The sequence below is a fragment of the Quadrisphaera granulorum genome, assembly GCF_003149145.1.
Lineage (GTDB): Bacteria > Actinomycetota > Actinomycetes > Actinomycetales > Quadrisphaeraceae > Quadrisphaera > Quadrisphaera granulorum.
The window spans coordinates 1-56064 of sequence record NZ_QGDQ01000012.1 but is presented as its reverse complement, the minus strand read 5'-3'; the positions used below and the strand labels follow the sequence as shown (position 1 = coordinate 56064).

58 protein-coding genes and 2 pseudogenes (1 of these 60 only partly in view) are annotated in these 56064 nt (G+C 73.4%); 30 read left to right on the top strand and 30 right to left on the bottom strand.

Annotated elements, in window-relative coordinates; all coding sequences use genetic code 11:
• Positions 1–1191: the 5' portion of an alpha/beta hydrolase family protein gene (locus BXY45_RS10860; protein WP_109774595.1), read on the bottom strand. 69 nt of this gene lie to the left of the window's left edge; only the first 1191 of its 1260 coding nucleotides appear in the window; its start codon is at positions 1189–1191; its stop codon lies beyond the left edge, outside the window.
• 505 nt (positions 1192–1696) lie between these two features.
• On the opposite strand from BXY45_RS10860, the gene glgX reads away from it, so the two are divergent.
• Entirely contained in the window at positions 1697–3799 is a 2103-nt protein-coding gene (gene glgX, locus BXY45_RS10855; protein WP_109774594.1) for a glycogen debranching protein GlgX, read from the top strand.
• An 82-nt stretch (positions 3800–3881) separates the two neighbouring features.
• On the opposite strand, the gene BXY45_RS10850 is transcribed toward glgX, so the two are convergent.
• Positions 3882–5843 carry an amidohydrolase gene (locus tag BXY45_RS10850; protein ID WP_170131453.1) on the bottom strand — a complete coding sequence of 654 codons (1962 nt, stop codon included), beginning with the start codon at positions 5841–5843 and terminating at the stop codon, positions 3882–3884.
• A gap of 119 nt (positions 5844–5962) precedes the next feature.
• Here BXY45_RS10850 and BXY45_RS10845 point away from each other — a divergent pair, with 119 nt between their 5' ends.
• From BXY45_RS10845 to BXY45_RS10830, 4 genes and pseudogenes are all read left to right on the top strand, one after another.
• Positions 5963–6553, top strand: a complete 591-nt coding sequence (locus BXY45_RS10845; protein ID WP_146211159.1) for a hypothetical protein — start codon at positions 5963–5965, stop codon at positions 6551–6553.
• A gap of 4 nt (positions 6554–6557) precedes the next feature.
• Positions 6558–6680 (top strand): annotated as a pseudogene (locus BXY45_RS10840) (ATP-dependent DNA ligase); the annotation flags it as partial.
• Between the two features lie 119 nt (positions 6681–6799).
• The gene (locus BXY45_RS10835) at positions 6800–7084 is read left to right on the top strand and encodes a ribbon-helix-helix protein, CopG family (RefSeq protein ID WP_109774516.1); all 285 of its coding nucleotides are present in this window, start codon (positions 6800–6802) and stop codon (positions 7082–7084) included.
• Positions 7081–7485, top strand: coding sequence for a type II toxin-antitoxin system VapC family toxin (locus BXY45_RS10830; protein ID WP_109774515.1), 405 nt, complete (start codon positions 7081–7083; stop codon positions 7483–7485). Before BXY45_RS10835 ends, BXY45_RS10830 begins: the two co-directional genes overlap by 4 nt.
• A 16-nt stretch (positions 7486–7501) precedes the next feature.
• On the opposite strand, the gene BXY45_RS10825 is transcribed toward BXY45_RS10830, so the two are convergent.
• Complete coding sequence (locus tag BXY45_RS10825) at positions 7502–7789, bottom strand: helicase (end) (protein ID WP_109774514.1); 288 nt, start codon at positions 7787–7789, stop codon at positions 7502–7504.
• A gap of 188 nt (positions 7790–7977) precedes the next feature.
• On the opposite strand from BXY45_RS10825, the gene BXY45_RS10820 reads away from it, so the two are divergent.
• From BXY45_RS10820 to msrB, 3 genes are read left to right on the top strand one after another with little or no spacing between them, the layout of a single operon-like run.
• A complete protein-coding gene (locus BXY45_RS10820) occupies positions 7978–9027 on the top strand; it encodes an ATP-dependent DNA ligase (RefSeq protein ID WP_109774593.1) in 1050 nt (349 codons plus the stop codon).
• Positions 9028–9037: 10 nt separating this feature from the next.
• Positions 9038–9553, top strand: a complete 516-nt coding sequence (locus tag BXY45_RS10815; RefSeq protein ID WP_109774513.1) for a hypothetical protein — start codon at positions 9038–9040, stop codon at positions 9551–9553.
• Between the two features lie 49 nt (positions 9554–9602).
• Positions 9603–10049, top strand: a complete 447-nt coding sequence (gene msrB, locus BXY45_RS10810) for a peptide-methionine (R)-S-oxide reductase MsrB (protein ID WP_109774511.1) — start codon at positions 9603–9605, stop codon at positions 10047–10049.
• Here the strand turns inward: msrB and BXY45_RS10805 are convergent.
• Complete coding sequence (locus BXY45_RS10805) at positions 10003–11292, bottom strand: APC family permease (protein ID WP_245961752.1); 1290 nt, start codon at positions 11290–11292, stop codon at positions 10003–10005. The two genes, msrB and BXY45_RS10805, sit on opposite strands and share 47 nt — an antisense overlap.
• 78 nt (positions 11293–11370) lie before the next feature.
• Complete coding sequence (locus BXY45_RS10800) at positions 11371–12021, bottom strand: LysE family translocator (RefSeq protein ID WP_109774509.1); 651 nt, start codon at positions 12019–12021, stop codon at positions 11371–11373.
• A 40-nt stretch (positions 12022–12061) separates the two neighbouring features.
• Between BXY45_RS10800 and BXY45_RS10795 the strand changes: the two genes are divergently transcribed.
• On the top strand, positions 12062–12541 hold the full coding sequence (locus tag BXY45_RS10795) for a GNAT family N-acetyltransferase (RefSeq protein WP_245961751.1): 480 nt from the start codon (positions 12062–12064) through the stop codon (positions 12539–12541).
• A gap of 11 nt (positions 12542–12552) precedes the next feature.
• On the opposite strand, the gene hemQ is transcribed toward BXY45_RS10795, so the two are convergent.
• Genes hemQ through hemE form a run of 3 tightly spaced genes read right to left on the bottom strand, consistent with a single transcriptional unit; the run spans position 12553 to position 16006 of the window.
• On the bottom strand, positions 12553–13347 hold the full coding sequence (hemQ, locus tag BXY45_RS10790; protein ID WP_109774506.1) for a hydrogen peroxide-dependent heme synthase: 795 nt from the start codon (positions 13345–13347) through the stop codon (positions 12553–12555).
• A 57-nt stretch (positions 13348–13404) separates the two neighbouring features.
• On the bottom strand, positions 13405–14922 hold the full coding sequence (gene hemG / locus BXY45_RS10785; protein WP_109774504.1) for a protoporphyrinogen oxidase: 1518 nt from the start codon (positions 14920–14922) through the stop codon (positions 13405–13407).
• Positions 14923–14929: 7 nt separating this feature from the next.
• Entirely contained in the window at positions 14930–16006 is a 1077-nt protein-coding gene (hemE, locus tag BXY45_RS10780) for a uroporphyrinogen decarboxylase (RefSeq protein WP_109774591.1), read from the bottom strand.
• Positions 16007–16087: 81 nt separating this feature from the next.
• Here hemE and BXY45_RS10775 point away from each other — a divergent pair, with 81 nt between their 5' ends.
• From BXY45_RS10775 to BXY45_RS10765, 3 genes are all read left to right on the top strand, one after another.
• Positions 16088–16690, top strand: coding sequence for a DUF3000 domain-containing protein (locus BXY45_RS10775; protein WP_109774502.1), 603 nt, complete (start codon positions 16088–16090; stop codon positions 16688–16690).
• Between the two features lie 190 nt (positions 16691–16880).
• On the top strand, positions 16881–17498 hold the full coding sequence (locus BXY45_RS24540; protein ID WP_170131452.1) for a response regulator transcription factor: 618 nt from the start codon (positions 16881–16883) through the stop codon (positions 17496–17498).
• A 54-nt stretch (positions 17499–17552) separates the two neighbouring features.
• Positions 17553–18914 carry an HRDC domain-containing protein gene (locus tag BXY45_RS10765; protein ID WP_109774498.1) on the top strand — a complete coding sequence of 454 codons (1362 nt, stop codon included), beginning with the start codon at positions 17553–17555 and terminating at the stop codon, positions 18912–18914.
• A gap of 93 nt (positions 18915–19007) precedes the next feature.
• On the opposite strand, the gene BXY45_RS10760 is transcribed toward BXY45_RS10765, so the two are convergent.
• On the bottom strand, positions 19008–20594 hold the full coding sequence (locus BXY45_RS10760; RefSeq protein WP_109774496.1) for a methyl-accepting chemotaxis protein: 1587 nt from the start codon (positions 20592–20594) through the stop codon (positions 19008–19010).
• A gap of 243 nt (positions 20595–20837) precedes the next feature.
• On the opposite strand from BXY45_RS10760, the gene efeU reads away from it, so the two are divergent.
• The 3 genes from efeU (at position 20838) to efeB (ending at position 24275) form a co-directional block, all read left to right on the top strand.
• Positions 20838–21686 (top strand): iron uptake transporter permease EfeU, encoded by an 849-nt coding sequence (efeU, locus tag BXY45_RS10755; RefSeq protein WP_109774494.1) that lies wholly within the window; start codon positions 20838–20840, stop codon positions 21684–21686.
• A 94-nt stretch (positions 21687–21780) separates the two neighbouring features.
• Positions 21781–22932 (top strand): iron uptake system protein EfeO, encoded by a 1152-nt coding sequence (gene efeO, locus BXY45_RS10750; RefSeq protein WP_425468321.1) that lies wholly within the window; start codon positions 21781–21783, stop codon positions 22930–22932.
• Between the two features lie 5 nt (positions 22933–22937).
• Positions 22938–24275, top strand: a complete 1338-nt coding sequence (gene efeB, locus BXY45_RS10745; protein WP_109774490.1) for an iron uptake transporter deferrochelatase/peroxidase subunit — start codon at positions 22938–22940, stop codon at positions 24273–24275.
• A 156-nt stretch (positions 24276–24431) separates the two neighbouring features.
• Here the strand turns inward: efeB and BXY45_RS10740 are convergent, their stop codons facing one another.
• Positions 24432–25310, bottom strand: coding sequence for an alpha/beta hydrolase (locus tag BXY45_RS10740; RefSeq protein WP_170131451.1), 879 nt, complete (start codon positions 25308–25310; stop codon positions 24432–24434).
• A 154-nt stretch (positions 25311–25464) separates the two neighbouring features.
• On the opposite strand from BXY45_RS10740, the gene BXY45_RS10735 reads away from it, so the two are divergent.
• Positions 25465–26763, top strand: coding sequence for a sensor histidine kinase (locus tag BXY45_RS10735; RefSeq protein ID WP_109774486.1), 1299 nt, complete (start codon positions 25465–25467; stop codon positions 26761–26763).
• Positions 26756–27484 carry a response regulator gene (locus BXY45_RS10730; protein ID WP_245961749.1) on the top strand — a complete coding sequence of 243 codons (729 nt, stop codon included), beginning with the start codon at positions 26756–26758 and terminating at the stop codon, positions 27482–27484. The genes BXY45_RS10735 and BXY45_RS10730 overlap by 8 nt, the downstream gene beginning before the upstream one ends.
• 184 nt (positions 27485–27668) lie before the next feature.
• Here the strand turns inward: BXY45_RS10730 and BXY45_RS10725 are convergent, their stop codons facing one another.
• From BXY45_RS10725 to BXY45_RS10675, 11 genes are all read right to left on the bottom strand, one after another.
• Positions 27669–28079, bottom strand: coding sequence for a TIGR03618 family F420-dependent PPOX class oxidoreductase (locus BXY45_RS10725; protein ID WP_109774589.1), 411 nt, complete (start codon positions 28077–28079; stop codon positions 27669–27671).
• A 204-nt stretch (positions 28080–28283) separates the two neighbouring features.
• Positions 28284–29483: an MSMEG_0565 family glycosyltransferase gene (locus BXY45_RS10720; RefSeq protein WP_109774485.1), complete on the bottom strand. Its 1200-nt coding sequence runs from the start codon at positions 29481–29483 to the stop codon at positions 28284–28286.
• On the bottom strand, positions 29480–30469 hold the full coding sequence (locus tag BXY45_RS10715; protein WP_211319455.1) for a carbon-nitrogen hydrolase family protein: 990 nt from the start codon (positions 30467–30469) through the stop codon (positions 29480–29482). Before BXY45_RS10715 ends, BXY45_RS10720 begins: the two co-directional genes overlap by 4 nt.
• Positions 30470–30499: 30 nt before the next feature.
• Positions 30500–31714: an MSMEG_0569 family flavin-dependent oxidoreductase gene (locus BXY45_RS10710; RefSeq protein WP_109774588.1), complete on the bottom strand. Its 1215-nt coding sequence runs from the start codon at positions 31712–31714 to the stop codon at positions 30500–30502.
• Positions 31715–31845: 131 nt separating this feature from the next.
• Positions 31846–32133 carry an MSMEG_0570 family nitrogen starvation response protein gene (locus tag BXY45_RS10705; protein ID WP_109774481.1) on the bottom strand — a complete coding sequence of 96 codons (288 nt, stop codon included), beginning with the start codon at positions 32131–32133 and terminating at the stop codon, positions 31846–31848.
• Positions 32126–33082 (bottom strand): carbon-nitrogen hydrolase family protein, encoded by a 957-nt coding sequence (locus BXY45_RS10700; RefSeq protein ID WP_109774479.1) that lies wholly within the window; start codon positions 33080–33082, stop codon positions 32126–32128. Before BXY45_RS10700 ends, BXY45_RS10705 begins: the two co-directional genes overlap by 8 nt.
• Before the next feature lie 7 nt (positions 33083–33089).
• Complete coding sequence (locus BXY45_RS10695; protein WP_211319454.1) at positions 33090–34652, bottom strand: MSMEG_0567/sll0787 family protein; 1563 nt, start codon at positions 34650–34652, stop codon at positions 33090–33092.
• On the bottom strand, positions 34649–35758 hold the full coding sequence (locus tag BXY45_RS10690; RefSeq protein ID WP_109774477.1) for an MSMEG_0568 family radical SAM protein: 1110 nt from the start codon (positions 35756–35758) through the stop codon (positions 34649–34651). The genes BXY45_RS10695 and BXY45_RS10690 overlap by 4 nt, the downstream gene beginning before the upstream one ends.
• Before the next feature lie 25 nt (positions 35759–35783).
• Entirely contained in the window at positions 35784–36335 is a 552-nt protein-coding gene (locus tag BXY45_RS10685) for an MSMEG_0572/Sll0783 family nitrogen starvation response protein (protein WP_109774476.1), read from the bottom strand.
• A 93-nt stretch (positions 36336–36428) separates the two neighbouring features.
• The gene (locus BXY45_RS10680; protein WP_109774474.1) at positions 36429–37286 is read right to left on the bottom strand and encodes an amidohydrolase family protein; all 858 of its coding nucleotides are present in this window, start codon (positions 37284–37286) and stop codon (positions 36429–36431) included.
• Between the two features lie 126 nt (positions 37287–37412).
• Positions 37413–39074 carry a CYTH and CHAD domain-containing protein gene (locus BXY45_RS10675; protein ID WP_170131450.1) on the bottom strand — a complete coding sequence of 554 codons (1662 nt, stop codon included), beginning with the start codon at positions 39072–39074 and terminating at the stop codon, positions 37413–37415.
• Positions 39075–39169: 95 nt separating this feature from the next.
• Here BXY45_RS10675 and BXY45_RS10670 point away from each other — a divergent pair, with 95 nt between their 5' ends.
• Positions 39170–39751 (top strand): GNAT family N-acetyltransferase, encoded by a 582-nt coding sequence (locus BXY45_RS10670; protein WP_170131449.1) that lies wholly within the window; start codon positions 39170–39172, stop codon positions 39749–39751.
• Positions 39752–39797: 46 nt separating this feature from the next.
• On the opposite strand, the gene BXY45_RS10665 is transcribed toward BXY45_RS10670, so the two are convergent.
• Positions 39798–40199, bottom strand: a complete 402-nt coding sequence (locus tag BXY45_RS10665; protein ID WP_109774586.1) for a RidA family protein — start codon at positions 40197–40199, stop codon at positions 39798–39800.
• 62 nt (positions 40200–40261) lie between these two features.
• Here BXY45_RS10665 and BXY45_RS10660 point away from each other — a divergent pair, with 62 nt between their 5' ends.
• Both BXY45_RS10660 and BXY45_RS10655 read left to right on the top strand, forming a co-directional pair.
• Entirely contained in the window at positions 40262–40633 is a 372-nt protein-coding gene (locus BXY45_RS10660) for a VOC family protein (RefSeq protein WP_109774469.1), read from the top strand.
• 23 nt (positions 40634–40656) lie between these two features.
• The gene (locus BXY45_RS10655) at positions 40657–41019 is read left to right on the top strand and encodes a VOC family protein (RefSeq protein WP_211319453.1); all 363 of its coding nucleotides are present in this window, start codon (positions 40657–40659) and stop codon (positions 41017–41019) included.
• Positions 41020–41037: 18 nt separating this feature from the next.
• On the opposite strand, the gene BXY45_RS10650 is transcribed toward BXY45_RS10655, so the two are convergent.
• The 3 genes from BXY45_RS10650 to BXY45_RS10640 form a co-directional block, all read right to left on the bottom strand.
• A complete protein-coding gene (locus BXY45_RS10650; protein WP_109774585.1) occupies positions 41038–41328 on the bottom strand; it encodes a DUF1905 domain-containing protein in 291 nt (96 codons plus the stop codon).
• Positions 41329–41667: 339 nt separating this feature from the next.
• On the bottom strand, positions 41668–41907 hold the full coding sequence (locus BXY45_RS10645; RefSeq protein WP_211319452.1) for a toxin-antitoxin system YwqK family antitoxin: 240 nt from the start codon (positions 41905–41907) through the stop codon (positions 41668–41670).
• Positions 41908–41972: 65 nt separating this feature from the next.
• Positions 41973–42839 (bottom strand): methylated-DNA--[protein]-cysteine S-methyltransferase, encoded by an 867-nt coding sequence (locus BXY45_RS10640; RefSeq protein ID WP_170131448.1) that lies wholly within the window; start codon positions 42837–42839, stop codon positions 41973–41975.
• Between the two features lie 225 nt (positions 42840–43064).
• On the opposite strand from BXY45_RS10640, the gene BXY45_RS10635 reads away from it, so the two are divergent.
• From BXY45_RS10635 to BXY45_RS10625, 3 genes are all read left to right on the top strand, one after another.
• Positions 43065–44315, top strand: coding sequence for an acyltransferase family protein (locus BXY45_RS10635; protein WP_146211158.1), 1251 nt, complete (start codon positions 43065–43067; stop codon positions 44313–44315).
• 77 nt (positions 44316–44392) lie between these two features.
• Positions 44393–45442 carry an NAD-dependent epimerase/dehydratase family protein gene (locus BXY45_RS24200; protein WP_109774461.1) on the top strand — a complete coding sequence of 350 codons (1050 nt, stop codon included), beginning with the start codon at positions 44393–44395 and terminating at the stop codon, positions 45440–45442.
• Positions 45439–45849: a helix-turn-helix domain-containing protein gene (locus tag BXY45_RS10625; protein ID WP_170131446.1), complete on the top strand. Its 411-nt coding sequence runs from the start codon at positions 45439–45441 to the stop codon at positions 45847–45849. The genes BXY45_RS24200 and BXY45_RS10625 overlap by 4 nt, the downstream gene beginning before the upstream one ends.
• Before the next feature lie 7 nt (positions 45850–45856).
• Here the strand turns inward: BXY45_RS10625 and BXY45_RS10620 are convergent, their stop codons facing one another.
• Complete coding sequence (locus BXY45_RS10620; RefSeq protein ID WP_211319451.1) at positions 45857–46237, bottom strand: TfoX/Sxy family protein; 381 nt, start codon at positions 46235–46237, stop codon at positions 45857–45859.
• Positions 46238–46828: 591 nt separating this feature from the next.
• Here BXY45_RS10620 and BXY45_RS10615 point away from each other — a divergent pair.
• The 3 genes and pseudogenes from BXY45_RS10615 to BXY45_RS10605 all read left to right on the top strand — a co-directional run.
• Positions 46829–47713, top strand: a complete 885-nt coding sequence (locus tag BXY45_RS10615; RefSeq protein ID WP_170131447.1) for an alpha/beta fold hydrolase — start codon at positions 46829–46831, stop codon at positions 47711–47713.
• 37 nt (positions 47714–47750) lie between these two features.
• Positions 47751–48248 (top strand): MarR family winged helix-turn-helix transcriptional regulator, encoded by a 498-nt coding sequence (locus BXY45_RS10610; protein ID WP_109774455.1) that lies wholly within the window; start codon positions 47751–47753, stop codon positions 48246–48248.
• Between the two features lie 152 nt (positions 48249–48400).
• Positions 48401–49669, top strand: a pseudogene (locus tag BXY45_RS10605) (chloride channel protein); the annotation flags it as partial.
• Positions 49670–49735: 66 nt separating this feature from the next.
• Here the strand turns inward: BXY45_RS10605 and BXY45_RS10600 are convergent.
• Entirely contained in the window at positions 49736–50653 is a 918-nt protein-coding gene (locus BXY45_RS10600; protein WP_109774581.1) for a DMT family transporter, read from the bottom strand.
• A 129-nt stretch (positions 50654–50782) separates the two neighbouring features.
• Complete coding sequence (locus tag BXY45_RS10595) at positions 50783–51610, bottom strand: MerR family transcriptional regulator (RefSeq protein ID WP_211319450.1); 828 nt, start codon at positions 51608–51610, stop codon at positions 50783–50785.
• 921 nt (positions 51611–52531) lie between these two features.
• On the opposite strand from BXY45_RS10595, the gene BXY45_RS23810 reads away from it, so the two are divergent.
• The 3 genes from BXY45_RS23810 to BXY45_RS10575 all read left to right on the top strand — a co-directional run bounded on the left by BXY45_RS23810 (position 52532) and on the right by BXY45_RS10575 (position 53932).
• Complete coding sequence (locus BXY45_RS23810) at positions 52532–52765, top strand: DUF433 domain-containing protein (RefSeq protein ID WP_172601941.1); 234 nt, start codon at positions 52532–52534, stop codon at positions 52763–52765.
• Positions 52762–53121 carry a DUF5615 family PIN-like protein gene (locus BXY45_RS10580; protein WP_109774452.1) on the top strand — a complete coding sequence of 120 codons (360 nt, stop codon included), beginning with the start codon at positions 52762–52764 and terminating at the stop codon, positions 53119–53121. The genes BXY45_RS23810 and BXY45_RS10580 overlap by 4 nt, the downstream gene beginning before the upstream one ends.
• A gap of 190 nt (positions 53122–53311) precedes the next feature.
• Complete coding sequence (locus BXY45_RS10575; protein ID WP_109774450.1) at positions 53312–53932, top strand: recombinase family protein; 621 nt, start codon at positions 53312–53314, stop codon at positions 53930–53932.
• 750 nt (positions 53933–54682) lie between these two features.
• Here BXY45_RS10575 and BXY45_RS10565 read toward each other — a convergent pair.
• Entirely contained in the window at positions 54683–55066 is a 384-nt protein-coding gene (locus BXY45_RS10565; protein WP_109774446.1) for a type II toxin-antitoxin system VapC family toxin, read from the bottom strand.
• The gene (locus tag BXY45_RS10560; protein WP_109774444.1) at positions 55059–55292 is read right to left on the bottom strand and encodes a type II toxin-antitoxin system CcdA family antitoxin; all 234 of its coding nucleotides are present in this window, start codon (positions 55290–55292) and stop codon (positions 55059–55061) included. Before BXY45_RS10560 ends, BXY45_RS10565 begins: the two co-directional genes overlap by 8 nt.
• Before the next feature lie 81 nt (positions 55293–55373).
• On the opposite strand from BXY45_RS10560, the gene BXY45_RS10555 reads away from it, so the two are divergent.
• Complete coding sequence (locus tag BXY45_RS10555; protein WP_109774579.1) at positions 55374–55736, top strand: type II toxin-antitoxin system PemK/MazF family toxin; 363 nt, start codon at positions 55374–55376, stop codon at positions 55734–55736.
• Positions 55737–56064 lie beyond the last annotated feature (328 nt).

Genomic DNA, 56064 nt, shown 5'->3' with positions numbered 1-56064 from the left:
GCAGTGGCCCGCTCCAGGGAACTCCAGCAGGGTCACGAGGTCGGGCCGGGCCGCGGCGAGCATCCGGCTAGGCCCCACCGGGACCACCGCGTCGGCCTCTCCGTGGAGTAGCAGCACGGGGACCCGCAGTTCCTCGGCACGGGTGACCCAGTCGAGCCGGTCGAGGTCGAGCGGGCCCTCGACGCCGAGCGCGGCGCGCGCCAGCGGCGATCCCATGAGCGCGGTGCCCGCCCGTCCCAGCGTCGGGGGAACCCGGTGCACGCGCGCCTGGTGCTGCAGCACCGTCCGCCAGTCGAGCACGGGGCCGTCAAGGACGACGGCGCGCACGCGGTCGGCCGTCCACGACCGCGACAGGTGCGACAGCACGATCGCCCCGCCCATCGACCAGCCGATGAGGACGACGTCGCGGGCCCCCGCGTCAAGTGCGTGCAGGACCGCGGCTTCGACGTCGACCCACTCGGTGTCTCCCAGGCCGTAGCGGCCCGAGACGCTGGTCGGCGCGCCGGGGTCGTTGCGGTAGCTCGGCACGAGCGCCGGCACGCCCAGACGGTGCAGCACCGGCAGCGCGCGCAGGCACTCCTCGCGGGTGCCGCCGCGTCCGTGCACGAGCACGGCCCACACCCGGTCGCGGAGCTCGCCGTCGGCAGGGTGCACCAGCCAGGCGGGCAACTTGCCCACCGGTGAGGAGACGATCACGTCGTCGAAGGGCAGCCCGAGCGCCCGGCCTGGGTCTCCCGTGTGGAACCAGCCGCTCCAGCGGCCGGGGCCGGGGCGCAGGACGCCGGAGTCGGTGCCCAGCAGCGCACGCACCACGGCCCGCCCGCGTCGCTGCGCCTGCCCACCCGCTCCGGGCTCCTCGACGCCGATCACGTCACCCAGCTGGGAGTGCGTGGCGCCGCCGTCGGTCCACAGGCCGTACCGGCCGGGGGCGAGGGTGAGGTCGCTCGCGGCGAGCAGCACGCGGTCGGGCTCGACGGCGAGCACCTTGACGTCGTCGAGGCGGACCTTCTCCGGGGTGACGACGCGACGGGCGAAGTGCGCCGCCACGGCGGAGGCCGCAGCAGAGGCCACCAGCCCCACCGCTCCCCCGACGACGGCGCTCCGGACGACGGCGCGCGTCAGCGAGGCGGCCCGCAGAGCGGCCGCGGCGACGTCGCCGCCCGGTGCACCGGGAGTGCTCGGTGCGCTCACGCTGCCCACCGCACCACGGGGCGAGCGACCCCCACCGCGCCGAGCACGGCGGCGAGCGCTACGGGGGCGGCGGGACCGGTGCGGAGGGGCTCGGCTCGACGGCTGCGCCTCATGCTCCGATCCTGCCAGCGCCCCGCTCGTCGTGCGCGCGCCACGGGCGTGCTGGCCACATGGCACCGTCGGATGACGCTCTCGGGTAGCGCACCGCCCGGGCGACCACCACGATCACACCGTGACCCCACCTGCTTCCCGCACCTCCAGCGCGCCCTCGAAGGCCTCCACGGCCTCGGACGCCCCCAGCCAGGACTCCCAGACCAAGAACAGTCAGCCCACCAAGGCGGGCACCGATGGCAAGGCCGGCAATGGCACGAGCAGCCCGGCCAGCCGGTCGACCGGCCGGTCGACCGGTCGCTCAGGCGGCCGCTCGACGAGTTCGACCACGTCCTCCCGCCGCAAGGCGCCGTCGAGGGGGCCGGCGCGGCGCAGGAGGTCGACCGCCCGCCCGCTGGCGTCCCGCGTCGAGCCCGGCCTGCCGTACCCGCTGGGCGTCACCCTGCGTGGTGACGGCATCAACGTCGCCCTGCCGTCCGAGACGGCCGAGCGCGTAGAGCTGTGCCTCTTCGACAGCTCCGGCGCCGAGACCCGGGTGGAGCTTCCCGAGCGGTCGGGCCACGTCTTCCACGGGTACCTGCCCGGGATCGGCGCCGGCCAGCGGTACGGATTCCGGGTCCACGGCGCCTGGGACCCGACGCGTGGCCTGCGGCACAACCCGCACAAGCTGCTGCTCGACCCGTGGGCTCGCGCGGTCGAGGGCACCTTCGGTGCCGGCGAGGAAGTGTTCGGCCACCACTGGGACGACGGCAGCAAGCTCAACGAGGCCGACTCCGCGCCGTCGGTGCCGCGCTGTGTCGTCGTCGACGAATCCTTCGACTGGGGCAACGACACGCCCCCGCGGACTCCCCTGCACAGCACGCTCGTCTATGAGACGCACGTCAAGGGCCTGACGTACCAGCACCCCGACGTCCCCGAGGAGCTGCGCGGCACCTACGCCGGGCTCGCCCACCCCGCGGTGACGAACTACCTCAAGGACCTCGGCGTCACGACGGTCGAGCTGCTGCCGATGCACCAGTTCGTGCAGGACTCCCACCTCGAGGAGAAGGGCCTGCGCAACTACTGGGGCTACAACTCCATCGGCTTCCTCGCGCCGCACGGCGAGTACGCCGCGGCCGGGGACGGTGGCGGGCAGGTCGCCGAGTTCAAGCAGATGGTCAAGGACCTGCACGCCGCCGGCCTGGAGGTCGTGCTCGACGTCGTCTACAACCACACCGCCGAGGGCAACGACAAGGGGCCGACCTTCAGCCTCAAGGGCATCGACAACGGGTCCTTCTACCGGCTCGTCGAGGGTGACGAGGCGCACTACTTCGACACCTCCGGCACCGGCAACAGCATCAACGCGTCCCACCCGGTGGCACTCGGACTGGTCATGGACTCGCTGCGGTACTGGGTGCAGGAGATGCACGTCGACGGGTTCCGCTTCGACCTGGCGACGACGCTGACCCGCCAGGGCGGCGAGATGGACGTGCACAGCGCCTTCCTCACGCTGGTCCACCAGGACCCGGTGCTCGCGCCCGTGAAGATGATCGCCGAGCCGTGGGACACCGCCGGCTACCAGGTGGGCGGCTTCCCAGCGCGGTGGTCGGAGTGGAACGGCAAGTACCGCGACGACGTCCGCGACTTCTGGCGCGGTGAGGAGGGCGTGCTCGGCGCCTTCGCCCATCGCATCACCGGCTCGGGCGACATCTACGGCGGCGCACCGGGCACGGGCGCGCGCGACCCGCTGTGCAGCATCAACTTCATCACCGCGCACGACGGCTTCACCCTGCACGACCTCACCAGCTACGACGCCAAGCACAACGACGCGAACGGCGAGGGCAACAACGACGGCGAGAACGACAACAAGAGCTGGGGGTGCGGCGCCGAAGGGCCCACCGACGACGACGCCGTCAACGAGCTGCGCAGGCGCCAGCGGAAGAACTTCCTCGCGACGCTGCTGCTCTCGCACGGCGTGCCGATGCTCCTCGGCGGTGACGAGATGGGGCGCACGCAGGGCGGCAACAACAACGCCTACTGCCAGGACAGCGAGATCTCCTGGTTCGACTGGTCCGGTGTCGACGACGACGGCGAGGAGCTGCGGGCGTTCACGCGCGAGCTGACGGAGCTGCGCCGGGAGCACCCGGCGCTCCGTCCGCGGCACTTCGGCGACGTCGACGTGGAGATGCGCCGCGCAGACGGCCCCGAGATGAGCGACGCGGACTGGGCCGAGCCGCTCAACAAGGCACTGACCGTCCACTTCACGGGTCCGCGCTCGGACGGCGCCGACGACGTCGAGGAGTTCATGCTCATGGTCAACGGCTCCGAGAGCGTGGTGGAGTTCACCGTGCCGACGCGCACCGACTCCGGCACGGAACCGGAGGCCGCGGGGCTGCCCGGGTGGAAGCTCGTGCTGTCGACCGACCCGGATCAGCACGTCAAGAAGCGGGGCCTGGCGCCGGGGCAGCAGATCCTCGTGCGGGACCGCTCGCTGACGCTGCTGCACCGCATCGACTAACCCCCCTCGTCGCAGCTGAGCGCCTGGTTGCGGTTCCCGGCAGGTCGGGGACCGCAACCAGGCGCTCGGCTGCGACCGCTGGTCAGGCGTGCCGCGTGCCTCCGCAGCACACGGAGTGGCGGTTGACGGTCGCCAGGGCGTTCTGGAACACCGGTGCCGCGCTCGCGGCGGAGGCGAAGCTCGCCTTGTTGATGAACCGCTGGCCGCTCTGCGTCGAGATGTCGTGCACGACCTGCCCGTCGATGAGCGTGTAGTTCACCGTGGCCCCGCTGACCTCGGCGATCGGCACGCCGAACAGGTCGCGGTCGAGCACGACGAGGTCGGCCTGCTTGCCCACGGCGATGGTGCCGGTGATGTCGTCCTGGAACAGCTGGTAGGCCGACCCGGCCGTGTGCATGAGCAGAGAGTCGTTCAGCGAGATGCCCTGCTCGGGGTAGAGCGCACCGCCCGTCTCGGAGAACGTGCCCTTGCGGTCGACCGCGGTGCGCACCTGGTTCCAGGGGTTGAGCTTGTCGACGGGCCAGTCGGAGCTGCCCGACACCTGCGCCCCCGTCTTTGCGATCGACCCGAGCGGGTACATGCGACGGTGGCGGTCCGGGCCAACATAGGGCTCAAGGCTCGCCAACGTGAAGGAGAAGGGCGACGCCCACTGCATCTGCATGTTCGCGATCACCTGGTTCTGCGCGAACCGCGGCACGTCCTGCTCCGAGCAGAACTGGACGTGGGTGACCGTGTGGCGGTTGCGCGCACCCCCGTTGGCCTTCTGTGCGGCCTCGAAGCCGTCGAGGCTGGCGCGCACCGCGTGGTCACCGATCGAGTGCGTGTGGATCTGCCAGCCCTCCTTGTCGAGACGCGTGGCGATCTTCGTGAAGTCCGCCTCCGACACGTAGAGCTCACCGCGGCGGTCGGTGGGCTTGCCGTCGGCGTCGAGGTAGGGGTCGAGCATGGCCGCGGTCTGCGCCGGGTACTCGCTGACGCCGTCCATGAAGACCTTCGCGGTGCGCACCTTCACCCGCGGGTGGTCCTTGAACTGCTCGCGCACCGCGTTCATCTCTGCAAGCGTCTCGTCGGCGGCGTCGATCTGGGCCTTGTCGACACCGGACGCGACGCTGATCCGCTGCTTGGCGACGCCAGAGTCAGTGAGCTCGGCGAAGCTGTTCGCACGGGCTGCCGGTCCCGCGGCGTCCATGATGCTCGTGATCCCGACGCCCGCAAGGAAGGCGAAGGCGTCCTCGCTCGCCTCGCGCTGCTGGGCCTCGGTGAGCGGCGGGGCCTGCCCGCCGACGATCCACTGGGCGGCGTCCTTGAGGAGACCCGTGGGGCCGTCGGCGTCCTTGACGATGACACCCCCGTCGGGGGACGGCGTGTCGTTCGTGAGGCCGGCGATCTCCAGCGCGCGCATGTTGGCCCACCCGTTGTGGAAGTCGGAGCCGCGCAGGAAGATCGGACGCGTCGTGCGGAGCGCATCGAGGTACTTCCGGTGCGCGACCGCGTCGGTGAGGCCCGCGGGGTTCCAGTCGACGACGACGAGCCAGTTGTCGGGACGGTCGTCGCCCTGCTTGTCGAGGATGGCCTGCACCTTCTGCTGCAGCTCACCGACCGTCAGCACGGCGTTCTCCAGGGTGGGGTAGTAGAGGCCCTCCCCGCCCGACATCGTGTGCTGGTGGGCGTCGTGGATGCCCGGCATGACGGTGCCGCCCTTGGCGTCGATCGCCTGCGTCTTCGGCCCGTTCAGCTTGCGCACCTCGGCCTCGGTGCCCACCGCGATGATGGTGCCGCTGGCATTGATCGCGACGGCCTCGGCGAAGGTGGTCGGGTCACCGGTCCATACCCGGCCGTTGCTGATGATGATCGCCGCTGTCGACGCTCCTGCGGTGGCCGCCGCGGAGGACTGGGGCTTGCGTGACGCGTTCACGCCGTAGGCGACGCCACCGGCTACCGCGGCAGCGCCGATGACGCCTCCACCGACGAGCAGGCTGCGTCGGGAGAGCCGGCGACCGGGAGAGTCGGTGTCGTCGCGGGGCGGCGGGGCGGCGTCGCTCATGGAGCCTCTTTTCAGGTTCTGCAGACCGGCGTGGGCCTGACCAAGCATCACCCAATACCCTTGGGCTGGCTGGACCATATACCCTTGGGTGACGATATTGAGGGAGAAGATCGTGGATCATGCGCCGACTGCGTGAAGATCGACCAAGGCTCTCGCGAGAGCTCATCGTCGCGACGGGCCTGGATCTCGCCCGCGCGAACGAGGAGCCCACTCTGGGTGCTGTCTCCCGACGGATCGGGGTGCACATCTCCTCGCTCTACGACCACGTGACCGACCGTGCCGATCTCGTCAACGCCATGCGTGCGGCCACCGCATCGGAGATGACGGACGCGTCCCTCCCGAGCGAGTGGGAAGCCCTCCTTCGGTTGCTGGCCGTATCCATGGGCCGGGTCTTCGCGACCTACCCCGGGGCGATCGTGTCGTTCGCCATGACGCCGTTGCCCGAGTCGTCAGAGTCCCCCGTCGATCACGCCTTCGACGCCCTTGTCGCGGCGATGGAGGCGGACGGCATCCCCGCTCAGCGCGCCGAAGCAGGAGTGCGCGCGCTGAACGCCCTGATGCTCGGCCTCGCCCTCGACTCGCTCGACCCCGACACCGACCCCACCGGCACCGAGACCGCCCGGCAGGTGGGCGTGGACGGCCTCATCGCCGCGCTGCGCGCCTACGAGACTCCAGACGTCGGCAGCGACCACCGCACTCCCCCACGATGAGGCCGTGAAGCTGCCCGTCATGCCGCCCGTCGCGCCGATGCTCGCCAAGGCCGTGTACAAAGACGTGACCACCGTCCCCCAACCTGACGCGGTGACCGGCGGGCTCCTCTATGAACCGAAGTGGGACCTCTCTGCGCTCTTGCGCTAAGAGAGACCACCAGGCCAGGCGACGTGGTGCTGCCATCGACCTCCATCTCGCCCGGCGAAGCGGTACCACTCTCGGTATCTCAGCGGTACCGTCGCGACATGGCCATCAACCTCCGTCTGGCACCCGAGGCAGAAGAAGCGCTCCGTGAGCGAGCTGCCATCACGGGCAGGTCGCAGCAGGAGCTCCTCCGCGCCGCCGTCGACGCCCTGCTCGAGCGCCACGACGTGGAGGGTGCACCCTCCGCCGCCTCCGAGTCGCATCAGCTGATCTCCCGCGGTCGGCTCCACCCCGCCCGTGTCGCCTACCGCCGACCTGTCCAGCGCTATACGGCTCCCAACGGCGGACGCTCGTCTGACGCCCTCGACCGAGACGAGAGGCTGTGACCCGCCTCTACCTCGACTCCAGCGCCCTGCTGAAGCGGGTGGTCGACGAGGCCGAGTCGGAGCATCTGGAAGACCGGCTCTCCGACGAGGTCGAGCGGGGTTCGCTCCTGTGCACCTCGGCGCTGTCCACGGTCGAGGTCTCGCGCGCATTGGCGCGCCTCGGCATCCCTGACCCCGGCGGCGCCACGACGTCGGCCGCACTGGCGGGGGTGCACCTCAGCCCGCTCAGCGACGAGGTGGTTGCTCTCGCGCGCCGCACGGGGCCGGCCCTCCTGCGGACCCTGGACGCGCTGCACCTCGCGACAGCGGTGCTGCTCGACGTCGACCTCGTCGCGGCCTACGACCAGCGGCTCCTCGATGCGGCTGCAGAGACGGGCCTTGCGACCGCAGAGCCTCACTGACCCGTCAGCCGAACCCTCAGGGGAGGGCGAAGCCCAGCTCCCGGTAGCCGCGTGAGCGCTTGACCAGCGACGACGCGAGCACCCCGGTGTGCACGTCGTGGTAGTCGTGGACCTCCACGGTCTCCTTGCCCGGCGCTGGCCGCAGGACGCGACCCACGTACTGCACCACGCGTCCTCGGAACGCGACCGGTGCCGCCAGGAACAGGGTGTCCAGGGGCGGGCAGTCGAACCCCTCACCCACGAACGGGCCGGTCGCGACCACCAGCAGTGGGTCGCCACCCGTCTCCGGCGACAACAGCGCCATCGCGGCGGCACGGCGGTGACGACCTGGACTTTCTGAGCCGGTAAGACGGGCTGCTCGCGGTCCGCCGCACGGGCCTCGGTGACCACGCGGTCGCCTGACTGTCCTTGCCCCCGTGCGGGCACGCCGGGACCGCAGGCCTGGCAGAGCGTCCTGCACTCCCCCACGATGAGGCCGTGAAGCTGCCCGTCATGCCACCGGTCTCCCCCATGCTGGCCAAGGCCACCACCATGGAGAAGGTCGTTGAGCTGCTGGAACGCGGTGACGTCAGAGTTGACCCGAAGTGGGACGGGTTCCGCTGCATCGTCTTCAAGGACGGCGACGAGGTAGAGCTCGGCAGCCGGGGCTCCAAGCCGCTGACCCGGTACTTCCCCGAGCTGGTCGAGCACCTGCGCGCCCAGCTGCCCGACCGCTGCGTGATGGACGGCGAGGTGGTGGTCCGCCGCGGTGAGCCCGGCGCGGAGCGCCTCGACTGGGAGGCCCTCGCGCAGCGCATCCACCCTGCAGCCAGCCGGATCACCCTGCTGTCGCAGCAGACGCCGGCGTCGTTCGTCGCGTTCGACCTGCTGGCCATCGCCGACGACGACCTCACCGCCCGGCCTTTCTCCGAGCGCCGAACGGCACTGGAGCAGGCGCTGGCGAACGTCACGGCGCCCGTCCACCTCACCCGCACGACCACCGACCCCGCGCTGGCCCAGGAGTGGCTGCAGACCTTCGAGGGTGCCGGGCTCGACGGGGTGGTCGCCAAGCCACTTGCCGCCCCCTACTCCGCCGGCAAGCGCGTCATGCTCAAGGTGAAGCACGCGCGGACGGCGGACGTCGTCGTCGTCGGATACCGGGTGCACAAGTCCGGCGCCGGTGTGGGCTCCCTGCTGCTGGGCCTCCACGACGACGACGGCCAGCTGCGCCAGGTCGGCGGAGCCAGCGCGTTCTCCGACAAACTCCGCCTGGAGCTCGAGAAGGAGCTGCAGCCACTGGTGCTGCGCGACGACGACGGCGCCCCGCGCCGGCAGACGGGCGAGAAGAACCGGTTCGCGGCGGCGGACAAGGACGCCAGCTGGATCCCCCTGCACCCCGACCTCGTGGCCGAGGTGAAGTACGACCAGCTCGAGGGCGACAGGTTCCGCCACACCGTTCAGCTGGCGCGCTGGCGGCCCGACCGCGACCCAGCGTCCTGCCGGTTCGACCAGCTCGACGTGCCCGCCGCCTACGACCTCGCGGACGTGCTGACGGGCGGATAGCGTCCGGGGCGTGTCCGAGATCAACGCAGAGATCGAGTCCCCCGTCGTCGTCCTTCTCACCGAGCAGCCTGTCGAGGGTGCCGACGCGGAGCGGATCCTCGCGCTGCACGAGGGCGAGCAGCTGACCTACCGGGTGCTCGTGCCGGCGGACACCAAGCGGTCCGTGCTCACCGAGGTGGTCGACGCGCTGAGCCTGGCGCACTGGCGCGAGGCCGCCGAGGCGCTGCGGGAGGGCAGCCACCGCGACCCGGAGCTCGCGCGAGCGGAGGCATCGACCGTCGTGGAGACCACGGTCGCGGCGCTGCGGGCGCTGGGCCGCGACGTCGACGGCGTGGTCACCGACGACGACCCGGTGCCCGCCCTCGAGGCTGCGGTGGAGCAGTACGGGGCGCGCGAGGTGGTGGTGGTCACGCGGCCGCACGCGGTGGAGGAGACGTTCCACCGCGACTGGGCTAGCCGCGCCCGCGAGGTGCTCGGCGTACCCGTGCTGCATACGTACGCGGGCACCGGCGGGCAGCTCGGCTGACGGCGAGCACCGAGGGAACGCGTCGCGCGCGATCCGTGTTGGAGGAGACATGACCGCTCACCCCACGTCCAGTCGCCAGTACCCCGTGGCCAAGTCCGACACCGAGTGGCGACAGCAGCTCTCCCCCGCCGAGTACCGCGTGCTGCGCGAAGCCGGCACGGAGCGCGCGTGGGTCGGTGAGTACACCGACACCGAGACCAAGGGCGTGTACCGCTGCAAGGCGTGCAGCGCGGAGCTGTTCCGCTCCACCACCAAGTTCCACTCGAACTGCGGGTGGCCGTCGTTCTACGCCCCGTCGGAGTCCGACGCGGTGGAGCTCATCACGGACCGTTCGCTCGGCATGGTCCGCACCGAGGTGCGCTGCGCCTCGTGCGGCTCTCACCTGGGCCACGTCTTCGAGGGCGAAGGCTTCCCGACGCCCACGGACCAGCGGTACTGCATCAACTCGATCAGCCTCGACCTGGAGCCCGGCGCCCAGGGTTCAGCAGAGCGCTGAGCACCAGCCTTCCGAGCAGGCCCGCCGCCAGCACCGCCAGCCCGGTGGCCGCGGCGGCGGGTGGCAGGGCCGCCACCAGCCCCAGGCACCCGGCCAGGCCGAGCACGGCGACGGGTCTCTCCCATAAGCGGCGCTGCGGGTCGCGGCCGGCGCGGACCCACGCCGCGAGGTTGGCCACCGCGTAGTACACGAGCACGCCGGTCGAGCTGGCGGCGATGGCGCCGCGCAGGTCGGTGGTCAGGACCAGGACGACGACGACGGCGCCGACCACCAGCTGCGCGACCGCAGGCGCGCCGCTGCGCGGGCTGATCGCTGCGAGCGGGCTCGGCAGTTCGCGGTCACGGGCCATGGCCAGGGCGGTGCGGCCGACGCCCGTCATCACCGTGAGCAGCGACCCGAGCGCTGCGACGGCGGCGCCCACGGTGACGAGCACCGCGAGCTGGGGCGCGGGTCCTGCGGCGACGGCGTCGCGCAGAGGGAGGGGGCTGGCGGCGGTCGTCGTCGTCCCCAGCACCCCGAGGACCACGACGACGACGGCCGCGTAGACGACCAGCACGATGACGAGGGCGATGGCGACGGCGCGGCCGATCGTGCGCTGCGGGTCGCGGACCTCCTCACCGAGCGTGGCGATGCGCGCGTACCCCGCGAAGGCGAAGAACAGCAGGCCAGCGGCCTGGAGCACGCCGAGCGGCGTCGTCCCGGTCGTCCCTGCGCCGGTCAGCGCGGCGAGGTCCAGCCCCCCGCCGGCTGCCGCGGCAAGGCTCACTGCGAGGACGGCGAGCGTCGCCGCTACGAGGACCGCGGTGACACGGGCGGTCCGCTGCACGCCGGCGCAGGTCAGGGCCGTGAAGAGCACGACGACGACGGCGGCGGGCACGCCCGGGTGCTCCGGCCAGACGGCCGCCCCGGCCACCAACGCGATGGCGGCGCAGCTGGCGGTCTTGCCCACCACGAACGCCCAGCCCGCGGCAAAGCCCCACCACTCGCCCAGTTCACGGCGACCGTAGGCGTAGGCGCCTCCGGCGAGGGGGTGCAGACCCGCCAGGCGCGCGGTGGAGGTCGCGTTACAGGTCGCGACGAGCGCGGCGAGGGCGAGAGCCGCGAGCAGGCCTGGCGAGGACGGGCCGACGGCGGCCGCGGCGGGGCCGACAGCGCCGAAGACGCCCGCGCCGAGCATGGCGCCGAGGCCCACGACGACGGCATCGCGGAGGCCGAGTTCGCGGCGCAGCCCCGGGGTGGTCACCGCGCGACCCTGCCGTGTCGAGGTGAACCCCCGGTGACCAGCCCACCCCCTCCGCGACGATCGTCGCGGAGGGGGTGGCTAGAGGGTGCGGGCGGACAGAGCCACGCGGACACCGAAGAGGACGAGCACCCCGCCCGTCACGCGGTCGACCCAGCGCGCGAACGACGTCGAGGCCAGCCGGGAACCCAGCGCCGAGCTACCCAGCACCAGCGCGAGGCTCCACACCGACCCGATGGCGCAGTGCACGCCCGCGAGCAGCAGTCCCATCGCCAGCGGTGGGACGCCCGCGGCAGAGAACTGCGGGATGGTCGCCAGGTAGAACACGCCGACCTTGGGGTTGAGCAGGTTGGTCACCAGCCCGGTGGTGAAGGCGCGCCTGGCGGAGACGCCGGAGGGCGGGCGGGGGCCGGCGTGCGCGTCGTCGTCCTGATCAATCTTCCGGAAGCCCGCGACGAGCAGGCGCACGCCCATCCACACGAGGTAGGCGGCACCGGCCAGGGTCAGCACGCGGTACGCGGTCTGCGACGCGGCGAGCACCGCCGTGGCGCCGAGCGCCGCGGCCGCGCCCCACGCGAGGCAGCCGACCTGGATGCCGGCCGCGGTGGCGAGGGCGCTCCGGCGCCGGCTGGTCAGCGAGGTCCTCAGGATGAGCGCCGTGTCGAGACCCGGGACCAGCGTCAGCAGCCCTGCCACCAGCGCAAACCCCAGCACCGCCTGCTGCACCGTCATGAGCGCGAGGCTAGCGGCGCGGCTGCCGCAGGATGGGCGGGTGAGCGATGCTGCTGCGAGCCACCCGACCGTCCACCGCGCCACCTGGGGCGAGCTCGACCCGGCGCTGGCGTACGCCGTGCTGAAACTGCGGGTGGACGTGTTCGTGGTGGAGCAGGAGTGCCCCTACCCCGAACTCGACGGGCGCGACCTCGAAGCCACCACGGAGCATCTGTGGGTGGCGGGGCCGGCTGGCACGCCGGTGGGTGCGTACCTGCGCGTCCTGGCGGGCCGCCCTGGCGATCCGGACGGCGCGCGCCGCATCGGCCGCGTGGTGACCTCGCCGGCCGAGCGCGGGCACGGGTTGGCGGGGGTGCTGCTGGACGACGTCGTCACGCGGCACGGTGACGGTCCGCTCGTGCTCGACGCCCAGGCGCCCCTGGAGCGGTGGTACACCCGATGGGGTTTCGAGGTCAGTGGGCCGGCGTACGTCGAGGACGGGATTCCGCACGTTCCCATGACACGACTCCCCCGGCCGTGATCATGGGCGGGCTAGGGAAGGCTTGCCACCAGCTCGCGCAGCTCCACGCGACGGCCCGTGAAGAACGGCAGCTCCTCGCGGACGTGCCGGCGCGCCTCGGTGTTCCGCAGGTCACGCATGAGGTCGACGATGCGGTGCAGCTCGTCGGCCTCGAACGCGAGCAGCCACTCGTAGTCGCCCAGGGCGAACGCGGAGACGGTGTTGGCGCGCACGTCGGGGTACGGGCGGGCGGCGAGGCCGTGGTCGCGCAGCATGGTGCGGCGTTCGGACTCCGGCAGCAGGTACCACTCGTAGGACCTCACGAACGGGTACACGTTGAGGTACTTCCGCGGCTCCTCGCCGGCCATGAACGCCGGCACGTGCGCCTTGTTGAACTCCGCGGTGCGGTGCACGCCGACGCTCGACCACACCGGCCGCAGCAGGCGCCCGAGCGCCGTGCGGCGCAGCCGGCGGTAGGCCTCCTGGACCACCTCGACGTCGGACGCGTGCCACCAGACCATGAGGTCGGCGTCGGCGCGCATGCCGGACAGGTCGTAGAAGCCGCGGACCTCCAGGTCGTGCCCCTCCACGCCACCGGCAGGGCCGAGGGACCGCATCAGCGCCTCGATCTCGGCGGTGGCCGCGACCCGGTCGGCCTCGCCGCCGAGCCCTCCGCCGGTGTGCGCCGAAGGGTCGAGCGCGAACACCGACCACATCGTGTAGCGGATGGTCTGGTTGATCTCCTCGGCCACCTGCGCGGCGGTGCGCCCGTCGGGGGTGGTGACGGGCTCTCCGGCGTGAGCCGGGGCATGCTGCAGCGACGTCATGCCCCCATCCTCGCCCCCGCCCTGCGGCGCACCGCCGGGGGTCGGGCCCAGATCGGTTCAGGGTGTGAGGTCCGCCACCACGGAGGCGGCCGCGCGGCGTGCCGCCGCGATGCACGCCGGCACCCCGACCCCGTCGACGGCGGCCCCCGCGAGCGCCAGCGCCGGGTGCTCGTCCGCCGCGGCGTGCGCGGCGGCGATCCGGGCCGCGTGCCCGACGTCGGGCTGCGGCAGCGCCGCGGGCCAGCGGGTCACGAGCGAGGCCAGCGGCTCCAGCCGGTGGCCCACGAGGTCGGAGCCGTCGTCGAGGACGGCGGCGAGCAGTGCGGCGTCGGGGCGGTCGAGCACCGCCCCCTCGCCGCGGCGTCCCACCGACAGGCGCAGCACCTCGGTGCCGCGCCCCGCCGAGCGGCCTGCCGTCTGCGCGACCCAGGCCCACTTGCGGCTCGAGGCCGTCATCGCCTTGACCAGGCGCCCTTCGGCGGGCGGCACGAGCAGCCCTGACAGCGGTTGCCCCTCGTCGTCGACGAGGGCGTCGAGGGTGCCGGGGGGCAGCAGCAGCGTCACGAGTGCGAGCCCGGCGTCGTCGACGGCGCCCAGGGCCGTGGCCGCGCCGGGCGCCGTGTCGCCCAGTAGGGCGCTGGCCGCGGGAGGCGGGACGGCGAGCACCACGCCGTCGTACCGCTCGGGGCGTTTCAGCCCGGTCCAGCGGTCCTCGACGTCGACCTGCCAGGCGCCGCCGGAGCGCCGCAGGCGGCGGGCCCGCGCGGACGTCCGAACCTGCACGCCGCGCGCGTCGAGCGCCGCAGCCACCGCGCCGGGCAGCCGCCCGACGCCGCCGCGCACCCCTGCGAAGACGCCCCCGCCGGCTGCGGTGCCGACCAGGCCCGCCGCTCCCCCGGCTGTCACAGGATCGGAGGACGGCGACGGCGACGACGCCGCCTGCGAGGCCCGGCCCGCGGCGCGCACCGCCTCGAGCAGCGAGGCGCCGTCGCGTGCGGCGGGCCACAGCGCCGGCAGCACCGACCGCATCGACAACCCCGCCGCGCGGCCGGCGTAGACCCCGCCCAGCAACGGCTCCACGAGCGCATCCACGACGGCGCTGCCCAGACGGGCCGCGACGAAGGAGGCGACGTCGACGTCGCCGTCCTCCCCCAACGGCTCCGTGAGGCGCTCGTCGGCAGCGCGGGCGATCTCGGCGTCGGTGAGCAGGCCCGCGAGGGACGCCGGGTCGGCCGGAACGCCCATGACGGTGCCGCGCGGCACCGGGTGGCGCTCCCCCCGGACGACGACGGCGGCGCGCGTGGTAACCGGCTGCACGAGGTCGCCGCCGAGCCCGACCTCCCGGGCCAGCTCGATGGCCTCCGGCCGGCGGGCCAGCAGGGACTCCGCCCCGATGTCGACCAACAGCCCGCCCACCTGGCCCGTCTGCAGGGGCCCGCCGAATCGGCCGGAGGCCTCCAGGACGACGACGTCGACGGTGCCCTCGCGCACGAGCTCCCACGCCGCCGCCAACCCGCTGATGCCACCGCCCACCACGACGACGCGCGGCCGCGCCGCGGGACCCACCTCGCTCATCGGCAGTTCAGCGGGACGTGCGCTCGTGCACGCGCTCCACCACGCGCAGCAGCGCGTCGGGGTCGGTGCCGGGCGGCACACCGTGCCCGAGGTTGAACACGTGCCCACCCGCAGCCGGGGCGCCGAGCGCCGCCGCGGCGTCCTCGAGGACGGCGTCGACGGCGGCGTCGAGCACGGCCGGCGGGGCGCCGAGCAGGGCCGGGTCGAGGTTGCCCTGCAGGGCGCGGGGCGTGCCGTCGGCGCGGGTGCGGGCGGCGGCATCGCGCAGGCTGACGCGGTAGTCGACACCGACGACGTCGGCGCCCGCCTCGCCCATGGCCCCCAGCAGCTCACCCGTGCCCACCCCGAAGTGGATGCGGGGCACCGGCAGGCCATCGGCGGTGGAGGGCCCGCGCAGCGCGCCCACGGCCGCCAGCACCGAGGCGGAGGCGGGCATCGCGTGCTCGCGATAGTCGGCCAGGGACAGCGCGCCGGCCCAGGAGTCGAACAGCTGCACTACGCGGGCGCCGTTCTCGACCTGGACCTGCAGGAACGTCGCGGAGACGCGAGCCAGCTTCTCCGCGAGCGCCCGCCACAGGCCGGGGTCGGTGTGGATGAAGGCCTTGGTGGCGGCGTGGTCCTTGCTGGGGCCTCCCTCGACGAGGTAGCTCGCGAGGGTGAAGGGGGCCCCGGCGAAGCCGATGAGCGGCACGCCGCCGGGCCCACCGAGGCCGTCGAGCTCGCCGACCAGCTGGCGCACGGCCTGGGCGATCGGTTCGAGCTGGTCGGGATGCAGCTCGGGCAGGGCGTCGACGTCGGCGGCGGTGCGGACGGGCTTGGCGACGACGGGCCCGGTGCCGGGGACGATGTCGAGGTCGACCCCGGCGGCCTTGAGCGGCAGCACGATGTCGGAGTAGAGGACGGCGCCGTCGACGCCGTATCGGCGCACCGGCTGCAGCGTGATCTCCGTGACGAGGTCGGGCGTCATGCAGGCGTCGAGCATGGCGATGCCCTCGCGGACCCGGCGGTACTCCGGCAAGGAGCGCCCCGCCTGCCGCATGAACCACACAGGCGTGTGGGTCAGCGGCTCCCCCGTGTGGTTCATCCGGCAGGCGGCGACGAGCGGCGGGACGGGGATGCTCACGGCTCCATCATCGCCTGGGGGCGCGTGCGGGAGGATGCCCTCATGGACGCACGCGGCGGTGGGCCGGGTACCGAGGGCGGGGCCCCGGTCCCGGAGGCCTTCGCCGCTGCGGTGCAGCAGATCCGGGCGACCTCGCTGCGACCGGAGATCTCCCTCGAAGAGGTCCCCGGACCTCGCTCCATGGCGCCGTGGTCGCTGGCGCTGTCCGCGGACGTGCTCGACGAGGCCGGCGACGACGTCGCCGAAGGGCGGTTCGTGCTCCTGCACGACCCGGCCGGCCAGGAGGGCTGGGACGGTCCGTGGCGCGTGGTGGTGCTGGCGCGCTGCTCCCCCGCCACCGAGGACACCGACGACCCGCTGCTCGCTGACGTGGCGTGGAGCTGGCTGGTGGAGGCCCTGGACGACTACGGCCTGCCCGTGCGCTCCCTCGGCGGGACGGTGACGACGTCGACGTCGCGCTCCTACGGGCAGCTCTCGGCGCGGCCGGTGGACGTCGAGCTGGAGGTGCGGGCGTCCTTCAGCCCCCGGGACGCCGACGTGCCCGGCGGTGTGGGTGACGCGCTGCTGGCGTGGGGCCAGCTGCTCGGGGCCGCCGCTGGCCTGCCGCCGCTGCCGCACGGCGTGGTGCGTCTCCCGCGTCGTTGACCTGTCGCTGACCTGTCGACTGACGGTCCTGCACAGCCGCCGCGGCGACTGTCCCCCGATCGAGGGAACGCACCGCTTGCTCCAGATGGGTGCACGGGGTGCGCCGAACGTGTCAAGGCACCCCCTGAGCCGCCCGATACCCCCTGCAGGACGCATCCGGCCCGGGTGCGGCAGGAGCAGGAGGTCAGGGATGACGACCATGGCGGAGAGCGCGCTCGCTCGCGCGCCGAGGGCGGGTGTTGTCGCGCGAGGGCGCCGCACCACCGCGCTCGTGGCGGTTCAAGACCTCGCCGCGCGTGAGGTGGCCGTTCGCGTGCTGCGCGCGCTGGGGGCCAGCGACGTCGTCGCGGCGAGCTCGGTGACGGAGGCGCGCCGCGCCGCCGTGCACCACCAGGGCGACCTCTGCGTCATCGAGGCCGGGCTGCAGGACGGTGCCGGCGTGGCGCTGGCCCGCGACCTGCGCGCGGCCGGATGGACCCGCGCCGTCGTCGTCTCGACCTCCGAGGACCCGTGGACCGTGCGCTCGGCGCTGAGCTCCGGCGTCCGCTGCTTCCTGTCCACGGCCGCTCGCGGCACCGAGGCGCCCATCGTGCCGAGCTCACCGGACGGGCTGTCCAGCCTCTCGGCGCGCGAGGTCGAGGTGCTGCAGCTCGTGGCCGACGGCCACTCGAACCGCGAGGTCGGCGAGGAGCTGGGCCTGTCGGCGCTGACGGTGAAGAGCCACCTGGCGCGCATCGCCCGCAAGCTCGGCACGGGTGACCGCGCCGAGATGGTCCTCATCACCCTGCGGGCCGGCGTCATCTCCTGACGCCGGCGACGATCGCGGCGCTGTCGGCGCCGCGGTGCAGAATGGGCAGCTGACATGAGCAGATCGCCCAGCAGCACCCCTTCCGGACAGGGCTCACCCCCCGGACGCGACACGGCCCCGGAGACCTCACAGGTCCCCGGGGCCGTCGGCGCGCCCGCGGCAGAGTCCACCGCGGAGTCCATCCCGGGGTCCGCGGCGCCGGACGAGCAGGCTGCCGCGCCCGAGCTCCCGCTGCTGGCCGCCCCGGCGGACGGGCTGCCGGCCCTCACGGACTCCCCTGAGGCGCTGGCCGCCGTCGTCGAGGCCCTGGCTGCCGGCACCGGCCCGGTCGCCGTCGACGCTGAGCGCGCCTCGGGCTACCGCTACGGGCAGGACGCACAGCTCGTCCAGCTGCGGCGCGAGGGCGCCGGCACCATCCTCATCGACCCGCGGGCCCTCCCGGACCTGTCCTCGGTGTCCGAGGCCCTCGGTGACACCGAGTGGGTGCTGCACGCCGCCAACCAAGACCTGCCCTGCCTGACCGCCGTCGGCCTGCGCCCAGGTGGCGAGCTGTTCGACACCGAGCTGGGCGGCCGCCTCGCCGGCTACGAGCGCGTCGGCCTGGGCGCGGTGGTCGAGCGGTTGCTCGGTGTGCGGCTGGCCAAGGAGCACTCCGCCGTCGACTGGTCCACCCGGCCCCTGCCCGAACCGTGGCTGCTGTACGCCGCCCTCGACGTCGAGCTCCTGGTCGACCTCCGCGACGCGCTCGCGGCCGACCTCGCCGCCCAGGGCAAGCTCGAGTGGGCCCGCCAGGAGTTCGCGGCCGTCCGTGACGCCCCGCCGACGCCCGCGCGCGTCGACCCGTGGCGGCGCACCTCCGGCCTGCACGCCGTGCGCCAGCGGCGGCAGCTGGCTGCCGTGCGCGAGCTGTGGCTCTCGCGCGACGAGCTCGCTCGCAAGCGCGACACCGCGCCCGGCCGCATCCTGCCCGACCGCGCTGTCGTCGCCGCCGCGCAGGCGATGCCCACCTCAGCGCGCGAGCTGGCCGCGCTGCCGGTGTTCTCCGGCCCCGCCAACCGCCGCCTCGGCACACGCTGGCTGGAGGCGCTCGACCGCGCCCGTGCCCTGCCGGAGGGGCAGCTGCCCCCGCACTCGCTGCCCACCGAAGGCCCCCCGCCGCCACGCGCCTGGAAGGACCGAGACCCCGAGGCCGCGGAGCGGCTGACCCGGGCCCGCACCGCGCTCACGGAGCTGTCCGAGGAGGTCCGCGTGCCGCTGGAGAACCTGCTCTCCCCCGACGCGGTGCGCCGCCTGTGCTGGCAGCCGCCGGCTGACACCAGCGAGGCCGGCGTGAGCGCCTGGCTCGCTGACACCGGCGCCCGGCCGTGGCAGCGCGAGCTGACCGCTGGGGTGCTGTCGCGCGCTCTGCACGGCTGAGGCGCGCCCACCCCTGAGGAGGGCGCCGTGGTGCGCCGTCCTCAGGGGTGCGCCCGTCTCGACCGGCTCCGTCAGCTGGTTCAGACCTCCGGCTCAGACCGTGAAGCGGCCCGTGAGCTCCTGGAGACGAGCCGCTGAGGCCGTGAGGTCGGTGGCCATGGTCGCGGTGTGGACGGCGCTGCCCCGGTTCTGTTCGGTCCCCGCGGCGATGCTGGCGATGTTCGCCGAGATCTGACCGGAACCGGTGGAGACCTCGGTGACGTTACGGACCATCTCGTTGGTGGTGGCCGACTGCTCCTCCACGGCGGCGGCGATCGTGGCCTGCACGGCGTCGATCCTGGCGATGACCTCGGCGATGTCGGTGACGGCCGCCGCAGCCGCAGAGGCGTCGCCCTGGGTGGCGGACACCTTGGCGACGATGTCGTCGGTGGCCTGCGCAGTCTGGCGGGCCAGTTCCTTGACCTCTCCGGCGACGACGGCGAAGCCCTTGCCCATCTCGCCCGCCCGGGCGGCCTCGATGGTGGCGTTCAGGGCGAGGAGGTTGGTCTGCTCGGCGATGGAGGTGATGAGCTTGACGACGTCGCCGATCTCCTGGGACGACGTGCCCAGCCGCTGGATCGCGTCGCCGGCCTGACCGGCGGCCGACACCGCGGAGGAGGCCATGGACGAGGCGTCGGAGGTGGCCGAGGCGATCTGGGAGATCGCGGCGGTCATCTCCTCGCCGGCAGCGGCGACGGTGGCGATGGACGTGCTGACCTCCTCGGAGGCCGCCGAGACCATCCGGGTCTGCACCGAGGCATCCTCGGCGCCGGAGGACAGCTGGACGGAGACGCTGGAGAGGGAGGCCGCTGACGTAGCCAGGGCGGCGGCCTCTTCCCGGATGTCGCGCATCGCGCAAGCCAGTGCATCCACGGAGGCATCGGTGGAGGCGGCCAGCTGACCGACCTCGTCCTTGCGGTCCAGACCGACGCGCACGTCCAGACGGCCGCTGGCCACCCCGGACATAACCTCCACCACCCTGCTGAGGGGCCGGGTCACCGAGCGGGCCAACACCACGGCGATCGTGACTGCCAGCGCAACGGCGAGCGCCGCCGCACCAGCCAGCACGGCCAGGGCGTCGCGGTAGGAGTCACGAGCCTGGACCGAGATCTTCACCGCCGCCTCCTTCTCGGCGTCGACGATCCCGGACAGCGCCTTGGCGGCGGCCTGGACCGGTTCCCGGGTGGCGGTGCTCCGCGTCTCGATGAACGCCGCGAGGTCTCCGCGCTGGGCGAGGGGCACGAGCTGCTCGACACCCTCGTGGGTCTTCGCGATCGCTGTCGCGTACTCCTGCTGCAGCTGGGCCGAGGCCGCGGGGTCGGCCGCCAGGTACTGCTGCCACTGCTCGTCCAGCGCGGCGCTGTCGGAGCGAAGGGTGGCGACAGCCTTGTCGAAGGCGGCCGCGTCCTTGGTGCTGACCAGGTTGGCAATGTCCAGGCGCAGCTGGTTGAGGGCCACGGAGGTCTTCTGCGCGGAGTCGAGCGAGGTCATGGCCGACGTTGCCAGGTAGTCGATCTGGCTCTGCGCGGTGGTCAGCCGCTGCGCGCTGATCCCTACCACGCCCAGAAGGAGCAGACAGACCACTCCGAACCCGGCATAGAGCTTGTGGGCGATGCGCAGGTTCGCGAGACGGCGGAACACGGGTGTCCTCCAGGATCGGGGGGCAGGGGGTGCCTTCTCTGCATCGGTCGGAGCTCGGACTCTCTGGATCACAGGTGACCTACGTCATGCGGCGTTCAGGCGGCTGTCGGGCGGTGGAGCGACCCAGCGGGCGACCGGAGAACCTTTACCCGCTCTTGACCAGGATCAACGCACCGTCAGGTTAGGCTCGCCTCATAGGGCGCCGATCACGGCGTCGCGCCCGGCACGCTCAAAGGACCCGGTGTGATCGCCAACTTTTTGATCGGTCTCCGCGAGGGACTCGAGGCCACGATCATGGTGTCGATCCTCGTGGCGTTCCTGGTCAAGACCGGCCGCCGTGACCGCCTCGGGGCGGTCCGCTGGGGCGTCGCCGTCGCCGTGGCCCTCCCGGTCGCCATCGCGGTGGCCCTGGCCGTCGCCGCCAAGGCCCTGACCTTCGAGGCGCAGGAGCTGCTCGGCGGCACGCTGTCGATCATCGCCGTGGTCTTCGTCACGTGGATGGTCTTCTGGATGCGCCGCGCGGGGCGCACGCTGGCCACCGACCTCACCGACAAGATGCGCGCCGCCGTGGGCGTCAGCGGATTCGCGGTCGGTCTGACCGCCTTCCTCGCCGTCGGCCGTGAGGGCCTGGAGACGGTGTTCATCGTCTTCGCCGCTGGCCAGGCCACCGGGCAGACGTGGCGGCCGCTGGTCGGCGCCGTGCTGGGGCTCGCCGCAGCCGTCGTCCTGGGGTGGGCCCTGTACCGCCAGGCGGTCAGGGTCGACCTGCGCCGCTTCTTCACGTGGACGGGCGCGGCACTCGTCGTCGTCGCCGGTGGGGTGCTCGCCTACGGCGTGCACGACCTGCAGGAGGCCGGCGTGCTGCCCGGCCTGCACAGCCTGGCCTTCGACGTCAGCTCCGTCATCCCTCCGAGCAGCTGGTACGGCGTGCTCCTCAAGGGCGTCTTCAACTTCTCCCCCGACACCACCTGGGCCCAGGCCATCGCGTGGACGGCGTACGTGGTGCCCGTCCTGGCGCTCTACCTTCGGCCTCGCCGCGTGCCGGCGGCGCCGGCGTCCAGCGCCTCGAACCTGCGCTCCGTCAGCGCCTGACCGCCCCCTCGCGGCCGTCCTCACCCACGGCCGCGCCACCTCGCCTCCTGGAGACCTTGTGCCTTCGCGCGCCCGCGCCCTCGTCGTCCTGCCCCTGGCCTCCCTGGCCGCCCTCGCGCTGAGCTCGTGCGGGGCGCTGGTGGACGCGCCCTCGTCGTCGTCCTCAGTGGCCGCCTCGGACGGCGCGTCCGGCGGAGCCGACGCGTCGGTGGCCATCAACGCCACCGACACCGCCTGCGAGGTCGCCAAGACCGACCTGCCCGGCGGGGTCACCACGTTCTCCATCACCAATGGTGGCAGCCAGGTGACGGAGGTCTACGTCTACGACGGTGACCGCATCGTCACCGAGAAGGAGAACATCGGCCCGGGCACCAGCTACGACCTCACCGTGGACCTCACGGAGGGGAAGTACGAGGTGGCGTGCAAGCCCGGCATGGTCGGTGACGGCATCCGGCAGGCCATTGCGGTGACCGGCGGTTCCACGGAGCTGACCGCTGCCGAGCAGACCGCGGTCGACGCCTACCGCGCCTACGTGCAGCAGCAGGCCGACGCGACCGTGCCGCTCGTGCAGCAGCTGCGCGATGCGATCGCCGCCGGTGACCGTGCGAAGGCGCAGTCGCTGTACGCGCCCTCGCGGGTCGGGTGGGAGTCGGTGGAGCCGGTGGCGGAGAGCTTCGGCGACCTGGACCCCCGCATGGACATCCGCGAGGCCGACCTCGAGCCCGGGCAGCAGTTCACCGGCTGGCACCGCCTGGAGAAGGCGCTCTGGCAGAACGAGGACCTGGCGGCCGTGGTGCCCGTGGCCGACCAGCTGCTGCTCGACGTCAAGGAGCTCGCCCAGCGCGTGCCCAACGCCGCCATCACGCCGAACTCCATCGGCAACGGCGCCAAGGAGCTCCTCGACGAGGTGGCCACCGGGAAGATCACCGGCGAGGAGGAGGCGTTCAGCCACACCGACCTCGTCGACTTCAAGGGCAACGTCGACGGCGCGCAGAAGGCCTTCGAGGTGCTCACGCCCATCGTGCAGACCGCCGACCCGAAGCTCGTCACGGAGCTGACCACGCAGTTCGCGGCGGTGCAGGCGGCGCTGGCGCCGTACGCGGATGCCACAGGGCCGGCAGCGTCCGGCGGGTACGTCTCCTACGACACCGTCACCGAAGAGCAGCGCCGCGAGCTCGCCCGCGTGGTCGACGCGCTGTCCGAGCCGCTGTCGCAGCTGGGCGCCGCGGCCGCGGGCCAGGCCTGACCTCTATGGCTCTCGGAACAGGGACGGACTCAGGAACGGGGACGACGACGACGAGCGCCGCGGCCGCGCCCTCGACGCGCGTCTCGCGCCGCGGGCTGCTGGCGGCGCTCGGGTCGGGTGCCGTCGGTGCTGGGCTCGTCGGCGCGGGCGTGCTCGCGGCCGAGGTGTCGGGGCGTTCGCCGTCGTCCTCCGGCTCGGCTGGCTCCGGCGACCCGTCGACGGACGGGGGGTCGTCGGCGGTGGTGCCGTTCCACGGCGAGCACCAGGCCGGCATCGCCACGGACGTGCAGGCCAACCTGCACTTCGCGGCGTTCGACGTGACAGCCACCTCTCGCGACGACCTCGTCGCGCTGCTGCAGGACTGGACCGCCGCAGCCGTCGCGTTGACCGCCGGCAAGGAGGTCGGTGAGGGGGGCGCGAGCAGCGGCAAGCCGCTGGCGCCGCCGTCGGACACCGGCGAGGCCGTCGACCTGCACGCCAACCGGCTGACGCTGACGGTGGGCGCGGGGCCGTCGCTGTTCGACTCCCGGTTCGGGCTGTCGGCGGCACGCCCGGCGGCACTGGTGGACCTGCCGGCCTTCCCCGCCGACGCGCTGGTGCCCGAGCGCTCCGACGGCGACCTGTGCGTGCAGGCCTGCGCCGACGACCCGCAAGTAGCTGTCCACGCGATCCGCACACTGACCCGCATCGCCGCCGGGCGGGCGGCGGTGCGCTGGGCACAGCTCGGGTACGGGCGGGCGGCCACGGTCGACCCGAACGCTCCGACGCCGCGCAACCTCTTCGGCTTCAAGGACGGCACGGCCAACCCGGCGGCCTCCGACACGGCCACGCTGGACGACCAGGTGTGGGTGCAGCGGGGCGACGAGAGTGGTGCCGCCGCCTGGGTGGTGGGCGGCTCCTACCTCGTGGCGCGGCGGATCCGCATGCACATCGAGACGTGGGACCGCACGTCCCTGCAGGAGCAGGAGCAGGTGATCGGGCGCACCAAGGGCGCCGGGGCACCGCTCGGGCACGCCGGCGAGCACGACTCCTTCGACCCCAAGACGCTGCCGGCCTCCTCCCACGTGCGGCTCGCGCACCCGACGCTGAACGGCGGCGCGCAGATGCTGCGCCGCGGGTACAACTTCACCGACGGCACCGACGGGCTCGGGCACCTCGACGCGGGCCTGTTCTTCCTCGCCTACCAGCGCGACGTGCGCAAGGCCTTCATCCCCATCCAGACGGCGTTGGCCCGCCAGGACGCGCTGTCGGAGTACCTGGAGCACACCGCGTCGGGCGTGTGGGCCGTCTTCCCCGGGGTGCCCGAGGGCGGCTACCTCGGTCAGCAGCTCCTCAGCACCTGACCCCCGCCTCCTCGACGATCATGCGCCTGAGCGTCACGTCGGCTGGTCGACGCCCCCTCTGCGCCAGGCCGGACACCCTTCCGGGGACCTGCAGGCCTGCTCCAGACGCCTTTTCCCCTGCTTCCAGGTCCCCGGTCCCCGGGGGTCCCGCTCCGATCATCCGGCGGTGCCGGTGACGACGACGGCGAGCGCCGCCAGCGACGCGCTGCCGGGCCGGAAGTAGTCGTCGTGGGCGCGCACCCCCGTGGTCGGCAGAGGGCGCGCGCCGAAGGCTGAGGACGCCGGGTCGGTGCCGTGGCCGAGGTCCCCGAGCTGCACGTGCGGGAGGTGACCCACCCAGTCGGTAGGGGCGGTAGCCGCCCAGACGCGGGCGGTCGTGCCGAGATCGCTGGCCGAGGTGGCGTGCGCGCCGGGACTGCCGAGCAGGACGACGTCGTCGACGTCGAGGTCCGCCGCCGCGAGCGCCACGACCACAGCGCCGTAGCTGTGCCCGACCACGGTGGTGCTGCGCGCACGGGGTGCGCTGGCGCGCAGCGTGCGCACCTCGGCAAGCAGCGCGGGGACGGCGGCGCGGGCACGACCGCTCGTCGCAGCGGCCAGCCCGGGGCCGACGGGCGTGTCGTAGCCGATCCACAGCACCACGGCGGTGTCCGGTCCGGACGCGGCCGCCAGGGCTTGAGCCCAGTCCAGCGGCGTGCCGCCGGGGCGGCGCTCGCGGGGTGACGGCGTGAGCGACGCGAGGTCGCTGTCGCAGCCGGGGACGAGGACGACGACGTGCGCCGCGCTCGCGAGGTCGCCGACGGCGACGACCACTCGGCCGCGGGGGTCGGCGCCGCCGCCGTCGCCGCAACCGAGGACGTCGAGCCCGCGAGCATCATCCGCCCCGAGACGGTGCGGGAGGCTGGCTGCGCAGGAAGCGTCGAGGGCGACCGGCGTCTCGGGGCGCTGGGTCCTCGCGGCTGCGCCCGTACCGGGCACGAGCAGCGCGGCTAGAACCACGAGGACTGCAAGCAGGCAGGACGGGCGTGTCAGCACCCTGGAACGGTCGGGCTCGGCGGGGTGCTGGCACATCGCCCAGGTGTCTGGGTACGGCGGTGGGGGTCTGAGGCCGACCCCGTACCGGGGTAGGGGGTCGGGTCTCCCCCGTCAGCGGCATCCGTGCGGCGCTCGCGATCTCTAGCGTGGAGGTGTGGTCGACGGACGAGCAGGAGCCGCCCAGCCGAGCTGGGGCGCGGCACTGTGGACGGTGGTGAACCCGTTCCAGCGGGGCCCCGGACCGGTGGTGGGACCGGGCCACCCGGTGCTGCGGGTCGCGCTTCCGGCTCTGCTGCTGGCGATGAGTGTGTGGCTCGTGCCGTCGCTCCTCGAGCGCACCGGTGACACGGTCCTCAGTCCAGAGGGGCTGCCCGTCGTCGCCGCGGTGTCGGTCGCGCTGGCCGTGGGCAGCACGCGGTGGCCGCTGCTCGGGTGGCAGCTGGTGGTCGGAGTCGTCGTCGGGCTGGACGTCTTGCTCCTGGTGCACGGGCTCTCACGGGTGCCCAACGTGGGCATCGCCTGGTTCTACGTCATGGTCGTGTGGCTACCGCTCCCGGCGCTGATCGCGTGGACGACGCGAGGGCGGGTCCTGACCGCGGCGCTGTCGGCGACCTGCCTCGTCGCGCTGCTGACCATCGTCACTGCTCTTGGGCCCGGCGGTGCCCGCTTCTACCTGCAGGACATCGTCGCCTTCTCGCTGATGGGAGCGGCCCCCCTGGCGTTAGCCCTCGTCGTCCGCGGGTTTGCCCGTTCCCGTGACCGCGCGGACGCCGCAGAGCAGCGGACTCGCGAGGAGCGGGAGGCGCGGGCGGCCCTCGCGGAGCGCACCCGCATCGCGCAGGAGATGCACGACGTCGTCGCGCACCACTTCTCCGAGGTGGCGGTGCGCGGCGAGACCGCGCCGTACCGGCTGCCGGACCTGCCCGAGGCCGCGGTCGCCGAGCTGCGGGCGGTGGCCGCCAGCGCCCGCGAGGCCATGGGCGACCTGCGCCGGCTGCTCGGGGTGCTCGGCAGTCCTCACGAGGCGATCGACGAGGTGCCGCAGCCGGGCCTGGCCGACCTGGAGGACCTGCTGCAGCGCGCCCGCGCCGCAGGCACGGACGTCACCTGGGAGCTCGAGGCGGAGGCGCCGGTACCCGACGTCATCGGACTGACCGTCTACCGGGTGGTGGCTCAGGCGCTCTCGAACGCCCGGCAGCACGCGGCGCTCGCGCCGGTCTCGGTGCACGTCAGCACCAGCGCGAGCGCCGACGGCGGAGCGCTCGACGTAGACGTCCTCAACGCAGCCGGCATCGACCACGGTCCCGGAGCGGGGCTCGGGCTGGCCTCGCTGCGCGAGCGCGTGGCTGCGCTCGACGGCGTGCTCACCGCCGGTCCGACGGACGACGGCGGGTGGGAGCTCCGGGCGCGCCTGCCGCTGCCCCTGCCCGCACAGGAGGCCACCCGTGTCTGAGTCAGCGCCAGCCGAGGGAGGGGCGTCGCAGGAGCTGCGCGTCGTCGTCGTCGACGACCAGGCCCTGGTCAGGGAGGGGTTCGCGGCGCTGCTCGGCGCTCAGAACGACGTCCGCGTGGTGGGCACGGCCGCCGACGGTGCCGAGGCCGTGGCGCTGTGCCGTCGGCTGGCGGCGGCCGGAGAGGCGCCGGAGGTCGTCCTCATGGACATCCGCATGCCGGTGCGCAGCGGCATCGAGGCCACCGCCGAGATCGTTGCCAGCCCCGAGCTGGCGCGCACGCGCGTGCTGGTGCTGACGACGTTCGACCTCGACGAGCACGTCCACGCCGCGCTGCGCGTGGGCGCCAGCGGCTTCCTGCTCAAGCACGCCACCGCAGCAGACCTCGTCGGCGCCGTGCGGACGGTGGCCCGCGGCGAGGCGCTCCTCGACCCGGCGCTCACGCGGCGGCTCATCTCGCACTACGTGGCCACGCACCGCGAGGCCGCCGACGCCCGCGAGCTGCCCGCGCGGCTGGCGCAGCTGACCCCCAAGGAGGTCGAGGTGCTCTCGCTGGTGGCGCGCGGGCTGTCCAACCGGGAGGTGGCCGAGCAGGTGTACGTCACCGAGCAGACGGTGAAGAGCCACGTCAGCCGGATCTTCACCAAGCTCGACCTGCGCGACCGGGCTCAGGCCGTGGTGTTCGCGTACGAGTGCGGGCTCGTGCGCCCGGCGGGGTCGTGACCATGCTCGCTGTGTGGGAAGCGTGGGCCGTGTGGGTCGAGGCGCTGCTGGTCCGGGCAGCGGAGGCGGTGGAACCCATCGGGGCGTGGACGTCGCTGCCGTCCGCACTCGGCTTCGCAGGCACCGCGACGCCCGCCGGCCCCCTGAGGACCGGCGAGCCTGACGAGGGCGCGCAGACCGGCGGTCAGTCCTGCGAGGCGCCGCCCCAGCCGTGCCAGCGGTCCAGCTCCACCCAGACGAGCACGCGGGGGCTCGTGCGGTTCGGATAGTCGCTCCCGGTGTAGTGGCGGCTGAGCCTGTCGATGCCGGCGAGCCCCTCGTCGTCGGCGATCTCCACCACGCGGCCCTGCACGCTGACGTGCGTGTACCAGTCGCCCTCGGCAAGAGCGGTGAGCGAGACGCGCCCGTCCTCGGCCAGGTGCTTGATGCGCGCGCGGCTGGAGTCCAGGCCGAGGAGCATCCTGCCGTCGTCCTCGATGAGGTACCAGGTGGCGACGGTGACGGGGCGCCCGTCCTTCGCAACGGTCGCCATGACCGCGGGGTTGGGCTTGCGGAGCAGCTCGAGGACGTCGGCAGGGATGGGCTTCTCGGAGATCTTCGGCACGTCCCCAGCCTGCCGCGTCGCGGGCGGGTCCGCAGCGTCGGATCCGCGCACGGCATCAGGACGCGGCGCAGCGGCAACTGGGACTCGGAAGCGGGCTGGCGGAGCCTCCCAGCAAGGCTGCGTGTCCCCGGTCGGTGACGGCGACCACAGAAGGTGGCGCGCACGTCCTTGATCGTCGCGGAGGGGTGGGGTAGGTCAGGCGATCAGGGCCGCGTCCGGCGTGGGGAGCGTGATCGTGCGGGGTCGCGCCACGCGCGTGTAGAACTCCTCGTGCTGGGCCGCCGCCCGCGGCCACGCGAACCCGGCCGCGACCGCCCGCCCCAGCGACGGGCTCGGAGCGCCGCCTCCGAGCGCCACGCCCAGCGCCTCGGCGAGCTCGAGCACGCTACGGCCGTACAGCGCCGCCTCGCCGAGCACCTCGCGCAGCACGGGCAGGTCGCGGGCCACCACCGGCACGCCCGCGGCGAGGGCCTCCAGCGGTGCCATGCCGAAGCCCTCCTTGGTGGAGGGGAAGGCCACCACGTCCGCGGCAGCGACCAGCGAGGGCAGCACGCCGTCGTCGACGGAACCGAGCACCACCGGGGCGGCCCCCAGCTCCGCCGACAGCTCGGCAGCGCGGGCGTCGAAGGCTGCGCGGTAGGCGCGGTGGTCGAACAGGGTCTCTCCCCCGGCCAGCACGAGGGAGACGTCGCGCAGGTCGAGCCGGTGCCGGCGCAGCACCGCCCACGCCTCCAGCAGGTCGAGGCTGCCCTTGCGCGGCTCCACCCCGCCGACGGCGAGGATGAACCGGCCCAGGTCCGCACGCCACGCCCGGCGGGCGGCCCGCGCAGCGGGGTCGCTGCGCGACGCAGCGGCGAACCGTGCGGCGTCGATGGCGCCGGAGATGACCGTCGGCGTCAGGCCATACGCCGTCTCCACCTCGGACGCCACTGCCTCGGACACGCACAACAGCGCGTCGGGATGGCGCACGGCGGCGTCGTGGCAGGCCACGAGCTGCGGCGTGGTGAAAGCGTCGAGGTGGTGCACGGTGCGCACCAGCGGCACCCCGGCGCCGCGGGCAGCGCCGAGCGCGGCGTTGGCGGAGATGCAGTCTTGCGCGTGGACGACGTCGGGCAGCTCCGGCGCCGTGGCCAGGTGCCAGGCCAGCGCGGACCCGAGCACGTCGATCGAGCGGGCGATGCGCTGCCCGACGTCCTCGCCGTCCACAGGCGGGAACGGCACGGCCTCGATGCGCACCGCCTTGTCGACCGGGCGGAAGAAGGTGGTGTCGCCTCCGCGACCGAGCGTCCACACGGTGACGTCGTGGCCGCGTCTGGCCAGCGACTCGGCCAGTGCGAGGGTGTGCACCACGCCGCCACGCGGCTTGGTGGAGTAGGTGGCCAGCGCGATCCTCACGCGCCCCTCCCGTCGTCACCGCGGTGCTCATCACCGCGGTCGTCGCCAGAGTCGTCATCAGGGCCTTGACCAGGCACTGCGTGCTCAGGGTAAGCGCTTGATCGCGCTTTGTGGGGGGTGAAGGGCCGATCCACGGCGTACGCCGACAGCACCCTGTCGCGCAGGTGGTGCACCTTCCGGCGGGCCCGCGCGACGCCCTCGGCCACGCGCGCCGGCGCCACGGCCATGCCTCCCTGAGTCCACGTGCGCGCCACCACCTCCCCCGCCGGGTCGACCACCTTCGCCTGCCCCAGGAAGCGCAGCCCGCCCTGCACGCCGGTCTGGTTGGACGACACCAGCCAGACCTGGTTCTCCGCGGCGCGCGCCGCGTCATAGAGGTCGAAGAGCCGCGCCTGGCGGTCCAGCCGGATCCTGTCGGCGCGCTCGGTGGCGCTCGCGGGCCACGCCGACAGGCACGCCAGCACCTCCGCACCGTCGAGCGCGAGCGTGCGCGCACTCTCGGGAAAGGTCTTGTCGAAGTCCACGAGCATGCCCATCCGCCCGATGGGGGTGTCGAAGGCCGCGAAGCCGTTGCCCGCCCGGTAGGCGCGCGACTCCCCCAGCGGCAGGTGCACCTTGCGGTGCACTCCCAGGACGGCGCCGCGGTGCACGCAGACGGCGGTGTTGTAGCGCGCGGGGCGGCCGCTGGCGTCGTCGTCGTCGAGCTCACTGATGCCGAAACAGACGACGACGTCTCCCGCGAGCTCCGCCACCCGCGCCACCTCCGGCCCGTCGAGCGCGACGGCCGGCGGCAGCGCCGCCTCGCCGCCGGGGGCGGGGTCGACGAGGTCGTCGACGTAGCCGCCGATGGTCGCGTCGGGCAGCACGAGCAGGTGCGCGCCAGCGGCGCGGGCCGCCCCGATCACGCCCTCGAGCTTCACGAGCGTGCGTGCGACGTCGCGCCCGAAGTGCCCCGCGACCGCGGCGAGCACCACCTCGTCAGCCACCCTGAGCCACCCTCAGCCCTCGAACGGGCCTCAGGCGGCGCGGCTGCGCACGGCCCGCTGCACGACGACGTCGGCGAGGTGCGCCGCGTCGCGCGCCACCCCCGCGAATCGCCCGGACCCCCACGTGTGCAGCCACGGCAGCCCGAGGAAGTGCAGCCCCGGCACCGCGGTGACGCCGCGGCGGTGGGTGGGCGCACCGGTGCCGTCGAAGACGCCGACCTGCACCCACCGGAAGTCCGCGCGGAACCCCACGGCCCACACGACGGCGGAGACGCCCGCGGCGCGCAGGTCGAGGTCGACGTCCTCGTCCTGCGGCGCCGGCGGCTGCCACACCGGCACATAACGCGCCTCGAGCGGCGCGTCGATGCCCTGCCGGGCGATCCACCGGTCGATGTCGTCCTTGATGGACTCGGCGACGGCGTCTGCGGCGTCCAGCGACGCCGCGGTGGTCCGGGCGAAGCGCAAGTGCGCGCCCCCGCCCGGTGCCGGGGTCACCGACTCCAGACGCCCATGCAGGTGCATGCCGTCACGGGCGAAGGCCCGCAGGTCGATGTCGCGCCCGCCGTCACGGCCCGTGACGTAGTGGTTGGTCGACTCGCGCTTGGACAGACCACCGGCGTGCGCCTCGATGCCGACGTCGTAGACGCCCATGTCGTGGAGCCACGCCACGCAGTCACGCCCGCGGTAGCGCCGGGCGACACGCGGCGCGCTGCCCAGGGCCAGGTGCACCTCGCGCCCGGCCAGGTGCAGGTCCTCGGCGATCTGCGCGCCCGACTGACCCGACCCGATGACGAGCACCGCGCCGTCGGGTAGCGCCTGCGGCGAGCGGTAGTCGGCCGAGTGGAGCTGGACGACGTCGTCGGGGAGGCGGTACGACACCGCAGGCAGCACCGGCCGGTGGTAGCCGCCGGTGGCGACGACCACCTGGTCGGCCGTGAGCTGGCCGGCGGTGGTCACGAGCGCGAACCCCCCGCTGGGGCGCTCGCGCAACGACGTCACCGCCACTCCCTCGTGCAGGGGCGCGCCGAACGTCGCGGGGTAACGACGCAGCCACGCGTGCACCTCGTCGCGCGTCATGAAGCCGTCGGGGTCGTCGCCGTCGTAGGCGTACCCCGGCAGCTGGCACTGCCAGTTGGGCGTGACCAGCGTGAACGCGTCCCAGCGGCGGTCGGCCCAGTCGTGGCAGGCGGCGGCGCGCTCCAGGACGACGTGCTCGACGCCCGCGCGCACCAGGTGCCAGCTCATCGACAGGCCCGCCTGGCCTCCTCCGACGACGACGACGGGCAGGTGGCGCCCGTCGAGCCCGTGCTCGGCCGCAGGGGCCGCGCTGGCGGTGGGGGTCGCTGCGGTGCTCACAGTGGGGTTCGCAGCGGCGTTCACAGTGGGGGCTCGATCGAGAGGACCCGCACCGTGCCACCGGTAGGAAAGGCGGCGGCGCGGGAGCGCACGCCCTCGGCGGTGGCTGCGGCGCTCGTGCACGCCATCCCGTAGCGGGCACGGACTCGCTCGGAGGCCTCCGCCATGGCCGCGGTGACCCTGGCGGTGAAGTCGGCGACGGGGTACTCCGCGCCGGGGGCCAGGTGGTCGTGCACGACGAGGCTCGGCGAGTAGCACGCGTCGGTGCTGCCGTCGGGCCAGCGGACGCGGAAGGTCGCCTCAGGCACGGGCCACCTCCGGACGCGGGTCGCTGAGAGCAGTGCGTTCCCAGACGGGGTCGGGCAGCGGCGCCGGATCAGCCGAGACCGCAGGGCCGTAGGCGTCGGGGCGCCGGTCACGCAGGTGGTACATGCCACCGCGCGCAGCAGCCAGCCCGCCGTCGAGGTCGATGGTGGCCACGGCCGTGCCGGGGCCGGTGCCCGTGTGGGCGAGCACAGCGCCGCCGGGGTCGACGACCTTCGCGGACCCGACGTAGCGCAGCGACCCGAAGGTGCCGGCCTGGTTGGACGCCACCCAGAACAGCTGGTTGTCCAAGGCGCGGGCCCTGTCGAGCAGGTCGAAGCGGTGGGTCCAGCGGTCGTCGGCGATCACGGGGGCGGCGCCGGTGCGCGAGGCCGGCCACGCCGAGAGGCTCACCACGAGCTGGGCGCCGTCGAGGGCCTGCGCGCGGGCGGCCTCGGGGAAGGCCTTGTCGTAGCAGATCTGCATCGCGATCCGCCCGACCGGCGTCTCGAAGGCCCCGAAGGTGCTGCCCGCCGCGTACGACAGGTGCTCGCCGAGAGGCTGGTGCACCTTGCGGTAGACGCCGAGTACGGCGTCTCCGGTGAGGCAAACGGCGGTGTTGTAGCGGGTCGCGCCGCCGTCCGCAGCGTCGCCGTCGTCGGAGAGCTCGCACAAGCCCACGCACAGCACGAGGTCACCTGCGAGGGCGCGCAGCCGCGCGACCTCCGGACCGTCCAGGCGCAGCGCCGGCGGCTGGGAACGCGACGGACGGGTGGGGTCGGCGACGTCGCCGTGGGAGCCGAGCGTCGACAGGTACCCGCCGATCGCCGCCTCGGGCAGCGCGAGCAGGCCGACGCCGCGTTCGCGCGCCTCGCTGGCCAGGCCCTCGACCTGCGCGAAGCAGGCGTCGAGGTCTCGGGTGAAGCCGGCGGAGACCGCCGCGACGGTGAGCATCAGGGGTTCACCTCCAGGTGGGGAGAGTCCGAGGTGGCCGGGTGTCCATGATCACGGCTGGGGTGTTTCCGTGATCATGGGCTTCCGGAACAGGGTGGGCGGGGCCGAGACCGGTGGCGCGGCCGTCAGGGGCGGTACCCGGGGTGGTCTCGCCGTCGGGCCAGCGCAGCAGCACGCCCGAGGCCCCGTCGGTGAGCTCGCCGCACCGCTCGAGGCGGAAGCCGTCGACGTCCAGCAGCTCGGGGGCAGCGGCGGTGAGATCGCGGGAGGGGTCGTCGGTGAGCAGGAAGCCGGTGCCGGGGAAGCACGTCAGCCAGTCCCCCGCTGTCGCGCCCGGGGGCCGGGGCACCTCGGCCACGTCGAGCACCGCTCCGGTGCCGCTGGCCTCTGCGAGCATCGCCAGCGTGCCGACCACGCCGGCCATCGAGACGTCCTTGGCCGCGGCCGGTCTCGTACGCGCCACCACTCCGGTGAGGGCGCGCAGCTCGGCCGGGGTGCGCGACGTCGTCGAGTCCCACTGGCGCCCGGAGTAGCCGCGCCGCCAGCCGCCCGCGGTGTCCACGGCCAGCCACACGGCGTGACCGGGCCGCCCACCGCCGCCCGGCACGGGCGCGAGGCCGGCAGGCACCCGTCCGAGCGCCGTCGCGGACAGCGCCGCGGGGACGCCGAGCTGGGTGTGACCGCCGAGCAGCGGCACCCCGTACGCCTCGCACGCGGCGCGCAGGCCCGAGAGCACCCGCGCGGCAAAGGAGGCGTCGCGGGCGCCGACGGCGTCGAGCAGCCCCACGGGCGTCGCGCCCATCGCGGCGACGTCGTTGACGTTGACGAGCGCCGCGCACCAGCCGGCCCACTCCGGGTCTCGCTCGACCATGGACGGGACGACGGCGTCGCACGCCGCCACGAGGTCGCCGCCGGGCACGGGCGCGGCGTCGTCACCGAGGTGAGCGTCAGCGGGCAGCAGACCGGCCAGGAGCCCGCCGAGCGGCGCCTTGGTCGCCTCCAGCAGAGCGGCCGTCCGCCCGATGGGCCACCGCATGAGCACGTGCGGCACCCCCTCAGCCCCGGGGACGACGACGTCGCGCACACGCAGCCAGCCCAGACGCGCGAACATCGCCTCGCCCGCTGCCTGCACGGTGGCGTCGAACCGCAGCGCCCCCGCCGCCTCGGCATGCGCACACGCAGCGCGCACGAGGGCCGGTCCGATGCGCGAGGCGCGAGCGCCACGGTCGACGGCGAGCCGGGACCCGGCCCACCAGCCGACGTCGACCCCGCCCGTGAGGTGCTGGCCCGCGGGCGCCAGCCGCACGCCGCCGAGCACGCGCCCCGGCCAGCCGCCCGAGGTCTCCTCGCGGGCGACGAGGACGACGGTGCGCGGGTCGTCGTCGACGTCGTCGTCCTCGGCAGTGCCGCCGCCGAAGAGGCCCTGCTCGGCGACGAACACCTCCCGCCGCAACCGGCGGTGCACCGCGACACCGGCGGCGTCGGCCACCTCGATGCGCCACGTCGCGGCAGGGCGCGCCGGTGAAGGCAGAGCGCCGAGCAGCACGCTGCCGAGGTCGTGGCCGCTCACGCGCCCGCCGCCTGCAGCGCGCTGCACGCCCCGCACGCCGCGCAACCGGCCTTCTGGTCGGTGCTGAGCATGCCGCGGGCGCGCAGGTCGGCAGCCACGCGAGCCGTGACGTCGGCGAGCACCTCCGGGGCGGGAGGGCGGGCGCCGTCGACGTCCTCGGCGAGCGTCCCGGAGATCGGCCGGAACGGCACCACGAACGGGTAGACGCCCATCGCCGCCAGCTCAGCGGCACCCGCGACGAGCTCGTCAGGGTCCTCCCCGAGGCCGAGGATGAGGTAGGTGGAGACCTGGTTGCGGCCGAACAGGCGGACCCCCTCGGCCCACGCCTCGCGGTAGCGGTCCAGGGAGACGGTGGCCTTGCCGGGCATCCAGCGGCGGCGGACGTCGTCGTCGAGGGACTCGACGTGGATGCCGAGGGAGTCGGCTCCGGCGTCGCGCAGCTCGGCGAGCGCGCCCAGGTCTTCCGGCGGTTCGACCTGCACCTGGACGGGCAGGCCGGGCACGGCCTCCTTGACCGCGCGCACGCAGCGAGCCACGTGGCGGGCGCCGCGGTCACGCCCGTTGGAGGTGCCCGTGGTCATGACCACCTGGCGCACCCCGTCGAGCCGGACGGCGGCCTCGGCCACCTCCGCAAGCTGCTCGGGCCGCTTCACGGCGGTGGTGGCCCCGGCGCGCAGCGACTCCTCGATGGAGCAGAACCGGCAGCGCTGGTCTTCCGCGTACCGGATGCACGTCTGCACCACCGTGGTGGCCAGGACGTCGGTGCCGTGGAGGCGAGCCAGCTGGTCGTAGCGGACGCCGTCCGCCGTCGTCAGGTCGTAGAAGCGGGGCCGTGACACGGCCTCGGCCGTCAGGCCGGTGTCGACCCAGAGCTCCTCGGTGGCCCCTGCGCTGCCTGCGCCGTCCCCACAGCCGGCCGAGCGCAGCAGCCGGCCGTCGCGCACGAGGTAGGGACTGGTCGGGTCGATCGGCAGGGCTGCGCCCCGGCCGCCGAGGCGGAGGTGGCCGTCGTCGCTGGGTCCGGCGCCGCCGCGGCGGCTCACCGGCACCTCGGTGGCCGCGCGCACGCCGCGGATGGCAACGGCGACGCGGGTGTCCAGGCTCACGAGTCCAGTCCTCGGGGAGCTGGTCTCAGACCATGTACGTGCTGTTGATGATGGCGCCCTTGCTGGCGTAGTGGATGAGGGCGTCCTGCACGTCGAGCGGGTGGCACGGGATGACGCCGGCGATGAGGTCTTCCTCGCGCAGGCCGTGCAGCGACAGCCCGAAGCGGCAGCAGTAGACCGTGCCGCCCTCGGCGATGAAGGTCTCCAGGCTGTTGTTGATGTTGTGCTCACCGGGGAACGCGGAATCTCCCGTGGTGGGGAAGCCGCGGGTGGCCATGCAGTTCATGGCGCCCGGGCCGTAGAAGTACAGGACGGACTCGAAGCCCTTCCGCAGTGCGCGCGTGGCCTGGAGGATCGCCACGAAGCTCACCGAGGACTCGTGCGCGATGCCGTGCACGAGCGTGAGGTAGCTCTGGCCGGGCTCGGCCTGGTAGTCGGGGAAGATCTTGGTGGAGCCGTAGAGGCTGCTGCCCTTCTCCAGCGAGGGGTGCGGGATCTCGGCAACGCTCTTCTCGGCAGCGGCCTTGATGGCGGCAGCGGTCTCGGCGGACGTGGCGGCGGCGGTGGTGGTAGTCATCGAGGGCTCCTCCGGTCGGTGGTGCTGGACGGGATCGGTCGGGTCGTGACGGGTCGGGCTCGCTGGGTGGTCGCTCGGGGTGGTCGGGGTCGCTCAGCCGTACAGGGCTGCGGCGTTGTCGGTAAGCCAGAGGCGGGCGAGCTCGCCGTCGCCGGCGGCGGCGCGCAGCCGCGCCAGCTCTCCGGCGGCGTCGCCCCAGGGTTCGTCGGAGGCGTAGAGCACGCGGTCGTGGCCGATGCCGCGACGCTGCACCTCCGCGGCCAGCCAGCGCGGCGCGAAGCCGATGGCCCAGGAGGTGTCGGTGTAGACGCGCTTGCCGGCGGCGATCCAGTCGAAGAAGCGGGAGCCGATGAGCTTGATGTGCCCGCTCATGCCTCCGCCGAGGTGGACGAGGTGGACGGCGACGTCGTCGCCGTAGTTCTCGACCAGCCGGCCGACCTCGTCGACGTCGGAGGCGGCACCCGGGCTGGTGTGGACGTGGACGACGAGCCCGTGCTCGCGCGCCGTCGCGAAGATCGCGTCGAGCTGCGGCTGGCAGGCCTGCTCGGAGGCGCGGCCACCGAGCAGGAAAGAGGTCTTGAGCGCGACGACGCCGTCCTCGCCCGCCATCGCCAGCGCCTGTGCGGTGAGCGCTGCGTCCTGCGGACGGGGTGAGACCCACAGGCCGGCGCGGACCCTGTCGTCGCGGGCGGCGGCCTCGAGCACCAGCTCGTTGAGGGCGAAGGAGGCGGACACGTCGGGCACGCCGTAGTTGGGGATGACGAGCGCGCGCTCGACGTCCTCGTCGTCCAAGGAGCGCAGCAGCGCGTCGACATCGGCGACGGCGGCCGTGTCGGGGTTGACCGGCGGACCGCCGTAGAAGGGGTGAGCCGGCAGCACGCCGAGGTGGCGGTGGGCGTCGTAGACGCCGCTCCCGACCCCCCGGCCCCCGCCGGTCGCCCCGCTGCTCATACGGAGGAGTCAACGAGCGGAGTGTTTCCGGTTGGTCACATCCGTGGCAATCAACCGTTTCCAGGTCCTCTCGGGCCAGGGAGGTGCAGAACTTCCTTGATCGTCGCGAGGAGGCGGGGGGCGGGGTCAGCCGAGCCAGGCGCGGTGAGCGCCGTGGGAGACCTCCGGCCAGATGTCGAGCAGGTCGGCCCGCAGCAGGCGCACCTCGGCGCGCTGCGCGGCGTGCAGTGACCCGAGCGCGAAGCCCACCTTGGCCGCCGCTGCGGCGCTGCGCGGGAGGTGCAGGGCGCGGCTGCGGTCGGTGGCGAGGTGCGCGAGAACGTCGGCGGCGACGGCGGCGTCCTGGTGCTGCCCCAGCACCTCGGTCACCCGCTCCACCTGCTTCGCGAACTTCTTGGCGGGCTTGCCCAGCGCCGGCGCGACGGCCTCAGCGGCGTAGCGGACGCGCTTGGCGGTCTTGCGGGCGTCGTGCCAGGAGTCGTCGTCGCCGCTCATGCTCAGCGCGGAGACCTCGCGCGCCAGCTTCTTCCACGCCTTCTTGACCAGAGGCGGCAGCACGTCGCAGCACTCGCCCTCGGCAGCCTCGGTGGTGGGCGGCGACGACGCCGCGTCGACGAGCCTGTCGAGCAGCGCCGCGTACCGCTCGGAGCTCAGCGCCGCGAGCGCCACCGCCTCGCCGTCGCGGTGCTGCTCGGCGAGGTGCGCCTGGAGGAGGCGGGCGGCGTCGGTGGCGTCGACCGACGCCGGGAGCGCGGACAGCGCCAGCGACAACCGCTCGGCGAGCACCTCGCCGTCGCGGGCGGCGCCCAGCTCGCCGGCGAGCCAGGCGAGTTCGGCGCGCAGGTCGTCGGCCCACTCCCGGTCGAGCAGCGGGCGGAAGACGCGCAGGCCGCTACGCAGCCGCCGGGCGGCCACGCGCATCTGGTGCACGGCGTCGTCCTCGCCGCGGCGCACGCCGAGATCGTGGCGGCGCAGCGCGCGGACCTGCTCGGCGGTGTAGGCGCGCACCAAGTCTGCGGCGGTGGAGTGCGGCCCGACCTCCTGCGGCTCCGGGACGTCGGAGGGCGCGATGGCGGGGGCGCCGAGCGCCCGCTTGGCCTTGGAGACCTGCGCGCCCAGCACCGCGCCCGCGGCCACGAGAGCATCGGAGATCGCGTCGAGGTCGGCGTCGTCGCCGTCGTCGAGCAGTTCGACCTCCAACTCCCGGAAGTGGCCGGGGACGACGCCGGCCGAACCCTCGCCCGCCCCGGCGGGGACGGCGACCTCGACGTCGTCGAGGGCGGCCTCGGCGAGTGCGCGGCCCTCGGCGTCACGCAGCACGCGCACCTCGCGGTGGGTGCGCAGCTCCGCCACGGGGCCCAAGGGCGAGATGCGGACGAGCGCCGTCACCAGGCCGGTGAGCACGGCCGGGACGTTCGGGAGGCCGCCCTCCTCCGAGGGCGCACCGCTGTCGGACAGCGGGACGGCCAGCTCGTCACGGTCGGAGCTGGCGCCGACGGGAAGCTTGAGGTGCCAGCCCTCGTCGGAGCCGCCCTCGCGGCGGCGCAGGGTGATGCCCTCGCGGGCGAGGCGGAGGTCGGCGGTGTCGTAGTAGACGGCCACCATGTCGTGGACGACGGCGTCGTCGACGGAGGCGACCCGGCCGGCACCGACGAGGTCGGGCAGCGCGGTCCTGTCGCCGGCGCCGCCGTCGCCGTCCTCTCCTTCACCGAGTGAGAACTTCCGCTCCGTCTCGCGGGAGGTGGAAACACCGCCCGGCGTGGGGCTCTCCGTCGACTTCCTCGCCATGACCATCGACCCTAATGACGATCACCCGCGGCGGCTCGTCGGAGCCGAGCGGGCTCCACTCGGCGGTCCGCGTCCATAGCTGCCACGGTGGTGCCGTGGCAGCTCCTCCGGCCAGCGGGTCCGCCGTCCGTCCGCTCCCCGCGCCTCCCGTGCTGGTCGCTGGCGGAGGCGTGACACTCCGGGCGGTGCGCCCCGGCGATGCCGACGAGGTGGCAGCCGTCCTCGAGCAGCACCGCGACCCGCAGGTGCAGCGATTCACCTGGATCCCCGACCCCTACGAGCAGCTCCACGCGGAGGCGTTCCTGGCCAACGCCGAGCGCGGCTGGCGCGACGGTGACCTCGCCACCTTCGTCGTGGACGTCGGTGGCCGGTACCGCGGCACCGTCGACCTGCGGCCCGAGCCAGGAGCATGGGCGGAGATCGGCTTCGGGCTGCACCCCGCGGCGCGCGGTCGCGGAGTCGCGACGCGGGCGGTCCGCCGGCTGCTCACGTGGGGCTTCGAGGAGCTGCGGCTGGCAGGAGTCACGTGGCGGGCCGACGTCGCCAACACCGCGTCGCTGGGTGTCGCGCTGCGCTGCGGGTTCACCGTGGAGGGCCGCGTACGCGGCCTGCTGCTGCACCGCGGGGAGCGGGTCGACGGCGTCATCGCGACGCTTCTCGCGAGCGACCCGCGCTGACCGTGGACGGGCTCGGGCCGCTGCCGCCGTCGTCGTCCTGATCTCCTCAGGACAGGACGACGACGGCGTCAGCCTCCACCTCGACGAGCAGTTCCGGAGAGATAAGCGCGCTGACCTCGACCATGGACGTCGCGGGCCGGATCGCGCCGAAGACCTCGCCGTGGGCGCGGCCGACCTCCTCCCAGCGCGTGATGTCGGTGACGAACATGCGGGTGCGGACGACGTCGGCCAGCGACGCCCCCGCCTGCCCCAGCGCAACGGCGATGCGGCGGAGGGCTTCGCGGGTTTGCTCGGCGGCGTCATCGCCGCCGACGGCGCCGCCCCCGGGAAGCGCGGCGGTGGTCCCGGCAACGCTGATCCACGGGCCGACGCGCACCGCGCGGGAGTACCCGACCGACTCCTCCCACACCGCTCCGGAGGAGATCAGCTGCCGCGCGTTCGACGTCATGGACGCATCCGACCACAGGGGCGCTGGGCGGCTGTCGGTGGTCGGGTCCACGATGCGGGGTCATGAGAACCACCGGACTGTCCATCGCCTTCGATGCCGCCGACGTGGCGACCGAGAGCCGCTTCTGGGCCGACCTTGTCGGTGGGGAGGTGACGCGCACCGACGACGAGTGGCACGTCGTCAGGACGCCGGGGCTGCCCGACGTGTGCGTGCAACTGGCCCCTGACCACGTGGCGCCGACCTGGCCGGATCCGGCGGTGCGCCAGCAGGCGCACCTGGACCTCGACGTGGAGGACGTGCGGGCCTCCGAAGCCGAGGCGCTGGCCGTGGGCGCCCGGCTGGTGCAGGAGACGCACCCGCTGGAGGCAGCCAGCGGCTGGCGCGTCTACGCCAGCCCCGCGGGGCACCCCTTCTGCCTCTGCTGGGGCAGCTGATGCGGCCACGTCACCGGATCGTGGTGTTCGACGCCTCGGACGTGGTTGCCGAGAGCCGGTTCTGGGCGGACCTGCTGGACGGAGACGTCGTGGTGCCGTCCTGGTCGGACGGGCGCTGGCACAGCGTTCACGTGGACGGCGAGCCGGTGGTCGGCGTGCAGCTGGCGCCCGACCACGTGCCCCCGACCTGGCCCGACCCGGTGGTCCAACAGCAGGTGCACCTCGACCTGGAAGTCGACGACCCCCGCGCCGCCGAGGCCGAGGTTCTTCGAGCAGGTGGGCGACTTCTGCTGGCCGCCGACGACCTCGCGGCACCCGCCGGCTTCCGGGCCTACGCCGACCCGGCCGGCCACCCTTTCTGCGTCACCTGGGGCGAGCAGGCCTGACCGCCCCCGCCACAGGGCTCAGAGGCCGACGACGTGCAGGTGCACCGTGACGACATCACCGACCTCGACGCCTTCCGCCCGGCGGACCGCGTCTTTGAGCGGCACGTAGAAGGTGCCCTCCTTGGGCCACAGCGACGTCGTGAACTCCGTGACGCCGAGCCGGCCCCGCACGGGAACCATGCCCCAGCCATAGGTCACGGCGGTGGCCACCTCGGCGAGCTCGGCCGCGGCGTCGTCGTCCAGGGCCACGAAGTGGAAGGGCGCGGGGCCGCGCCAGGTGAACACCTCACCGGTGACCTCCAGTTCCACCCGCCAGACGCTACGGCGCGGCACCCGCACGTGCCCAGTCCTCACGCCCCGGCATGGCCCATGTGAGCGGCACTTCCGGTAGGCAGGCAGAAGCCCGGTGGGCAGGCTGAAGCCCGCTTCAGCGCCCGGATCCGGGACTGAGCCTGCCCACCGGGCGTGAGCCTGCCCAGTACGGAGGAGGTGCGCAGGTGTAGCGGCGCACCAACACCCGCGGGAAGCCGCCAGCTTTCGACTTGGTCGGCAAGGCCGGAGTGGAACCGGACCGGGCGCACGTCGAAGGACGCGCGACGACGCTAGCGACGCCGCAGCGTGCTCCGAGCGTCCATGATCACGGAGGGGTTAGCGGTGGGTGACCTTGTAGAGGCGGCCCTGCCGGTCGTAGGTGGCCCACTCCCCCACCGGCTCGCCATCGGTGAAGTGGCCTGAGCGCAGCTTGGTCCCGTCGAGGCGGAACCACTCCCAGTAGCCCTCGGGCTTGCCGTCGAGCACGGGGCCTCGCGCGCGGATCGAGCCGTCGCGATGGCGCTCGACGTGCACGCCGTCGTCGCCGAACTCCTCGGCCCCGATCAGCCCTGCCACGGCGTGGAGGATGCCACGGAGCCCTGACCTCTGGACGGACCGAACGCCGAACCGTTGCAGGTCCGTCAGATGGCCTGCTCTGCGGCCAGCAGGGCCCGCTTGACCTCCAGCCCCCAGCGGAAGCCGCCGAGCCCGCCGTCGGAGCGCACCACGCGGTGGCAGGGGGTGACGAGCGCCGCGGGGTTGGTGGCGCAGGCCCGCGCGACGGCCCTCACCGCGGTGGGTCGGCCGAGCTCCGCGGCGACCTCGGCGTAGCTGCGGGTCTGGCCGGCCGGGATGCGGCGCAGGGCCGCCCACACCGCCGCCTGGAACGCGGTGCCGCGGACGTCGAGCGGCAGCGGTGAGGCCTGGTCGGGGGCGGCGGGGTCAACAGTCCCGCCCGCGCCGCGGGCCAGCGCGGCGACCGCGGCCACCACGTCGGTGAGCACCTCCGGCTCGTGCGCGAGATCGGCGTGAGGCAGCTCGGCGGCCACTTCGGCGAGCAGCGCGTCGTCGTCGTCGCCAATCCGCACCGCCACCACGCCGTTCAGCGAGGCGACGACGAGCACCCTCCGCTCCTCGGCGCCGCCGACGACAGCGGGCCCCGCCGACCACAGCAGCCGCTCGCCGCTGCCGCCCGCCGCGTACTGCGAGGGCGTCATGCCCAGGCGTGCGGCGCCCTGCTCGTAGAAGGCGCGCACGGATCCGTAGCCGGCGCTGAACGCGGCGTCGAGCACCGTCCCGCCTGCAGCCCGGCCCTGGCGGAGGGCAGGTCGCAGCCGCTGGGTACGCAGTGCCTCGCCGTAGGCGCGCGGCGTGGTGCCGAGCACCTCGGTGAAGCGCCGGCCCAGCTGACGGGAGCTCCAGCCGGTGAGCGCGGCGAGCTCCTCCAAGGGCAGTGGACCGCCTGCCTCGTCCATCGCGCGGCACGCGGCGACCACGCGGTCGCGCACGACACCATCGGCCGCGTTATCGACAGGACGTCTGGCTGGCTCCGTCACGGGCATGCTCATCTCGACCACCACACCGCGACGCTAGGCGGCCCCGGGCTACGCGGGCACTCCGTTCCGCGACACGCCCACCACCAGGGCGAATGCCGATGACACAGCCTGCTGACGCCGAGGTCTCGACCAGGTCTCAACTCGGTCACGAGGGCGTTCGTCACGTACGTTCGAACGGTGACGACCCCGCCAGCGGCCCACCGAGCCGCTCCCGGGCCGTCAGCCCCGCAACCATCGACGACAGCCAGATCACGGCCCGACGCGACCGCGACAGCAGGACGGCTGCACGGGCTCGACGCGTTGCGGGCGGTCGCACTGGGGCTCGGCATGCTGCTGCACACCCTCGCGCCGTTCCTGCCGGGCACTCGCTGGTTCGACCCCGACCCGGCGTTCGCGCCCGCGGCAGCGGTCACCGTCACGGTGATCCACCTGTTCCGCATGGTGCTGTTCATGATGCTCGCGGGCTACTTCGGACGGCTCGTGCTCACCCGTCGCGGCGCGGCGGCGTACGCCGCAGACCGTGCGAAGCGCCTCCTGCTGGTGCTGGTGGTCTTCGCTCCGATCGTGCTGCTCTCGATCATCGGCGTCGAGGAGGTCGCCCGGCGCCTTCGCGGCGACCCCGAGCCGCTGCCGCCCCTGCCCAGCGGCATCCCGTTCTGGCTCTTCCAGGACCCCGCCCACCTGTGGTTCCTGTGGGTGCTCGTGCAGATCATCGCGGTGGTGCTTCTGGTCAGGGCGCTCGTCGTGGCACGGGCGGGAGCGGAGCGCGCGGGGCGGTGGGCCGAGCGCGCTGGTACCGCCCTCGTGCTGCCTGTCGGCGGCGTGGCCCTGGCGTCGCTGCCGTACCTCGGGTCGCTGCTGCTCCAGGGGACGGCGCGCGCCGGCGTCCACCAGCCCGCCGGCGTGGCCCCGGAGCTCGCACCGTTCGTCGCGTACGCCGGGGCCTTCCTGGTGGGGTGGCTGCTGCACGCCCGCCGCGACGCACTCGCCCGGCTGGTCGGCAGCTGGCCCTGGCACCTCGGTGCCGCCGCGGTGTTCACCACCGTGTTCGTGCTCCTGGAGCGCACCGGCCCGATCGGTGTCACGGCGCCGGTGGCGGCGCTCGCGGGGTGGTGCTGGTGCTACGGGCTGGTCGGCCTGTTCCTGCGGGCGCTGGCGGGTGGGTCGGCGCGCGTCCGCTACCTGGCCGATTCCGCGTACTGGGTCTACATCGCGCACCTGCCGGTCACGGCGGTCATCCAGCTGGTCATCGCCAAGACCGGCTGGTGGCCGTCGGTGCAGCTGGTGGCTGCCTGGGTGGTCGCGGTGCCGCTGCTGCTCCTCAGCTACGACCTGCTCGTCCGCGGCACGTGGCTCGGCGCCTGGCTGAGCGGCCGGCGCTACGAGCCGGTGCTCGCGCGCCGGTCGCGCGTTGGCCGGTCCAGATGAGCTGGTCGAGGTGAGTCAGGTTCACCGTCGGTGAACGTCGCTTGACGCGATCACCCGCGGACGGGCCTGCTGGACCCATGCGGCTGCTCGTACTCGGTGGGACGCGCTTCCTGGGGCGTCACGTGGTCGACGCGGCCGTGCGCCGCGGCCACGACGTGGCCACGTTCACGCGAGGGCGCTCCGGGGAGCCACCCGAAGGCGTGCTGGCGCTCCACGGCGACCGGGACGACACCCCCTCCCTCGCCGCGGCCCTGTCCGGCGCAGCGGCGCGGGGTTGGCGGCCCGACGTCGTCGTCGACACCTCCTGCCAGACCCGCGCGGCTGCGGAGCAGGCCGCCGCGGCGCTGGCGGACGTGCGCGCCTACGCGCTGGTGAGCAGCCTCAACGCTTACGCCGCCTGGCCGCCCGGGCCGGTGCTTACCGACGACGACCCGACGTGGCCCGAGCCCGGCACCGCCGGGTCCGAGGACGTCGACCCCGACGCCTACGGCCCGGTCAAGGCGCACGCCGAGCGGGCGCTCACCGCAGCGGTGCGGGGGCCGGTGCTGCTGGCGCGCGCGGGTCTCATCGCGGGACCTCACGACGACGTCGGCCGCCTCGCGTGGTGGCTGCGGCGCCTGGCGCGTGGCGGGCGGGTCGTCGTGCCCGGATCCGGGGCGCTGGAGCAGCCGATGGCGCTGATCGACGCGCGCGACCTCGCCGACTGGCTGATCCGCAGCGTCGAGGAAGGCTGGTCGGGCGGGATCAACGCAACGTCACCGGTGGGGACGACGACGCTCGGCGGGCTGCTGCGCACCTGCGCCGACGTCGTGGGTTCATCGGCCGAGTTCGTCGAGGTGCCGGAGGAGCGGCTGCTGGCCGCGGGGGTGCAGCCGTGGCAGCACCTGCCGTACTGGCTGCCGCGCGATCTGGCCGCAACGACGTGGGACGTCGCGACCCCCCGCGCGCAGGCAACCGGCCTCGTGCGGCGGTCGGTGCGCGAGACGGTCGAGGACACCTGGGCATGGCTGCAGAACGCGGACGGTGCGCTCGACCTGCGGCCAGACCGGCCGATGCCGGGGCTGCCGGACGACCTCGAGCGCGAGCTGCTGGGTCGCGCCGTATCGACCATCGGGAGCGCCCGGTGAGCCGCGTCCGGACGCCGCGGTCCGAGCGTCTGCTGCACGCCGTCCCGGCGACACCTACCGCTGATGGGCCGCCCGCTGAAGGACCGGTCTCCGAGAGGCCGCTGCTACGCGTAGTGGTCGGGGCGCGCCTGCGGCGTGCGAGGACGGCGCAGGGCCGGTCCCTGCGCGAGGTGGCCGACGCCGCGGGTGTCTCGACCGGTCACCTCTCGCAGGTAGAGCGCGGCCTGGCGGAGGCCTCCTCGGAAGTGCTGCGAGCGGTGTGCCGGTCGCTGTCGTTGCCGCAGGCGATGCTGCTGCGCGCGGTCTCGGCGGACCTCGCGCTGGCAGAGCCGACGCGCGTCACGACGGCGGTGCTGGCGTCCCCGCCGGCAACCGCTCCCGGGGCGGTGCAGGCGCTGGCCGCCTGACGATTCCTTACGACGACGACGGTGTGGCGCTGCTCACGACGTCGTAGGAGACCCGCACGAGGCGCTCCCACAGGGAGCGGACGTCTTCCGCCTCGCCGATGCGCGGCACGGACACCCACTCACGGGCGGGCGATCGGCCCATCCGCACGTGCTCGGCCGAGCCCGCGGCCACCAGCTCGGTCGCCTGCTCGGCCGGCACCTTGACCACCAGCGACCCGTCACCGTCGACGAAGGCCACCACGCGCCCGAACGCGAACAAGCCCTCGCTACCGAACATGCGCCGCCGCGAGGCCCCGGGCAGTACCTCCAGCTCGGCGACCACCTCGTCGAGCAACGCCTGCCCCAGGCGGCGCTGGGCCCGGCGCTCGTCGGTCATCGGCTGCGGCACGCCGCTCATGCTGGCGCGGACGCTCCGCCGGCACCACCCCCATCCCTTCCGTGATCATGGTCCCCCGCAAGCGGGAGGTGCCCCCACTCCGCCACCCTCCGCCGACGATCAAGGAAGCTCTGCACGCGGGGCGGGACTGTCATGGGTACCCCGGCGCCCAGGTGGCCCCTTGGACTCCCAGATGGCCCCATCGGCTGGGCGGATGGGGCCATCTGGGACCGGAAGGGGCCAGCCGGGCATCCAGGGCGGCATCGCCTCGAGTGCCGGCGGCGTCTCGAGGTCGGACCGTGCCGTAGATGTCGCAACGTTGCTGTAGATGTCGCAACGTTGCTGTAGATGTCGGAATGCCGCCTCGATTCCGACACCTACAGCCGCGTAGCGACATCTTGGGTAGCCAGGCGGCCCCGCGAGGTCCGACGGCGCGGCCGGTGCCCCGGCGGATGTGGCGCGGCACTCCTTGATCGTCGCGGGTGACTAAGCCCAGGGTGGCGGACTGGGGGCACCTCCCGCTTGCGGGGGACCATGATCACCACAGAGAGGAAGCGAGCGATGACTATCGCTGCGCCCGACGGTCGGAGCAGCATGACTGCCATGGCTCCCAGCAGCACCCCGGCCACCACCTGGACGCCCGGCACACTCGACGTGCCCGGCGCTCGCGTGCACTACGAGGTCACCGGGCCGGACGGCGCGCCCGTCGTCGTCCTGGTCGGTCATCCCGCCGGCACCGACGACTTCCGCGACCTCGGCGCCCACCTGGCCACCGACCACCGGGTGGTCATCCACGACCCGCGCGGCTTCGGCGCGAGCCCCCTGGACAACCCCGACGACGACGCCGACCCCGAGCGTCTCGCTGACGACGTCGCCGCGCTCCTCGACGCGGTCGCCGGTCCGGAGGCTCGCGCCGACGTGTTCGGCTCCAGCGGGGGCGCCGTCACCGGCCTGGCGTTCGCCGCGCGGCACCCGCAGCGCCTGCGCGTGCTGGTGGCTCACGAGCCGCCGCTGCTCGGGGTGCTGCCCGACGGCGCCGCGCGCCGGGCGGACGCCGAGCGCGTGGTCGCCCTGCTCGACGCCCACGGCGTGTGGCCCGCGATGGGCGCCTTCATGGCGCTGTGCGGCTTCGAGGCCCCGGACGCCAGCGACCACGCTGACCAACCGCAGGACCCGCAGCCCCCGGCAGACCCCACCGACCAGCACGTGGCCGCGATGACGCGGATGCTGCGCCACGGCCTGCGGACCATCTGCGGCTACGAGCTCGACGTCGACGCCATCCACGCCGCGGAGGCCTCCGGCGCGCGCGTGGTGCTCGCCGCCGGACGCGAGTCGGGTCGTCAGCTGGCGCGACGCGGCGCCGAGGGAGCTGCCGCCCGGCTCGACCGCGAGGCGGCCATGGTCACCGGCGGTCACGTCGACTGGGTGCCGTGGATGGGCGGAGACCCCGAGCGGTTCGCGCGCCAGCTGCGCGCGCTGCTGGCCTGATCTCGGGTCGCCTGCGGCGGCTGGCGATGATGAGACGGTGAAGGACGGCGACGACGGCCCCCGCGCCCCCACCAGCACGCGCCCGGACGCCGGGGTGGAGGACCTCATCGCCGCCTCGCGAGCCCTGCTGGGCGTGGTCGCGCGCTCCCTCGCTCCGGCGCTCGTGGAGGTGACCGTGCCGCAGTTCCGCTTGCTCGTCCTGGCGTGCGAGCTGGGTCCGGTGCGTTCCGGAGACCTTGCCGAGCGCCTGGCGGTGAGTGGTTCCACGCTGACTCGCTCGGTCGACAGGCTGGTCACCGGCGGGTGGCTGGAGCGGCGCGTCGGGGCGTCGGACCGGCGCGAGGTGCTCGTGGCCGCCACCGAGGCGGGCCAGCAGCTGGTGCGGGAGGTCACCGACCGGAGGCGAGCGGAGCTCGCTCGCGTGGTGGCGCGCCTGAGTCCCGAGGACCGGGCGCTGCTGGCGCGCGGAGCTGCAGCCTTCCGCCGCGCCGCCGACGAGCCGCTGCCGGAGGAGCTCTCGCCGTTTGGCGGCTGAACCTTCCCTCGGAGCCCCCTGGACCGATTGCTTGCCCTAGGCGTACATTTGCATGTGTGCAAGTAGTTCCCGCGCCCTCGTCGTCGTCGTCCCCCTCACCCCGTCTCCCGCGCCTGAGCCTCGGCGCGAGCTTCGACAGTCAGGTGCTCCGCCTGGCACTCCCCGCGGTAATCATCGGCGTCGGCGCAGGACTGGCCGCCGTTGTCTTCCGCTGGCTCATCCACGTGGCGACGCTGATCTTCAGCGGCCACGAGGACTACTCCGCCGTCGTCGGTCACCCCGCCAACCCCTGGGTGCCGTGGCTGGGCGCGGGCTTCGTCGTCCTCGCGCCTGCCGTTGGCGGCCTGCTCTACGGGCCGCTCGTGCAGCGCTTCGCTCCCGAGGCGCGCGGCCACGGTGTCCCCGAGGTCATGCGCGCCATCAGCTCCAACGGTGGCCGCATCCGCGGCAGCGTCGCGGCGGTGAAGGCGCTGGCCAGCGCGATCTGCATCGGCTCGGGCGGCTCGGTGGGCCGCGAGGGGCCGATCATCCAGATCGGGTCGGCGCTCGGCTCGGCGCTCGGCCAGAAGATGCGGCTGCCCGGCTCGCGCCTCTCCACGCTGGTGGCGTGCGGCGCCGCCGGTGGCGTGGCGGCCACGTTCAACGCGCCGCTCGGTGGCATCTTCTTCGCCCTGGAGCTGCTCCTGCAGGACTTCTCCCCCACCGCGTTCGGTGCGGTGACCATCTCCGCCGTCGTCGCGGCGCTCATCGGCCGCGCAGCGTTCGGCGACCAGCCGTTCCTCTCCCTGCCGCACCTGGGCACCATTCGCCCCGAGGACTACCTGCTCGTGCTGGTGCTCGGCGTGCTCGCCGGGGCAATCGGCATCGGTTTCGCACGGACGATCTACCTCATCGAAGACGCGTGCGACGCCCTGTGGGGCAAGACCCGCGGGCCGGAGTGGGCGCGCCCGGCGGTCGGCGGCCTGGCCCTGGGCCTGCTGCTCCTGGCGGTGCCGCAGATGTACGGCGTCGGCTACCCGGTGCTGGAGAAGTCGGTCTACGGGGGCATCGCCCTCGGCGCGCTCCTGATGCTGCTGCTCGCCAAGGTGCTCGCCACGTCGTTGACGCTGGGCATCGGCGGCTCGGGTGGTGTGTTCGCGCCGTCGCTGTTCGTCGGGGCGATGGCCGGCGCGGCGTTCGGCGACGTGGCCGCCTCGATCGACCCGTCGCTGGCCGGCCACACCGCGCTGTTCGCCGTGGTGGGCATGGCGGGAGCATTCGCCGGATCCACCCGCGCGCCGATCACCGGGGCGGTCATGCTCTTCGAGCTCACCGCCGCACCCGCGCTGCTGCTGCCGCTGGCGCTGGCCGTGGTGCCGGCGACGGCGGTCTCGCGGATGCTCTCCCACGGCACCGTCTACACCCTCAAGCTCACGCGCCGCGAGGAGCGCTCCGCGGCCGCGCCGGTGACCCCGGTGAGGCAGGAGGAGCCGGTGGGCGTCTGACGGTCAGGTCGCCGCGAGCGCCGGGTCGGGGGCGGTCCGGCGCCGCGGCGGCGCCGTCGCGAGTACCGACCCGGCCAGGACGAGCACGGCGCCCACCGCGGTCCACGCGGTGAGCCGCTCCCCCAGCACCAGGGCGCCGGCCACGACGGCGACGAGCGGGTTGACGTAGACGACCGTCGTCGTCCTCACCGCACCGACGGCCGCGACCAGCGCCCCGAACAGCAGGAACGCGCCCGCCGTGCAGACCACCCCGAGGACGACGACGGCGAGCAGCACCGGCGCCGACGGCAGCTGCGCCGGGAGTCCCGGCCCGATCAGCACCACGGGCAGGTACACCAGCGCCGAGATCGCCAGCGAGCACGCCATGACGCCCGCACTGGGCACGTCGCGCAGGCGAGCGCCGAGCACCCAGGCGCCCATGGCGTAACAGACCACGACGACGGCCATCTCCAGCACGGCCACCGGGTCGGTGCCGGTGAGGGAGACGCCGACCAGCGCCGCTACGCCGAGGGTGCCGACGGCCAGGCCGAGCACGCCGCGAGCGCCGATCGGGCGGCGAGGGGTGTTGTCGAGGCGGGCGCGGCGAGCGACGGCGGCTACCACGAGCCCGACGAGCGGGACGGCGGCGATGAGCAGGGCCGTGGTGGAGCTGGGCAGCGACTGCTCCGCGCGACCGAGCAGGAGCCAGGGGACGAGCACCTCGGCGGTCGTATAGACGAGCAGGGCCGGCCATCGGCGGAGTGCGGGGGCCACTTCACGGCGGGCCAGTGCGATCGGCAGCAGGAGCAGGGCGCCGAGCGCCGTCCTCAGGAGCACCAGCACGGACGGCGGCAGCTCGGTCACGGCGATGGCGATGAACAGGTACGGGATGCCCCAGGCGATGCCGAGGCCGGCGAACAGGAGGGCGGAGCGGCGGTTCACGAGCACATCACTGCTCCATCGTGCGTACCGCCCCACCCCGCTCCGCGCCGTCGAGTGGCCCTGCGACGAAGGTCGGCAGAAACTCGACGGCGCGGTGGCAGGGCTCGGCACCCGGTCGTCCGCGAGCGCTCAGCTGGTGCAGCCCTCGCTGACGCCGTGGCGCGCGGCGTTGGCGTAGGCGGCGTCGCGCACGTACTGCGCGAGCCCCGGTGCCACCGCCTCGTACGTGGCGGTGAAGCGCGAGTCGTCCACGTACAGCTGGCTGACCGAGCGGTGCATGGCATGGTTCATGTCGTAGAAGCGCTCGCACACGTGGAGGCGGTGTCGCTCGGCGACGTCCATGGCGGCCTCGCCGTCTGCGGGCTCCCCTGCCGTGAGCAGGTCGGCGAAGGCGGCGTTGAGCTCGTCGACCTCGGCCTTCACCTGCTGCCAGTCGGCCTGCGTGTACCGCGACGTGCGCTGCTGCGACTGCGCCCAAGCCTCGGTCTGGCCCCAGCGGTCCTGCGCCTCGGCGGCGTAGTCCTCGCTGAAGCTGTCACCGAACAGCTCGCGCTGCTCGTCGGGGGTCAGCTGGGTTCCGGTCATCGTCGCCTCCAGGGCTTTCTCGATCGCCGCGAGGAGGTCGGAGTCCTCCTGCAGCCTGGCCGTGACCGCGTCGCGCTGGCGCCGCAGGTGGTCGACGAGCTGCTCGCCGTCGGCGTCCAGCAGCGCACCGACATCGTCGAGGGAGAACCCGAGCCGGCGGTAGACCACCGCCGTCTGCAGCCGCTCGACGTCGTCGGCGGCGTACAGCCGGTACCCCGCGCTCGTGCGCCCCGAGGGGCGCACCAGGCCGACGGCGTCGTAGTGGTGCAGCGTGCGGACGCTGACCCCGGTCACCTCCGCCACGCGACCTACGGTCAGCAGCTCGGTCTGATCGCCGCCGTCCTGCTGGTCGTCGTCCTGAGGTGCGGTCACGGGAACCACGGTGGCGCCTGACGTCGCGTGAGGGTCAAGTGCTTTCGCGATGACGCGTCACACACCGCCGGGTCTGCTCGGACGCTTCTGTGCGGCGGGCGCGTCGGAGGGCTGCCGCAGACCCCGTCAAGGAGAGCGACGACGACGGACCGCCGGAAGATGTTCACAGAGGGCCCCTTCACTGGGCACTTTCGCGGGCGGGTTATCCGGGCACCGCTGGTCAGCGCGTTCCACAGACGGGGGTGCGGAACAGTGCCGCTCCGTAGAGGAGTCGGCGAGTGACACGCTGTCAGAGCAGCGGCAATCAGGGGCGACGTGACAGCGCCAGCCTCAGCGCGATGTCACTGCAGTCTCAGGCGAGCGGACGCACATGAGCCTCGACGTCCCGGAAGATCAGCCAGGGGGGCCGCACGAACAACGACGACGTCCAGCCGAGCGCGGCCCACGGCATGTCCCACCGTCACGCCGGTCGCCCGGTGCACGTCCAAACCCCCTTCGTCTGCGGCGTGCGCCAGCCGAGCTCGTCTTCGAGCTCATCGCACTCGGCTGCGTACGCCTCCGTGGCTGCCTGCATGACGCGACGGACCTCGTCGTCGCTCTTCGTCGAGGACAGCAGGCGATGAGTTCGCACCTCTGTGCGGGTCCGCAGGGCGGTTAGCACCTCGAACCGAAGACGTGCCTGAGCGATCATCTTCTTGGACACCCTCCGACGCACCCGATCAACCCACGATGAATCGTGGGAACTAGTCAATGATCGTCAGCGTGTCGGTTACCGGGCAATCGTCTAGCAGCGGCACGCTCCCGCACGCCGATCCGCAGCGGCACGCTCCCGCACGAGGATCGTCAGCGGCACGTGGGCCGGACAGCGACATCGGCTTTCAGGACGTCCTCCGGCGTGCGACCGCGAGTAGCGTCGGCCTTGTGTCCCGCCTCGAACGCATCACGACCGACCCAGTGGTCTGCCACGGCCAGCCAGTGGTCCGGGGCTTGCGGTACCCGGTGCAGACGCTGCTGGAGCTCCTGGGGTCGGGTATGACGATCGAGGAGGTCCTCGAGGACTACCCCGACCTGGAACGCGACGACCTGCTCGCAGCTCTGGAGTTCGCGGCGCTGACCGTGGGCGGCCAGCAGGTGCTTCCCCTCGGAGCGGCGTGAAGCTCTTGCTCGATGCGCACCTTCCGCAGCGGCTCGCTAGGGCGCTGGGGAAGGCGGGTCACGACGTTCTGCACACCAGCGAGTTGCCGGAGGGGAACGCCACTTCCGACATCGCCGTGTGCGAGGTGGCGGACGCCCAGGGTCGCATCGTCGTCACGAAGGACAGCGACTTCCGCGACAGCCACCTGCTGCGAGGCTCACCGGGCCGACTGCTCGTGATCAGGACTGGCAACACCTCCAATGCCGACCTGCTCGACCTCGTCGACAGGCATCTGGCGGACATCGAAGCCGCCTTCGAGGCCTCCTCGTACGTGGAGATGACGTCGACGGCACTGGTCGTCCACCAGCGCCGCTGACGTCCAAGACCCATCGCAGTTGGCCCTCCATCCGCAGTAGCACGGTCGCCAGCACCTGCCGACCGGGTGAGGCGTGGTTCGAACTATCGCCGCGGATCGGCGAGGCGTTCACCGTCGAGGTGCAACGGCTGACGCCGTCGCCGGATCTACCGCAACGAGGCGGCAGCGCCGGCCAGCCCCGGAGATCGCCATGACTGGTCTGCTCATCGGCTACGCCCGCTGCTCCACCGACAGCCAAGACCTCACCGCCCAACGCAACGCCCTGGCCGACCTCGGCGTCGCGCCCACCCGCATCTACGTCGACCACGGCCTGACCGGCACTAACCGCGACAGACCAGGCCTGCGCGAAGCCATGGCCGCCTGCCGAGAAGGCGACACCCTCGTCGTCACCAAGCTGGACCGGCTGGCCCGCTCCCTGCCGGACGCTCGCTCCATCCTCGAGGAGCTCACCGCCCGCCAGGTCCGCCTCAGCCTGGGCGGGACGCTGCACGACCCCACCGACCCCGTCGGGCGACTGCTGTTCAACGTGCTGGCGATGGTGGCGGAGTTCGAGGCCGACCTCATCCGGATGCGGACCCGGGAAGGCATGAAGGTCGCCAAGGCCAAGGGTCGCCTGCGCGGCAAGCCACCGAAGCTGTCCGCCCGTCAGGAGGCGCACCTGGTGGAGCTCCTGGTCGAGGGTCGGCACACGACCGTGGAGATCGCTGAGCTGTTTGGGGTGGGCCGCTCCACGGTCTACCGCGCCTGGCACCGAGCCGGCGCCGACACTCGGCAGCAGGTCGCCGCGGCTGGCGAGCTGACCGCTCGGTGATCACGGGGACCGTTCCGCAGAGGAGACCCTGCGGGACGGTCGCCGTCTGATCGTCCCGAAGGCGTCCCGCGTCGTCGGAACGTCCGGTGAGCGGTCGGCGAGTGACACGCTGTCAGAGCAGCGGCAATCAGGGGCGACGTGACAGCGCCAGCCTCAGCGCGATGTCACTGCAGTCTCAGGCGAGCGGACGCACATGAGCCTCGACGTCCCGGAAGATCAGCCAGGGGGGCCGCACGAACAACGACGACGTCCAGCCGAGCGCGGCCCACGGCATGTCCCACCGTCACGCCGGTCGCCCGGTGCACGTCCAAACCCCCTTCGTCTGCGGCGTGCGCCAGCCGAGCTCGTCTTCGAGCTCATCGCACTCGGCTGCGTACGCCTCCGTGGCTGCCTGCATGACGCGACGGACCTCGTCGTCGCTCTTCGTCGAGGACAGCAGGCGATGAGTTCGCACCTCTGTGCGGGTCCGCAGGGCGGTTAGCACCTCGAACCGAAGACGTGCCTGAGCGATCATCTTCTTGGACACCCTCCGACGCACCCGATCAACCCACGATGAATCGTGGGAACTAGTCAATGATCGTCAGCGTGTCGGTTACCGGGCAATCGTCTAGCAGCGGCACGCTCCCGCACGCCGATCCCATGCGGAACGCGACTGGAGCGACGTCATCGAGGGCAACGTGGGCGCGCCGGGCGGCGCCTTCCTGCTGCATTGGCCTCCGCCAACGTCGTGACCTGCTGACGAGCATGGCCTCAGGAGACGACGTCCGCGGCCGGTGCGGCGTGAAGTCGGCGGTCTGTGGTGACCAGCTGCAGGCCTTGCGAGACCGCCAGTTCGACGTACAGCGCGTCGACGAGCCTGAGTTGATGCCGCCGCGCCCAGGTGCCGACGAGGAGGTCACTGACGTCGTGACGCCGGACCGGCGCGACAGCGAGATGACGGAGCATCTCCCGGACCGCCTCGGCCTCGAGGTCACCGGCGCGGTGCAGCCGTCCCAGAGCGGAGAGCACCTCGGCGTCCAGGTGTGCCGGTGCGTGCAGAGCATGACCGGCCAACCGCTGGCGGACAGCAGCACCCAGCTCGTTGTCCAGCAGGAGGTCCACCATGGCCGAGGCGTCGACGACGACCTCAGCCATGGTGGGTGGAGGCCTCTTCACGAGCGGCGTCGAGCGCGTCCATGCCGCGGGCATGGGGCACTCGCGTGACCGAGGAAAGGGTGGTCACCGTGGCGAGCCAGGCGTCAGTTGAGCGTTGGGCGAGGCAGAGCCTGACGGCCTCCTGCGTCACCGCGGACAGGTTCAGGCCCGCCTCTTTGGCCTCGGCTGCCAGCTCATCTGGGAGGTAGACGTTCAGTCGAGCCATGCCACACAATGTACACACAGTCGGCGAGAGCACATCGGTCGCCGCTCCGTAGCCTCACCGACGAAGACGTGGCAGCTCTCGATCAATGCGTCTGCAGCGCCGGGCTGCCATCTCCGTCGGCGGCGGCGCAGTTCGCCATTCGGCAGCGAAGCCACCACGCGCCACCCGGCCGTGGTGGTGAGCAACGACCACACCAACGCCGCCGCGGCGAGGACGGGACGTGGCGTGGTCGGCGTCGTACCGCTGACCAGCAACACTGCGCAGGCGTGGCCCTTCCAGGTCCTCCTACCGCCGGAGCGCACCGGCCTCGACCGAGTCCCCAAGGTCCAGGCCGAGCAGGTCCGATCCGTCGCCGTCGAGCGCGCCGGCGTCCCCGTCGGTCGCCGCGCAGCTCAGTGTCTCGCCGCAATCGATGAAGCACTGCGCCTGCACATGGCCCCGTGACGCCGTGCCGCCCGTCACGCTGACCACGATCTGCGAGCGACCGACCGCGGGGCCGCTCCCCCACACAGTCACCGGCCACGCCAGCGCCGGGCGACGCGAGCGGTAGCTTCGTTCCGCTGAGGAGGAGACGGGAGCACATGGAAAGCCGCACGGTTGATGAGAGCAAGGTCGCTCGGTCCGCAGCCAGCTCCACTAAGGCCTCCGCCAAGCTGGAGGGCCGAATCCTTCCGCCAGGAGAAATTGTCAAGACCTGTGGATGAAGATCGTTTAGGCGGCGGTCGGGAGGGCCTGCTCAGCCGCTGACGCGCCGGCTTCACCGAGTTCGTCG

Excerpts from the sequence above, each read along its gene's own strand:
- BXY45_RS10615 (WP_170131447.1), top strand. The coding sequence starts at position 46,829 with ATGGCTCCCAGCAGCACCCCGGCCACCACCTGGACGCCCGGCACACTC.
- BXY45_RS10700 (WP_109774479.1), bottom strand. The coding sequence starts at position 33,082 with ATGCTCACCGTCGCGGCGGTCTCCGCCGGCTTCACCCGAGACCTCGAC.
- BXY45_RS10665 (WP_109774586.1), bottom strand. The coding sequence starts at position 40,199 with ATGACGTCGAACGCGCGGCAGCTGATCTCCTCCGGAGCGGTGTGGGAG.
- BXY45_RS10710 (WP_109774588.1), bottom strand. The coding sequence starts at position 31,714 with ATGAGCTGGCACCTGGTGCGCGCGGGCGTCGAGCACGTCGTCCTGGAG.
- msrB (WP_109774511.1), top strand. The coding sequence starts at position 9,603 with ATGACCGCTCACCCCACGTCCAGTCGCCAGTACCCCGTGGCCAAGTCC.
- BXY45_RS10565 (WP_109774446.1), bottom strand. The coding sequence starts at position 55,066 with ATGGCTGAGGTCGTCGTCGACGCCTCGGCCATGGTGGACCTCCTGCTG.
- BXY45_RS10850 (WP_170131453.1), bottom strand. The coding sequence starts at position 5,843 with ATGAGCGACGCCGCCCCGCCGCCCCGCGACGACACCGACTCTCCCGGT.
- BXY45_RS10820 (WP_109774593.1), top strand. The coding sequence starts at position 7,978 with ATGCCACCGGTCTCCCCCATGCTGGCCAAGGCCACCACCATGGAGAAG.
- BXY45_RS10575 (WP_109774450.1), top strand. The coding sequence starts at position 53,312 with ATGACTGGTCTGCTCATCGGCTACGCCCGCTGCTCCACCGACAGCCAA.
- BXY45_RS10775 (WP_109774502.1), top strand. The coding sequence starts at position 16,088 with ATGGACGCACGCGGCGGTGGGCCGGGTACCGAGGGCGGGGCCCCGGTC.
- BXY45_RS10680 (WP_109774474.1), bottom strand. The coding sequence starts at position 37,286 with ATGAGCAGCGGGGCGACCGGCGGGGGCCGGGGGGTCGGGAGCGGCGTC.
- BXY45_RS10560 (WP_109774444.1), bottom strand. The coding sequence starts at position 55,292 with ATGGCTCGACTGAACGTCTACCTCCCAGATGAGCTGGCAGCCGAGGCC.
- BXY45_RS10685 (WP_109774476.1), bottom strand. The coding sequence starts at position 36,335 with ATGACTACCACCACCGCCGCCGCCACGTCCGCCGAGACCGCTGCCGCC.
- hemE (WP_109774591.1), bottom strand. The coding sequence starts at position 16,006 with ATGAACCACACGGGGGAGCCGCTGACCCACACGCCTGTGTGGTTCATG.
- BXY45_RS10660 (WP_109774469.1), top strand. The coding sequence starts at position 40,262 with ATGAGAACCACCGGACTGTCCATCGCCTTCGATGCCGCCGACGTGGCG.
- BXY45_RS10825 (WP_109774514.1), bottom strand. The coding sequence starts at position 7,789 with ATGGCGCTGTTGTCGCCGGAGACGGGTGGCGACCCACTGCTGGTGGTC.
- BXY45_RS10845 (WP_146211159.1), top strand. The coding sequence starts at position 5,963 with ATGCGCCGACTGCGTGAAGATCGACCAAGGCTCTCGCGAGAGCTCATC.
- hemG (WP_109774504.1), bottom strand. The coding sequence starts at position 14,922 with ATGAGCGAGGTGGGTCCCGCGGCGCGGCCGCGCGTCGTCGTGGTGGGC.
- BXY45_RS10800 (WP_109774509.1), bottom strand. The coding sequence starts at position 12,021 with ATGACGGTGCAGCAGGCGGTGCTGGGGTTTGCGCTGGTGGCAGGGCTG.
- efeB (WP_109774490.1), top strand. The coding sequence starts at position 22,938 with ATGGCTCTCGGAACAGGGACGGACTCAGGAACGGGGACGACGACGACG.
- BXY45_RS10765 (WP_109774498.1), top strand. The coding sequence starts at position 17,553 with ATGAGCAGATCGCCCAGCAGCACCCCTTCCGGACAGGGCTCACCCCCC.
- BXY45_RS10835 (WP_109774516.1), top strand. The coding sequence starts at position 6,800 with ATGGCCATCAACCTCCGTCTGGCACCCGAGGCAGAAGAAGCGCTCCGT.
- BXY45_RS24540 (WP_170131452.1), top strand. The coding sequence starts at position 16,881 with ATGACGACCATGGCGGAGAGCGCGCTCGCTCGCGCGCCGAGGGCGGGT.
- BXY45_RS10675 (WP_170131450.1), bottom strand. The coding sequence starts at position 39,074 with ATGGCGAGGAAGTCGACGGAGAGCCCCACGCCGGGCGGTGTTTCCACC.
- hemQ (WP_109774506.1), bottom strand. The coding sequence starts at position 13,347 with ATGACGTCGCTGCAGCATGCCCCGGCTCACGCCGGAGAGCCCGTCACC.
- BXY45_RS24200 (WP_109774461.1), top strand. The coding sequence starts at position 44,393 with ATGCGGCTGCTCGTACTCGGTGGGACGCGCTTCCTGGGGCGTCACGTG.